Below are 56,917 nucleotides of genomic sequence, written 5' to 3' on the forward strand. Positions count from 1 at the left end.
GGCTGCGGCATGGTGCACCCGAACGTGCTGCGCAACGTCGGCATCGATCCGGAAGTCTACTCCGGCTTCGCATTTGGCATGGGGATGGAGCGTCTGACCATGCTGCGTTACGGCGTGACCGATCTGCGCGCCTTCTTCGAAAACGATCTTCGTTTCCTCAAACAGTTTAAATAAGGGCAGGATAATCCAATGAAATTCAGCGAACTCTGGTTACGTGAATGGGTAAATCCGGGCCTCGACAGTGAAGCACTTGCCGGGCAGATTACGATGGCAGGCCTGGAAGTTGACGGCGTTGACGCGGTCGCGGGTGCGTTTAACGGCGTTGTGGTCGGTGAAGTGGTGGAGTGCGGCCAGCACCCGAACGCTGACAAACTGCGCGTGACGAAAGTTAACGTCGGCGGCGAACGCCTGCTGGACATCGTCTGCGGCGCGCCGAACTGCCGTCAGGGCCTGAAAGTAGCCGTGGCGACCATCGGCGCGGTACTGCCGGGCGATTTCAAAATTAAAGCGGCGAAACTGCGCGGCGAGCCGTCTGAAGGCATGCTCTGCTCCTTCTCCGAGCTGGGAATTTCTGACGATCACGCCGGGATCATCGAGCTGCCGGCGGATGCGCCGATCGGTACCGACATCCGCGACTACCTGAAGCTTGACGACAACACTATCGAAATCAGCGTGACGCCGAACCGCGCCGACTGCCTCGGTATCATTGGTGTTGCGCGCGACGTGGCGGTGCTGAACCAGCTGCCGCTCAACGAACCGGAAATCGTCCCGGTTGCTGCCACCATCACCGACACGCTGCCGATCCGCGTTGACGCCCCGGAGGCCTGTCCGCGTTATCTGGGCCGCGTGGTGAAAGGCATCAACGTGGCTGCGCCAACGCCGCTGTGGATGCGTGAGAAGCTGCGCCGCTGCGGTATTCGCTCTATCGACGCGGTGGTGGATATCACCAACTACGTGCTGCTTGAACTGGGTCAGCCGATGCACGCCTTCGACCTGGATCGCATTAATGGCGGTATCACCGTGCGTATGGCGAACGCCGACGAAACCCTGGTGCTGCTCGATGGCACCGAAGCCAGACTGAAAGCCGACACCCTGGTTATCGCCGACGATAACCGTGCGCTGGCGATGGGCGGCATCTTCGGCGGCGAACACTCCGGTGTTAGCACCGAAACCCGCAACGTGCTGCTGGAGTGCGCCTTCTTCAGCCCGCTGGCAATCACCGGTCGCGCACGTCGTCACGGCCTGCACACCGATGCTTCCCACCGCTATGAGCGTGGTGTTGATCCGACACTGCAGTACAAAGCGATGGAGCGCGCCACGCGTCTGCTGCTCGAGATCTGCGGCGGCGAAGCCGGCCCGGTCATCGATGTCACCAACGATGCGCATCTGCCAGCGCGCGCCACCATTACGCTGCGCCGCAGCAAGCTTGATCGCCTGATTGGCCATCACATTGAAGATGCACAGGTTAGCGACATCCTGCGCCGTCTGGGCTGTGAGGTTACCGAAGGTCAGGACCAGTGGCAGGCCGTTGCGCCGGGCTGGCGTTTCGATATGGAAATAGAAGAAGACCTGGTGGAAGAGGTCGCGCGCGTCTACGGTTATAACAACATCCCTGATACCCCGGTACAGGCGGGTCTGGTGATGGGCAGCCATCGCGAAGCCGCGCTCTCCATGAAGCGGGTGAAAACCATGCTGGTGGATAAAGGCTACCAGGAAGTGATTACCTACAGCTTCGTTGACCCGAAACTGCAGCAGCTGCTGCATCCGGGTGAAGAGGCGCTGATTCTGCCAAGCCCAATCTCCAGCGAAATGTCCGCCATGCGTCTGTCGCTGTGGACCGGCCTGCTGGGCACCGTGGTGTACAACCAGAACCGCCAGCAGAACCGCGTGCGCATCTTCGAAACCGGCCTGCGCTTTGTACCTGATACGCAGGCAGACCTCGGTATCCGCCAGGATGTTATGCTGGCTGGCGTCATCGCCGGTAACCGTACCGACGAGCACTGGGATATGGCAAAAGGCGCGGTGGATTTCTACGATCTGAAGGGCGATCTGGAGTCGGTTCTGGAACTTACCGGTAAATTATCCGAAATTGAATTCCGCGCTGAAGCCATTCCGGCCTTGCATCCTGGCCAAAGTGCTGCCATTTATTTAAAGGGTGAACGCATTGGTTTCATTGGTGTTGTTCATCCGGAGCTGGAGCGTAAGCTCTCGCTGAACGGCCGTACGCTGGTGTTCGAGCTGCTGTGGGACCGCATCGCAGAGCGCGCAGTACCGCAGGCGCAGGAGATTTCCCGCTTCCCGGCGAACCGCCGCGACATCGCTGTCGTGGTCGCAGAAAACGTGCCCGCAGCAGATGTTTTGGGCGAATGTAAGAAAGTTGGCGCAAATCAGGTAGTTGGCGTAAACTTGTTTGACGTGTACCGTGGCAAGGGCGTTGCTGAGGGCTATAAGAGCCTCGCCATCAGCCTTATCCTGCAGGATACCAGCCGTACACTCGAAGAAGAGGAGATTGCCGCTACCGTTGCCAGATGCGTAGAGGCACTAAAAGAGCGATTCCAGGCATCATTGAGGGATTGAACCTATGGCGCTTACAAAAGCTGAAATGTCAGAATATCTGTTTGATAAGCTTGGGCTTAGCAAGCGGGATGCCAAAGAGCTGGTAGAGCTGTTTTTCGAAGAGATCCGTCGCGCTCTGGAAAATGGTGAGCAGGTCAAACTCTCGGGCTTTGGTAACTTTGATTTGCGCGATAAAAATCAACGTCCGGGACGAAATCCTAAGACCGGTGAGGATATTCCCATCACCGCTCGTCGTGTGGTGACTTTCAGACCCGGTCAGAAGCTGAAAAGCCGGGTCGAAAACGCCACGCCAAAGGATGATTAAGCGTAGCTGACCCAAAAAGGCCGCTGTGTGTGCAGAGTGAATGCCCGTTTTATGACGTGGGCACCCCATCACTTCTGCAGGCAGGCGGCCTTTTTTCTTTCCTGATTTCTACACAGGCCATAAAATCAATGGCATGTCCCGCATAACCGCTGCTCTCTATGCACGCACTTGCTCTGCCTCAACGCCGCCGTGAACGGCGAATTATCGCTCTGCTCGCACTCTGTCTGCTCGCCATGCTGACGGTGAGCCTGTGCGCGGGTGAAATCTGGATCGCGCCGTTACGCTGGTTTGATGCCGGCAGCGAGCTGTTTGTCTGGCAAATCCGCCTGCCGCGCACCCTGGCGGTGCTGATGGTTGGCGCGGCGCTGGCCGTCTCCGGCGCGGTGATGCAGGCGCTGTTCGAAAATCCGCTTGCCGAACCCGGGCTGCTCGGCGTCTCTAACGGTGCCGGGGTTGGGGTGATTGCGGCGCTGATGCTCGGTCAGGGCGCCTTACCCGACTGGTCACTCGGCCTGTTCGCTATCGCCGGGGCGCTGGCGGTAACCTTCATCCTGCTGCGCTTTGCCCGGCGTCATCTCTCTATCAGCCGCCTGCTGCTGGCCGGCGTCGCACTGGGCATTATCTGTAGCGCCCTGATGACCTGGGCGGTCTACTTCTCCACCAGCCTCGATCTGCGTCAGCTGATGTACTGGCTGATGGGCGGTTTCGGCGGCGTGGACTGGCGCCAGGGCTGGCTGATGGCGGCGCTGCTGCCGGTTACGCTCTGGCTGTGCGGGCAGTCAGCACCGCTCAACATGCTGGCGCTGGGCGAGGCCTCGGCGCGCCAGCTGGGCTTGCCGCTCTGGCTGTGGCGCAACATGCTGGTGGTGGCCACCGGCTGGCTGGTGGGGGTGAGCGTAGCGCTGGCGGGGGCTATCGGCTTCGTCGGGCTGGTCATCCCGCACATGCTGCGCCTGTGTGGCGTAACGGATTATCGCGCCCTGCTGCCGGCCAGCGCGCTGGCCGGCGCGGCCGTGCTCCTCGGTGCAGACGTCGCCGCCCGGCTGGTGTTAACCTCCGCCGAGCTGCCCATCGGCGTGGTTACTGCCACGCTGGGCGCGCCGGTGTTTATCTGGTTGCTGATGCGCGCCGGCGTGCGGTGAGGCTTCCCTGCCACTTAAACCTCAATAGAGCTTTTGCGGCGTGAAAACCCCGTGGTGCGACGTCCGGAACGCCGCCTGCCAGGGCGGAGGCGGGGCGGTGCCGCTCAGGGCAGTGAGAAAGGCCGCCGCCCACCAGTGGCAGTCGTAGCGCTGCACTTTTGCCAGCAGCCGGCTGTGCCTGCGCCTGCGCTCGTGCAGCGGCATCGACAGCGCGGAGTGCAGCGCCTCGCCGGTACGCCGGGCATCGTAGGGGTTAACGATCAGCGCCTCCGTCAGCTGCTCCGCCGCGCCGCTGCACGCTGACAAGATCAGCACGCCGGGGTCCTCCGGGTCCTGCGCCAGAATAAAGGCTTTGGCGCTGAGGCTCATACCTTCGGAGAGCGGAGTGAACAGCGCCACGTCCGCCCGGGCATAGAGCGCCGAAAGTAACTCATGCTGGCACAGCGCATTATGGATGTAGTTCACCGGATACCAGGTGAAATCCCCGTACTGACCGTTGATCTCCCCGCAGAAGCGCTCCAGCCGCGTGCACAGATCCGGTGAGGACCAGGGATACTCCCGCGCCGGGTCGCAGATCTGCAACAGGCTTACCCCGCGAACATAGTGCGGCCAGGTATTGATCAGCGCGCGCATCGCATCCAGCCGGTAATGAATGCCGCTGACGTCGTTGATCACATCATTGCTGATAATAATCTGCCGCTGATACTCCTCGACCGCCTGGGGCGTGGCCTGCGACGTTCCGACCACGCTGGTATCAATGCCGCAGGGGAAGATGCCAATCTGAATCGACCGCCCGTTAACCTGAATGGTGTCTCCGGCGATGCGTTCGGCACGGTAGAAGCGCAGCACGCAGGAGAGAAAATTGTTGATGTCCGCGCTCGACTGGAAGCCAATGACGTCGTACTGCAGCAGGGCGCGCATCAACGTATCGTGTTCGGGCACGGCGCGTATCACCTCGCCGGGTGGAAACGGCTGGTGCAGAAAGAAACCGCAGCGGTTGTGGTGCCCGTCCTCCCTGAGCTGCTTACCCACCGCCAGCAGGTGATAGTCATGCACCCACACCCGATCGTCCGGGCGAACCTGGGCGCCCACCGTGCGGGCAACGTCCGTGTTATAGCTTTTCCAGGTGGTGAAATACTCTTTTTTATAGGCCGCAAGATCGGGGCGGTTATGGAAAATGGGCCACAGCACGTTATGGACGTAGCCCTGATAAGCATTGTCATACTCGTTCGGGGAGAGATCCCAGCCGTGGGTGGCGTAATGCGCATGGTGCGTAACGCTGCAGCTGCGGCTTCGCTTTCCGGCGGTCACGCTACCGTTCCAGCCAAACCACACCCCGGGATGTTTGCTGAAAATCTGCCCGAGTGTAGTGATAAACGGATCGATATAGCCGTCGTCCTGCTGGACGCAGCGGTTGGAAACAACGATCAGGCGAGACATAGAGAACCTCAGTTAAGCAGCGGGTGCCATGCGTTCAGCAGGCGAGGGCCGACTCTTCGCGGGTGACAATACTTTCAAACCACGCCAGCTCAGAAAGCCGGCTGTGGGTCCAGTGACGGGTAAAGGCCTCGCCGAGATGCGCCGTCAGGTAGGGCTCCTGAGCAAACGCGTCCAGCGCCGCCTGCTGAAACAGCGGCAGCGGCGGTGGCGTACGGGTGACCCTGGCAATGGCCTCGTCATCCATGTTCTCCAGCCCGTACAGCATGCCGGTGAGAATGGTGGCCATCACCAGATACGGGTTGGCATCCGCCCCGGCAAGGCGGTACTCGATGCGCCGATCGCCCTCCCCGGAGCAGGGAATACGCAGCGCCGCGGAGCGCTTGTTAAAGCCCCACGAATTAAACAGCGGTTCGCTGAGGGTTTTGCGCAGGCGACGAAACGCGTTTACGCCCGGTGCCATCACCGCCACCGAGGCCGGCATCAGATGCAGCATCCCGGCAAGGCAGAGGCGCGCCATTTCATTAAGCTCGTCGGCGGGTGAAGCAAACACATTGTTGCCATGAATGTCATTCAGGCTGACGTGGAAATGCAGCCCGTTCCCTGCCAGCTGTGTGAAGGGCTTAGCCATAAAATTCGCCTGATAGCCGAACTGTTCCGCTACGGTGCTGGTCAGCCGTCGCAGCGCCAGCACGTTTTCACAGATATCCACCACGCGGTGGGAATGGCGCAGGTTAAGTTCAAACTGGCCGTCCTCGGCCTCGCAGACGATGCCTGAAAGCGGAAGCCGCTGGGCTGCCGCCATGGTTTCCAGCGCCTCGATAAATGCCCCGTGCGCGGACGGCACCGCCATCTGATAGCACCCCTGGCCGCGCGTCGGCGTGGCGGTTTTGGCCACCAGGTAAAATTCGATCTCCGGCGCGACCACCGGGTAAAGGCCGTGGCGATGAAAGGTGTGCAGCACTTTTTCAAGAATGACACGCGGTTCCAGCGCGTGGGCGCTACCGTCGGGAGCCTGCATGGTCAGCAGCAGCTGGGCGTTGTGCTGCGGATCGTGCGCGCACGGGCGCAGGGTGCCCGGCACCGGCAGGCAGAGCATATCGGGTTCGTCGCTGAGGCTGTCTCCCTCCGGCTGGCTTAGCACTTTTCCTTCGCGATCCATGGCATAAACCGACTGCGGGAAATAGCAGCCCCGGGCAAGGGAAAACAGGCTCTCCACCGCCACCCGTTTGCCGCGGAAAGTGCCGTGAATATCGGTGAGGTAGATATCCACGTGGCGGGTATCGGGATACTGTGCAAGGTAGTCGCGAATTTCGCCGGGATAGTCCTGCGCCAGGTCAGCGATCTTAGTTGCCAGCGTCAGGTCGCTGTAGCGATCCGCTGGCCAGCAGACCGGGGAAAAGGAGAACAGCGCCCGGAGGTTTTTCATTGAGGGAAGCTTAATCGGAGAGTTCATGGTTATCGTTCAGTGAGGCCTTGCGGCGATGAACTCAGCATAAAAAAGCTGGCTTTTCATTGATATAAAGGCGACGTTAAAAGAGCGGGCCGGGGCGTTAAAAAAGCGTAAACGGCATCGCGCCGATCGGCACAGCGTTTTGTTTTTTTCTGCATTAACTGGCTATGATTAAGGGCTGGACGCGACGTCCATTCATCACACTGATTAAGGGGTTGTTATGTCTGATGTACTGAACACTACCGTTACCACCATTGATGGCGAAGAGGTTTCCCTGGCGCAGTACAAAGGCAACGTGCTGCTGGTGGTCAACGTGGCCTCAAAGTGCGGCCTGACGCCGCAGTATGAGCAGCTGGAAAACATCCACAAGGCCTGGTTTGATGCCGGATTCCGCGTGCTGGGCTTCCCGTGCAACCAGTTTTTAGGCCAGGAGCCGGGCAGCGAAGAGGAGATCAAAACCTTTTGCAGCACCACCTACGGCGTGACCTTCCCGATGTTCAGCAAAATCGAGGTGAACGGCGACGCGCGTCATCCGCTCTACCAGAAGCTGATTGCCGCCGCGCCCACCGCCGTGGCCCCTGAGGAGAGCGGCTTTTATGAGCGCCTGGCGAGCAAAGGCCGCGCGCCGCTCTATCCGGACGACATCCTGTGGAACTTTGAAAAATTCCTCATTGGCCGCGACGGCGAAGTCGTGCAACGTTTCGCGCCGGACATGCTGCCGGAAGATCCGATCGTTATGGAAGCCATCAAAGTGGCGCTGGCAAAATAATGCCGGTGCTGATGCAGCTGGAGGACGTAGCTTTTGCGGGCCGGCTTGGACCGCTGAGCGCCAGCGTGGAGTCCGGTATCTGGCTGCACCTCGCCGGGCCGAACGGGGCAGGGAAGAGTACCCTGCTGGCGCTGATGGCCGGGCTGGTGGATGGTACAGGCCGCATTCAGTTTGCCGGCCAGCCTCTTGATGCCTGGCAGGGCGAGGCGCTGGCGCACCGGCGGGCGTGGCTGGCGCAGCACCAGACGCCGCCGTTTGCCATGCCGGTGTGGCACTACCTGTCGCTGCATCAGCAGAGCAGCCGCGATCCGCAGTGGATGACGCGCATCGCCGAAGCCCTGTGGCTCACCGATAAACTGACCCGCCCGGTAAACCAGCTTTCCGGCGGGGAGTGGCAGCGGGTGCGGCTGGCGGCGGTGATCCTGCAGATCCATCCCGAGGCCAATCCCCACGGCAAACTGCTGCTGCTCGACGAGCCGATGAACAGCCTCGACGTGGCGCAGCAGGCCGCGCTGGATAAACTCCTGCTGTCACTGTGCGCTGCCGGGGTAACGGTGGTAATGAGCAGTCACGATCTCAACCACGCCCTGCGCTACGCCGACCGGGTGTGGCTGCTGCGCAAGGGTAAGCTGGTGGCGGAGGGGGGAACGGAAATTCTGACGCCCGCGCTGCTCGAACAGACCTGGAACGTGCCGTTCCGTGAAATGCTCCTCGACGGCGAACGCTTTCTCTGGCCGCGCTGAATTGTGGCGGACGGGGCGAACAGGAGAATGAATGTCTGGAGGGCGGATTACGCTCGCGCTGCAATAAAAAAGGTATGGGTTATTTACTATCCCCATACCTGTACACATAGATTTTAAATGTTATTAATGGTGCAGCAGGTCATCCACCACCTGTGAATTGGTTAAATTCGCCGGGAAGTAAGTGGGCCAGTTATCCATCTCCTTCAGCAGCGCTTCCTGCGAGCTATTCCCCATGAAAATATGGAAATGCGCGGATTTGCGCGGTGCGATAGTGTGGTCGCTGAACTGAACAAACTTAGGTGCACCAGTATTAGTCTTCGTACATTCAAACAGATAGCGAACGCCTTTTTTGCCGGACGTATAATGCAGGATCTCGCGGCCCGCATAAACGTAAGGGCATGAGGACACCTTATCCCCGGAGGTAAATGTCATTACGCCATTTTCGATGCCGATGCTCAAAACGTCAGTGGCATAACCTTTCTTATAATATTCCTTATACTCTTCGAAAGACTTAGATTTATCTTCCTCAGCTTTCTTTCTGAATACGGGGTCCATAGCGCCTGTCAGAAAGATGGGATAGACGGACTGCCATTTCCCTTCCCAGTCTGTGAGCTTACGATTTTTTACGTCGCTGTCGTTAAACACGCCTTTGGAAGCTTTTATTTCCATCTCTGTCATCGGCGCGCCGTGAGCGTGGTCATGATGGTGGTCGTGTCCATGATCGCCGTGTGCATAAGCCTGCCCGGAAATCAGTACGGTCCCCAAAGATAATGCCAGAAACTTATTTTTCATTTTAAACCCTTAGCCTCAGAAGCAATCAAAAAGATATGTTATAACATAACAATCACTTCCGTAAAGTGCTACCTGCGCAGGCAGCTCTCAGGCAGCTGCTGCGTGCCGGTTGCTGCTACATTAAAGCAGATGTCGCTGCGGTCCGGGTTTAAATCTCCCTGAGTGAAAAACTCACGCGCTGTTCATTAACATTGACGTGATAGTTTCATTTTCTGGAATAGTTATTATCAGTCTGGCTCAATTGTTTCATCTCTTTGAATGAAATACCGTAACTTCCCGAAGAGTAAAGCTGGCGTTCAAAACGCGCACAGGAGACAAAATGAAATTACGGTATCTGGGATGGGCTGGCGTTGAAATAGATTATGAAGGACATACGCTATTAATTGATTACATCAGGGACACTTCATCCATTCTTTCTGATGTGCGTTTTCCCGAGCCACTACGTCAGGGAAATGCCACGGCAGCACTGGTCACGCATTTACATTCCGACCACGCCGATCCTGCTGCACTGGCGACGGCGCTTGCTGACGGAGCACCCGTATTCAGGCCTGAAGCCACGCCAGGCTCGGGCGACGATCTTAAATGGACGGCGAAAGCTGAATTGCAGTTTCGTGAACTGAAAATAAACACCCGGATAACCCGATGCTGGGAGTGGCAGGACGTCGGACCCTTCAAAATAATGTCTGGCCCTGCAGTGGATGGGCTGGGGGATCCGCAATGCTGCTGGATAGTGAAGGCCGGTGACAAATGCATCCTGCATGCCGGGGACACCATTAATCATGGCTACTGGTGGTCGCTGGCACGTCATGTCGGCCAGATTGATATTGCCTTTATGCCCATCAATGGCGCTGTTGTAACGCTTCCTCATCTGCAGCCCTCCAGTCCGTTCAACGCCACTATGTTGCCGGAGGAAGCTGCAGTTGCCGCCCATATTCTGGGTGCCGCGAGGGTGGTTCCAGTTCATCATTCCGAACTTAACCGACCCGGCGTCTATGAAGAGGCGGCAAATGCGATTGAGCGCCTGTGCGTCAGGGCCGTTGAGCTGGGCGTCACGCCTGTTGTGATGAAAAATGGCGAGTGGATAAGCCTCAGCTAAGCGTGTGAACCCGGCTTCATCATTCTGAATACAAATGTTTTTTTGCAGGCGCAATCGGTATTATGCAGAAAGCTTGAGGGGGGTGATTATGAATTAGGCCTCACTTCAGACATTTTTCGTCCCCCGGCAACAGGAAAAGAACGTGGATCGGTTTGAAGCCATGACGATGTTCGTACAAGTCGCAGAGCAGGGCAGCTTTTCTGCGGCAGCCCGGGTGCTTAATGTGCCGTTGCCCACCCTGAGCCGAAAAATTTCAGAACTCGAAACCCTGTTGGGTGCGCGCCTGCTGACGCGTACAACCCGAAAGCTTACGCTTACCAGCACAGGCGAGGCCTATTTGTCAGCCTCACGCCGTATTCTTGAGCAGGTGAGTGAGGCTGAGCGCGAGGCGGCAGGGGAATTTTCCTGCCCCAAAGGGGAGCTGATTGTCACCGCACCCATCATGTTTGGCCGCATGCATGTGTTACCGGTAGTGGCTGAATTCCTCGCGGCGTTTCCGGACATTAACGTCCGCCTGGTTCTCTCTGACAACAATCTGGATTTAATCGACAAAAATGTCGACGTAGCGCTGCGCATCGGCAATCTGCCTGACAGCTCAATGATTGCCACCCGGGCTGGCGTGTTACGCCGCGTTACCTGCGCCAGCCCAGCATTGTTAGATGCATTCGGTACGCCGCGCCATCCCAAAGATCTTCATCACTGGCCCGCTGTGATACTGAACGTTGCGGCGATGCCCGAGTTCTCGTGGCGCTTCTGTGATAGAGGCTCCCGGGCTGTCATTGATACTGTGATGGTTCCACGACTCGCGGTTACCACCTCGGAGTCTGCGGTTCTGGCGGCCGAGCAGGGTGTCGGAGTGATAAGGGCTCTGCATTATCAGGTAACGGATGCCCTGGATCGCGGCACGCTGCGTGTCATGCTTCGTGACTACGAAGAGTCGCCGTTACCCGTGCACCTGGTGCATATGTCACCTGGGCAAATGGCATTAAAAGTTCGATGCTTCCTCGATGTTGCCGCCCCTGCGCTACGAGAGCGGCTGGCGGGGATCGCCGCGCGGGATGATTAGCCGGTACAGGGCTCAGCCTCGGGTAGAGTTATCCGTATCATGCCGCGGCTTGCCTGTTTCAGGCGAAGCAGGCTACATTACGGAAAAAAAAGAAGACCAGAGGACTGGACTGGAAATGCGGCTTTGGATACTTGCAGTGTTGTCATTACTCCTGGTGGGGTGCAGCAGCCATCGCGCACCGCCGCCGGATGCCCGCCTGTCTGACTCCATCACGGTAATTGCCGAGCTTAACGATCAGCTGCAGCACTGGCGCGGCACGCCCTACAGCTACGGCGGGATGAGCCGCAGCGGCGTGGACTGTTCGGGTTTTGTGCTGATGACCTTCCGCGACCGGTTTGCGATGCAGCTGCCGCGTCAGACCAGCGATCAGGCAGAGATCGGCACCGAAATCGATAAAGACGATCTGCTGCCCGGCGATCTGGTGTTCTTCAAAACCGGCTCCGGCGAAAACGGCCTGCACGTCGGCATCTACGACACCGACAATCAGTTTATCCACGCCTCCACCAGCCGCGGGGTGATCCGCTCCTCGCTGGACAACGTCTACTGGCGCGCCAAATTCTGGCAGGCGCGCCGCATCTGACGACGACGGCCCGCGTTGCGGGCTGTCTCACACTTTTCCTCCCCGGGGCGTACCGCCGCCCTTATCTGCGAAGCGCTTCACACCCCGGTTCCCCGGTTTCATCCAGGCTTGGTCAGCGCGCGGGCGCAATTCACTGACGACACGGGAGAAAACATGGAACAGCAGGGCATCAAGATCGCTATTTTCGGTGGTGGCAGCAGCTATACCCCGGAGCTCATCGAGGGGCTGATCGCCCGTAAAGCAGCGATCCCGCTGCGCGAGCTGGCGCTGGAGGATATCGAGGCCGGGCGCGACAAAGTCGAAACCATTGCCGACCTGACGCGACGGATGCTGGCGCGCAACGGGCTGGAAGCGGTGCGGGTGAGCGTCCATTACCATCCGGATGAGGCGATACGCGGCGCCTCCTTCGTGCTGACCCAGCTGCGGGTTGGGCGCTTAGCGGCCAGGGCCGCCGATGAGCGGCTGGGTCTGAAGTACGGGCTTATCGGCCAGGAGACCACCGGCGTCGGCGGGTTCGCCAAAGCGCTGCGCACCATTCCGGTACTGCTCGACATTGCCCGGCGCGTTGAAGCGCTGGCCCCGGACGCCTGGATCATCAACTTCACCAACCCGGCGGCGATTGTCACCGAAGCGCTGCAGCGCCACACCCGCGCGAAAGTGATTGGCCTGTGCAACGTCCCGGTGGCGATGCACCATATGATTGCCGGCATGCTGAACGAGCCGGAGCGTGATGTCCGGCTGCGCTTTGCCGGGCTGAACCATATGGTATGGGTGCATCAGGTGTGGGTACGCGGCGAGAACCGCACCGCGCAGGCTATCGACATGCTGTGCAATGGCGCGGTGATGAGCATGAACAACATCAAAGAGATGCCGTGGCCCGCCCCGCTGCTGCGCGCGCTGGGGGCGATCCCCTGTCCGTATCATCGCTATTTCTACCTGAGTAACACCATGCTGCAGGAGGAGCAGGAGGCTGCCCGCGCCCAGGGTACCCGCGCCGAACAGGTGATGAAGGTTGAAGAGGAGCTGTTTGCGCTGTATCGCAATCCGGCGCTCGCCCACAAGCCTGAACAGTTAAGCTTCCGCGGCGGGGCGTTTTATTCAACGGTGGCGCTGGAGCTGATCGACGCGATTCACAACGATCGCGGTGCCGAACTGGTGGTCAATACCGCCAACCGCGGGGCGATTCAGGGGTTGCCGGACGATGCGGTGATTGAAACAAACTGCATCGTCAACGCTGCCGGGGCGCAGCCGCTGGTCTTCGGCGCGCTGGCACCGGCGATGCATGCCCTGACGACGCAGATTAAAACTTATGAACGTCTCACCATCCAGGCAGCGGTAAATGGCGACAGGGACGCCGGTTTGCTGGCGCTTATCACCAACCCGCTGACCAGCGATGCAGCGACCGCCAGCGCACTGCTTGATGAGGTACTGACCCTTAACCGGGAGTATCTGCCGCAATTCACCCGCTGACCACCCGGCGGGGTGCCGGATTCGCATCCCGCCGCTCCTTTGAATAATCTCCCGTTACCTGAAAATTATATGCTGTATAATCTAACCAGGTGAAAACGCCGCTATTTCACTATTCTGAATGAAATAGCACCCCGCACAGCAATAAAACAAAGCACAGCAATAATTAGCTACATGCATTACTTTCAGGTTTTTTCTGAATTGATCTTACGGTAATGATGCATTTTCCGGCAGCTGGTCAGCGTATTTTAAAAAGATTAATCTTAAACCGGGTCGAAAATAAAGCTAATCAATTCAATCATATTGAACCGAAGCGTGAGTTGCGTCAGGATTATTAAATTAATTTTCGTGGGGCTGACTGATGATTGTTACGCTGGATACCGACTTCCGCTCGCATCTGCTGCTGTCTCCCGTGCGCTCGGGCCGCGGCGAGCTGCTGGGTGTGGGGGTTATCGCACATTTTATTAATCCTCAGACCGGGGTGCGAATACCTACGGAATTACTTATCCCGCGAATTTCCCCTGAGCAGCACGTTGAATTTTTTAAAGAGAAGCTGGCGCTGGTTGAAGCCCATCAGGATTTTTTTATTCGCCATCAGAAACTCGCCTGGATTAATGTGGATGTCGACTGCGCGCGGGCAATTTTGAGTGATGCCGGTCTCGCCCGCCGAATATCCGGTTTACCATTTATTGAGCTGGCGATTAATGAGAATTTCCCTGAAATTAATCAGGGTCAGGAAAATGGGTTATTAAAAAACCTGGCGCAGCGCCACCCCCTGGTACTGAGTAATTTCGGCGCGGGCATCGCCACCACCCGCCCGGTGGTGGAAGGACTGTTTCGCCGGGTGATGCTGGACCGCAACTTTGTACTGCGCCTGATAGACGGCCCGTCGTTTGAGCCCTTTATGCAGGCCATTGTCAGCCAGCTCGCCGGGTACTGCACTTCTCTGGCTATTGCCGGGATCGATACCGATGCGGCGCGTCAGCGCGCGCATGCCCTCGGCTTCGCCGCCATGCAGGGCCTGCTCTGGCCACCGGTAGAGCCGGAGGATATTGCCGCTCTGATCCCCTGATGCGCCAATAACCCTGCGCCTTAACCGTGTTTGCCGCAGCAGATACGCACTACACTTAAGGCAGGAGGCGCTATGACTCAAACCCTGACATTCAATAATACCTGGCATAATGAACTGCCGGGTTTCTATACCGCACAACGTCCCGACCCGCTGACCAACAGCCGTCTTATCTGGCACAACGCCGCGCTGGCGGCGGAGCTGGGTATTCCCGAGGCGCTGTTTGCCGATCCGGATATCTGGGCCGGCGAAACGCTGCTGCCGGGCATGCAGCCGCTGGCCCAGGTCTACAGCGGCCATCAGTTTGGCGTCTGGGCCGGGCAGCTTGGCGACGGGCGCGGCATTCTGCTCGGCGAGCAGCAGCTTGCTGACGGGCGCAAAATGGACTGGCATCTGAAGGGGGCTGGCCTGACGCCGTACTCCCGCATGGGCGACGGCAGGGCGGTGGTGCGCTCCACGGTGCGCGAGTATCTCGCCAGCGAGGCGATGCACTATCTCGGCATTCCCACCACCCGCGCCCTGAGCATCGTTACCAGCGATACCCCGGTGCGGCGTGAAACCCCGGAGCGCGGCGCGATGCTGATACGCATTGCCGAAAGCCATCTGCGCTTTGGTCACTTCGAGCACTGGTACTATCGGCGCGAGCCGGAGAAGGTGCAGCAGCTGGCGGACTACGCCATCGCCCATCACTGGCCGCAGCTGGCCAGTGAAGCTGACCGCTACGTGCTGTGGTTTAACGATGTGGTGGATCGCACCGCGTCGCTCATTGCTCACTGGCAGGCGGTCGGGTTCGCGCACGGCGTGATGAACACCGACAACATGTCGCTGCTCGGTCTGACCATCGATTATGGTCCCTACGGTTTTCTTGACGATTATCAGCCGGACTACATCTGCAACCACTCCGACTATCAGGGCCGTTACGCCTTCAACAACCAGCCGGCGGTGGCGCTGTGGAACCTGCAACGCCTGGCCCAGACGCTGTCGCCGTTTATTGACGTTGAGGCGCTGAATGCCGCGCTGGATCGCTACCAGCCCGCGCTGATGCGCGCTTACGGCAAGCTGATGCGCAGCAAGCTCGGGTTCTACACCGAGCAGCAGGAGGACAATGTGCTACTGAACGGCCTGACCGACCTGATGGCGCGTGAAGGCAGTGACTGGACGCGCACCTTCCGCCTGCTCAGCGTTACCGAACAGGCCAGCAGCGCCTCGCCGCTGCGCGATGAGTTTATCGACCGCGCCGGCTTCGACAGCTGGTTTGCTGACTACCGCGCGCGTCTGGCCCGTGATGGGGTGGAGGACAGCGAGCGCCAGCAGCGCATGAAGCGCACCAACCCCGCCGTGGTGCTGCGCAACTGGCTGGCCCAGCGCGCTATTGCCGGGGCCGAGCTGGATGACACCACCGAACTGGCCGCGCTGCTCGAGGTTCTGCAAAACCCCTGGGCCGATCGCGATGACGACTTCTCTCAGCGTCCGCCGGACTGGGGCAAGCGTCTGGAAGTGAGCTGCTCCAGCTGATCACCAGCGCAGCATTACCTGCGGCACGTTCCGTTCCGGATGCGAGGCGATCGTCACCTCCGCCTGGTACCAGTGCCGCAGGGTCTCTTCCTGCAGCACCTCCTGCGGCGTGCCCTGTGTCACCACCTGCCCGCCGTGCATCAACACCATCCGATCCGCCCACAGTGCTGCCAGATTCAGATCGTGCAGCACCACGCAGACGTGCAGCCGCTGCGCCACCAGCCGTTTCAGCAGGCGTAATATCTGCTGCTGGTGGTGAAGATCCAGCGCCGAGGTGGGTTCATCAAGAAACAACCAGCCCTGCGGTCCGTCGCTCTGCCAGAGCTGGGCCAGCGCCCGGGCGAGCTGTACCCGCTGCTGTTCCCCGCCGGAAAGCGAGCGAAAATCGCGACCGCGCAGGGTATCGCACCCGGTGAGGGCCATGATGTGCGCGAGAATTGCCCGATCGGGTACACCACCCCAGGGGGCGCGACCCATGGCGATGATCTCCTCCACCGGCCAGGGGAAGGCGATGTCGCTCTGCTGGCGCATCAGCGCCCGGGTGCGCGACAGTGCCGCCTGCGGCCACTCTGTCAGAGGGCGTCCCTCCAGCAGCCGTTCGCCGCTGTCCGGCGTCAGTCCACCCGCCAGCAGGCGCAGCAGGGTGGATTTCCCCGCGCCGTTGGGGCCGATCAGCGCCACCATTTCGCCGGGGGCCAGCGTCAGTGACAGGTCGTCAATCAGCTGGCGTTCACCCCGGCGGTAGCACAGGTGACGGGCCACCAGGTTAGCCGACATGCATACCTCCATAGCGGCGGAAGATCAGCCACAGGAACCACGGTGCGCCCACCAGACTGGTGAGCAGGCCGGCAGGCATCTCCGCGGGCGCTACCAGGGTGCGGGCGAGGGTATCGGCCAGCACCAGCAGTATTGCGCCAGCCAGCAGCGACCCCGGCATCAGCGCCCGGTGATCCGCGCCGAGCCACAACCGCACCAGGTGCGGCACCACCAGGCCGATAAAGCCGATCACGCCGCTGACCGCCACGGACGCCGCTACCAGCAGGGCGCTGAACACCAGCAGCAGCCGACGCGTGGTTTTTACCTCCACGCCCAGGTAGTGCGCTTCTTCTTCGCCGAGCTGCAGCAGATTGAGCCGTCCGGCGAGACGGGCAATCACCAGCATCGACGGCAGGATCAGCGACGCGCAGGCGAGCAGGGTGGTCCACTGGGCCTGGCCGAGGCTGCCCATTCCCCACAGCGAGAGCTGACGCAGCTGGGCGTCGTTACTTACCCAGGAGAGCAGCCCCACCGCCGCGCCGCACAGGGCGTTGATGGCGATCCCCACCAGCAGCAGGCGGGCCAGGGTATTGCTACCGTCGCGGCTGAGGAAAAAGATGGCGGCGGTTACGGCGAGACTGCCGAGAAACGCCGCCGCCATCGGGGCATACAGCAGCAGCAGGGCCGGTAGCGAGAGCGGCAGGACGATGTACAGCCCCACCGCCAGTGCCGCACCGCTGCTGATCCCGAGCAACCCCGGGTCGGCCAGCGGATTACGAAACAGCCCCTGCATCACGCAGCCAGCCAGCGCCAGGGCAGCACCAATCAGCGCCGCCAGCAGCACGCGCGGCAGGCGAATGTTCCACCAGATCTGGCGCAGCATGGCATCGCCCTCCTGCCAGAGCAGGGTGAGCGGCAGGCGCATTGCCCCGAGGCTGGCCGCGGTCACGGACACCGCCAGCAGGGCCAGCGCCATCAGCCACAGGGCGCGCGTGGTGCTGATGACCGGTTTCACGGCAGCTGCTCCGCCGCCTGGCGCAGCGCGAGGATCGCTCCCGGCGTGCGCAGGCTGAAGCCGAGCAGGGCCATATCATCCACCAGCAGCAGCCGGTGTTGTGCGCCGGCCGGGGTTTGTACCAGCCCCGGCAGCGCCCAGACGCGGGCTGCGCCGCCGAGGGCCTGCACGCTGTCGCGACCCATAACGATCAGATCCGGTGCGCTGGCAATCACGCCCTCCTGCGAAAGTGGCTGATAGCGGCTGAAGCCCTGCATCGCATTGCGCAGCCCGGCGGCCTGAATTGCCGCGTCGGCGGCGGTCTGCTGCCCGGCACCCATCGCGGTCATGCCGCCGTGGCTCATGATAAACAGCACCTTTTTATCCAGCGGCTGCGCCGGAAGCTGCGCCAGCGCGCTATCCATCTGCGCGACCAGCGCTTTACCTGCCGCACTGGCGTTGAGCGCCCCGGCCACAACGGTGATTTTGTCGCGGATCGCCGCCAGACTGTTGTCCCCGGGCACGGTCACCACCTTCACTCCGCTCTGCGTCAGCTGGCGAAGCACCAGCGACGGCTGGGCCTGGGCGCTGGCTAATACCAGCGTCGGGCGCAGGGAGAGAATCCCTTCGGCGTTGAGCTGGCGCATATAACCCACGTCCGGCAGCCGGGTGGCGGCCTCAGGCGCAGTGCTGGTGCTGTCGCGCCCGACCAGCTGGCGGTCGGCTTTCAGGGCATATACGATCTCGGTGACGTCGCCACCGATCGTGACCAGGCGTGCTTCCCCCGCCGCAAAGAAGGGCAGCAGCAGAAGCAGCAGACTGAGCCAGGGTTTCATGCTGCCAGCCCCTTGCTGCCGAGGGTTTCGACCTGCTGACGCCAGGTGTCCTGCTCCGGCTGGCCCTCGGTGCGCTGGCCGTAAAGCTGGGCGATCTGCGTGCCGTCGGCAGCGAACAGCTCCAGGCTGGTGACGTGCCCGTCGGCGGTGGGTTTGCGCGTCACCCAGCTTTCGGCGATGCGATCCGCCAGCAGATGCAGGGTGAATTGCGGATTGAACACGTTCAGCCAGCCGCGCATCGGCGTCACGTTCTCAATCGCGCCGGTAAAGATCTGCACGCAGCCGCGGTTGCCGACAAAAATCATGATCTCATTTTTCGCTTCACTCGCGAGGGCGAGCAGCCGGGCCAGCGCGTCGTTATCCACCTGCCACGCCAGATCGTCACCCGCCATGCGGAAGGCCTGCTGACGCGTGAGGTGATGGCGCTTCAGCAGCGCGAAGAACTGGTGGACATCGGTCATGGCACGCCACTCGCGATCGATAACGGCGGCATCCGCGGTGCCCGCCGCTGCCGGGACGCTGTCGGCCGGGGCACGGGTCAGCGGGGCGTTATCTGCGGCAACAGCCTGGGCAATCAGCGTGGCCCAGGCCGCCATGTCGGTCTGCTCCGTGGCGTAGACCTTAAGCACGGCATCGCCCTGACCATCGAAGAACTGCACGCTCTGCCGCTCGCCGTGCCGGGTGGCTTCCCGCAGGTGAAACGCCGAGGCCCACTGGCCGAGGAACAGGCGCAGATCGAGGGCGCGGGGGTTGAGAATCAGCCCGGCATGGCCGTTCAGGTGCTGATTTTCAAAACGTCCCACCTGCTCGTGGACTGCATAGCCGTTACGGCAGATGCATTTGGTGTCGCCCACCGCTTCCAGCGCGCTGAGAATAGCGCGGCAGTCGTCGTGCAGGCGCGAGGCATCGTGCCCGACCCGGGCATGGGCCAGCGCCGCTTCGCTGATGTTCATCATCCCGGCGATATCGCGGGCATATTTATCGCTGTGCTGCGCTTTCAGCGTCAGCCAGGTGTCGTACAGGTGGCTCATCTCTCTCTCCTTCCCGTCAACGCCCCGCCGCAGCGGGGCACCGTGGTTACCACTGATAACTCACAAAAATCTTACCGTTGCGGCCGTTCTGCGGGATGCCCTGCGGCGACCAGTAGGCTTTATCGAAAGCGTTGCCCAGCACCAGCGTGGTGGTGAGGCCGCGCAGCTGCTGCTGGCCGTGGTAACTGACGTAGAAGTCATTCACCGCATAGCCCGGCTGTTTGCTGTAGCCGCTGCTGATATGGGTGGAGCGATCCGCAAAGGTGCCCAGCCAGCCCACCGAGAAGGCGCTCTGCGGCAGCGGAATGTCGAGCCGGCTGGTCACGGTGTCCGGATTCAGGCTGGCGATGTACTCGCCGGTGTCCTCGTCTTTCCCGCGAGTGCGGTTGTAGGCCAGGTCCAGGCTGAAAAGATCGGCGCTGTATTTTGCCATCATGTCCCAGCCCCAGATTTTCGCGTGCGGAACGTTATAAGACATGGTGGTCGCCGCCATGAAATCGACGCTGGTGGAGATGTAATCTTTGGCTTTAGTGTCGAAGTAGCTGGCTTTGAACTCCAGCGCGTCACTGGCAAGCAGCAGATCGTCGAAGCGCAGACCGAAGCCGTACTCCTGGGTTTCATTGGTTTCCGGACGCAGGTTCGGGTTCGGCACCCAGTAATTAGTGTAGAAGCTGCCGATGGAGAAGTGCTTCGCATCGTTGTACATCTCGCCCATGGTCGGGGCACGGAAGGCCTGGGCATAGGAGCCGAACAGCATCAGCCAGTCGGTGGGGGAGACGGAAATAGCGCCGCGCGATGACCACTTATCGGCATCCACATCCTCATAGCCGTCGCTGCTTCCCTTGTAGCTGTCGTAGCGGGTGCCCGCCAGCAGGGAGACCGGCAGATCGCGCAGGGTGATCTCATCCTGCAGCCAGCCGGAGCTGAAGGCGATATCGGCGTCCGGGAAGCCGGTGGTGACGCCGCCCGGCGACTGCTCCTGGCGGTAGTGCTCGCCGCCCCAGGTAATGAGGTGCGAGACCGCGCTCTGCTCAAACAGGCGGGTGCGGTTTTCCAGCTTGCCGCCGGTGGTGGTCTGCTTACGGAACTCATTGCCGTCGTCGTTGCTTTCGGCATTGATACGCACTTCCGACCAGTACAGAGTGGCTTTGGCATCCAGCCACTGTTGCCCCTGAGGTGCCAGGCGGTAGCTGAGCTGGCCATCGCGCTGGATGGTGGAGCGATCTGCCATCGGGTTACTGGCGTCTGAGGCTTCAACGCTCTGCGGGTTCTTTGGCTCCTGCGCCCGGTTGTTGTAGTAACGCAGCGAGCCGGAAAGCGACTGGGCCGGATCGAGGGTCCAGGTGCCCTTCGCCAGCCAGTTGCTGATGCTTTCATCGTTTGGCGCGTCTTCGCCCTCGCTCTGGCGGATATCGCCGCGATCGCGGCTGGACCAGGAGACGATGCCATCAAAATTATCGCTGCGGCCAAAGGCGCTGGCACCCATACCGAGGCTGCTGTCACCGGTGGCACCGCCGCCGAACACGCGGTAGCCGCTGCGCTGGCCGTCGAACAACAGATCGGCGGCGTCCACGGTTTCATAGGCAATCACGCCGCCCAGCGCGCCGCTGCCGTAGAGCAGCGCCGACGGGCCGCGCACCACTTCGATGCGCTTGATCAGCGCCGGGTCGAGGAAGGTGCTGTTCAGGTGTCCGGTGTCGGTGCCCTGGCGCACGCCGTCCACCAGCACCAGCACGCCGCGGCGGTCATAGCCGCGCAGATTGACGTCCTGGCCATTGGTGCGGCCGGTCCCGTCGAGGGTGATGCCCGGTACCGCGCGCAGCATATCGGCGGCAGACGAGGCGGTTTGCCCGGACGGGCTGGCGGCATCGATGACGCTCACCATCATCGGCGCGTCAAAAGTGCTGCGCTGATTGCCGGTGGCGGTAACGGTGATCTGGTCGCCGGAGGCCGTTTCGGCGGCGGCGGCAGGAAGGGCGCAGGATAGGGCGATAGCCAGCGCGGACAGGCGCGGGGCGGCAGTGTGCAGGTAAAGCATAACCAACTCTCCAGTGAGAAAAAGTCAGGGTTACGCTGGCTGCCTGGGAGAAGACCTGGGTGGCTGGCGACTCTATTATTTTGTGAGGATCAATTTTCCGGCTTGCGTCTGACGCAGCAGGTAGTGCTGACCGTCGTGCACGATCACCACGCGGCCCTCATCGCCTAACAGCGTTTTGCTGTCGATGGCGCGATCGGCGAGGGCGTGAGACGGTGCAGGCGTACCGCGAGCTTCAGAGTTACAGGGGTTGTCCATACGCGTCATATTGTTTACAAATGAAAATTAGTCTGACAATGATAATCATTATCAACAAAGCACTACGCAGCGGCAAGCACTATTTGTAACCGTAATGTAAAGATTATGGAGGGGCGCAGGCGCGGTAAACCACGGTGGATACAGGGAAAAGACTCCCCACCACGCGGCGGGGAGAGGCGATCAGAAGCGGCTTTCTACTGCGTCAGCCAGCATCGCCACCAGGGTTTCGGTGTCGTCCCAGCTCAGGCACGGATCGGTGATTGACTGCCCGTAAACCAGCGGTTTACCGGCTTCAATCTTCTGGGTGCCTTCTTTCAGGAAGCTTTCCGCCATGATCCCGGCCACGGCGCGGGAGCCGTTGCGGATCTGCTGGCAGATGTCTTCGCAGACGTCCAGCTGACGGCGGTGCTGCTTCTGGCAGTTGCCGTGGCTGAAGTCCACCACCAGGTGCTGGGGCAGGTCGAACTCGCCCAGCGCATCGCAGGCGGCACTCAGATCCTGAGCGTGATAGTTCGGGGTTTTGCCGCCGCGCATGATGATATGCCCGTACGGGTTGCCGCTGGTCTGGTAGATGGTCATCTGGCCGGTTTTATCCGGGGAGAGGAACATGTGGCTGGCGCGCGCAGCGCGGATGGCGTCCACCGCAATGCGGGTATTGCCGTCGGTGCCGTTTTTAAAGCCGACCGGGCAGGAGAGCGCCGAGGCCATTTCGCGGTGGATCTGGCTTTCGGTGGTGCGCGCCCCGATAGCGCCCCAGGAGATAAGATCGGCGGTGTACTGCCCGGTGACCATATCCAGGAACTCGGTAGCGGTTGGCACGCCCAGCTCGTTGACCTGCAGCAGCAGGCGACGCGCGCGCTCAAGCCCGTCGTTAACGCGGTAGCTGCCGTTAAGATCCGGGTCGGAAATCAGGCCTTTCCAGCCCACCACGGTGCGCGGTTTTTCAAAGTAGGTGCGCATCACCAGCTCAAGGCGGTGGGAATACTTCTCGCGCAGGGTCTGCAGGCGGCGGGCATAGTCCATCGCTGCATCAAGATCGTGAATCGAGCAGGGGCCGATAATCACCAGCAGGCGCGGATCTTCGCCCTTGAGGATATTTTCAACGTGGCGGCGGGAGGTCAGGACATGCTCCGCTATGGTCGCAGAGACCGGGAAGCGCTGCGCCAGTTCGCCTGGGGTGACCAGACTCCCGATACGTGCCGTGCGCAGTTCGTCAGTTTTCGTCATGGGATTTCTCAAAAAGTGTTGCTCTCGCGGCATCGTGCCGGAAAGTGATGGGCATCACGATAAACCAATTCATACTGAATTCAACCCTGGAAAGGGTGTCACTTACCGCGTCAGAGCAACCATTCTAGCGATTATCGCGCCATTGTACTAGCCTGTTAGTACATGCGGCGACTTAGTCCCATAATGTCGAGAATTTTGGTGGCAATCTCTTCTACCGAATAATTTGTACTGTTGAGGTAGGGGATCTGGTTCTTGCGATACAGAGCTTCCACCTCCGCCACCTCCATCCGGCACTGACGCAGCGAGGCGTAGCGGCTGTTCTCCCGTCGCTCTTCACGGATCGCCGCCAGCCGCTCCGGGTTGATGGTCAGCCCGAACAGCTTGTGCTGCAGCGGTTTCAGGGCCGCCGGCAGGCCAAGGTTGTCCATGTCGTCGGCAATAAAGGGGTAGTTGGCGGCGCGAACCCCAAACTGCATCGCCAGGTAGAGGCTGGTGGGGGTTTTGCCGCAGCGCGATACGCCCAGCAGGATCACCTGCGCCTGATCGAGGTTGCGCATTGAGATGCCGTCGTCGTGCGCCAGGGTGTAGTCAATCGCGGCGATACGGGCGTCGTATTTGATGAGATTGCCGGGATTCAGACCGTGAGTACGGTGCGCCACCGGGGTAGGGTCGAGCTTCATCTCCTCCTGCAACGGGGCCACCAGCGCCTGGACAATATCCTGACAAAATCCTTCGCTCTGCAAAATGATCTGGCGAATTTCCGGGATAACGATGGAGTAGAACACCAGTGGACGCTGCCCGGTCTGCTGGTAGAGCGCATCGATCTGCTCTTTAACGGCCCGGGCACGGCTTTCGTTTTCGACAAACGGCAGGGTAATACTGTTGATCGCCACCGGAAATTGCGACATCACTGCATGGCCTAATACTTCTGCCGTAATGGCCGTTCCGTCTGAAATATAAAACACATGGCGATCAACCGCATTTTCCATTTTTTCTTCCTGAGGCAAGGGACAAATTTCTGAAAGCTTAATTTAAAACCCGAACGTCCGGCATGGCACTTATCTCATTTTTTAAAATGATATGGTGTTTTTATTTTTAATGAAATGCAGGGTTCATTTTTAATTGATTGCCGCTACGCCGTGTTTTGTAAGCGCTTTCAAGGTAATCAACGAGTTAAGTAATAATCAGATTAGGTCGAAAAAATAAAAAAGTGCAGTTGCTTGAACGATTCACCGTTTTTCCCGCCCGGTTAATTATGCCAGGCTAAATGCGTTGTCAGGTCTTTCTTATACCCGTTCATTTATTACCGCGCCTCCTGCACCTGTCGGGGATAAACCCCAGTGCGCCGGAGACTGGTATGGCAAAAAAGGATTGTTTCGATGTCCAATAATGGCTCTGCACCACTGGTTCTCTGGTATAACCAACTCGGCATGAATGATGTGGACAGAGTGGGGGGAAAAAATGCCTCACTCGGTGAGATGATTACCAACCTGTCCGACGCAGGCGTCTCGGTACCGGGTGGTTTTGCGACCACGGCGGAGGCGTTTAACCTGTTTCTCGATCAGAGCGGCGTAAACCAGCGTATTTACGAACTGCTCGATAAAACCGATATCGATGACGTCAGCGAACTGGCAAAAGCCGGGGCGCAGATCCGTCAGTGGATCGTGGATACCCCGTTCCAGCCCGAGCTGGAAAACGCCATTCGCGAGGCGTACAACACGCTCTCGGCGGATGACAGCGAGGCGTCCTTCGCGGTGCGCTCTTCGGCCACCGCCGAAGATATGCCGGACGCCTCCTTTGCCGGGCAGCAGGAAACCTTCCTTAACGTGCAGGGCATTGATGCGGTGATGGTGGCGGTGAAGCACGTTTATGCTTCGCTGTTTAACGACCGCGCCATCTCCTACCGCGTACACCAGGGCTACGATCACCGTGGTGTGGCACTCTCGGCAGGCGTTCAGCGCATGGTGCGCTCCGACCTTGCCGCCTCCGGCGTGCTGTTCTCCATCGATACCGAATCCGGCTTCGACCAGGTGGTGTTCATCACCGCCGCTTACGGACTGGGCGAGATGGTGGTGCAGGGCGCGGTAAACCCGGATGAGTTCTACGTCCACAAACCGGGCCTGGCCGCCGGTAAACCGGCCATTGTGCGCCGCACCATGGGGTCGAAAAAGATCCGCATGGTGTACGCCCCGACTCAGGAGCATGGCAAGCAGGTGCGCATTGAGGAAGTCCCCCAGGCCGATCGCGATCGTTTCTGTATCACCCCGGAAGAGGTGCAGGAGCTGGCGAAGCAGGCGGTGATCATCGAGAAACATTATGGTCGCCCGATGGATATCGAGTGGGCAAAAGATGGCCACACCGGCAAGCTCTATATTGTCCAGGCGCGCCCGGAAACCGTGCGCTCTCGCGGCCAGGTCATGGAGCGCTATACCCTGCACAGCCAGGGCAAAATTATCGCTGAAGGCCGTGCCATCGGGCACCGCATCGGGGCGGGCACCGTAAAGGTCATCCACGACATCGCCGAGATGCATCGCATTGAAGCCGGCGACGTGCTGGTAACCGACATGACCGACCCGGACTGGGAGCCGATCATGAAGAAGGCCTCGGCGATCGTCACCAACCGCGGCGGGCGTACCTGTCACGCGGCGATTATCGCCCGCGAGCTGGGTATCCCGGCGGTGGTCGGTTGCGGTGATGCCACCGAGCGTATGCAGGATGGCCAGCAGGTTACCGTCTCCTGTGCCGAAGGGGATACCGGCTACGTTTACGCCGAGCTGCTGGACTTCAGCGTGAAAAGCTCCAGCGTCGATACCATGCCGGACCTGCCGCTCAAGGTGATGATGAACGTCGGTAACCCGGACCGCGCGTTTGACTTCGCCTGTCTGCCGAACGAAGGCGTCGGCCTGGCGCGGCTGGAATTTATCATCAACCGCATGATCGGGGTGCACCCGCGCGCGCTGCTGGAGTTCGACCAGCAGGAGGCGAAGCTGCAGAACGAGATCCGCGAGATGATGAAGGGCTACGACGATCCGGTGGAATTCTACGTCGGGCGTCTGACCGAAGGGATCGCTACCCTCGGCGCGGCCTTCTGGCCGAAGCGCGTGATCGTGCGTCTCTCTGACTTTAAGTCCAATGAATACGCCAACCTGGTAGGCGGCGAACGCTACGAGCCGGAAGAGGAAAACCCGATGCTCGGCTTCCGCGGCGCGGGCCGTTACGTGGCCGACAGCTTCCGCGACTGCTTCGCCCTTGAGTGCCAGGCCGTCAAGCGCGTGCGCAATGAAATGGGGCTGAGCAATGTCGAAATCATGATCCCGTTCGTGCGCACCGTGGATCAGGCGAAAGCGGTGGTGGACGAGTTGGCGCGCCAGGGGCTGAAGCGTGGCGAAGATGGCTTGAAAATCATCATGATGTGCGAAATCCCGTCTAACGCCCTGCTGGCGGAGCAGTTCCTGGAGTACTTTGACGGCTTCTCTATCGGGTCCAACGACATGACCCAGCTGGCGCTCGGGCTCGATCGCGACTCCGGCGTGGTATCCGAGCTGTTTGACGAGCGCAACGACGCGGTAAAAGCGCTGCTCTCTATGGCGATCCGCGCAGCGAAGCAGCAGGGGAAATACGTGGGTATCTGCGGCCAGGGGCCATCGGATCACGAGGACTTTGCTGCCTGGCTGATGGAGGAGGGCATTGACAGCCTGTCGCTCAACCCCGATACCGTGGTGCAAACCTGGCTCAGCCTCGCCGAGCTGAATAAATAACAGCAAGCCCCTCTACGGAGGGGTTTTTTATTTCCCCGGCGCGAAATATGCTGTCACATTCCGTAAGCGAAATTAACGACTCAATGTCAGGTCGCGGTTTTCAGGATAAAAAAAAGCCCATCGTGGGAGATGGGCAAAGACTACACACAGCAATTCGTTGTTTCACTCAGGGGATTTCCATGCATATAAATCAAGGTATTGATTTATAACCATGACCTAATAGTAGCCACCGTCACCTTGAGGCGTCGATCGGATTCCTCTCATTAGTTTAAGAAAGATAAATAATCTGCGAGGCGGGAGAAATTAATCATGGCGTACCGGGCGGAACAAAGCGAAATTACTTAATTAAATGATTAGCAGCGCTAAACAATAAGGCGGGTTTCCCCGCCTGTTATTTATTTTGCTGTCTGTTGCTCGTCAGCGACGTTTTCGATTACCTCATCAACCGGCTTATGCGGTGCGGGGCTCTCCTGCACCCAGGCATAGAACAGACGCCAGGAGACGGCCAGCACTACCGGGCCGATAAACAGGCCAATCATGCCAAAGGCAATCAGGCCGCCGATGACTCCGGAGAGGATCAGCACCATCGGCAGGTCAGCACCCATACGGATCAGTACCGGACGGATCACGTTATCCAGCGTACCCACCACGCAGCTCCAGACCAGCAGCACCGTGCCCCAGGTGGTATCCCCGCTCCAGTAGAGCCAGATAATGCACGGGATCAGCACCGGCAACGGGCCGAGCTGTACCAGGCAGGAGAGCACCATCACCACCGTCAGGATGGTGGCGTACTGAATGCCGGCGATGGCGATACCGACGCCGCCGAGAATGCCCTGCACCAGCGCCGTGACCACCACGCCGAGCGCAACCGCGCGGATCGCCTGAGCCGCCAGCACCACTGCCGCATCGCCGCGGCTGGAGGCCAGGCGGGTGGCGAAGTGGCGGAAGCCCTGGGCTACGCGCTCGCCGCGCCAGTAGAGCAGGGCAGAAAACAGCAGCATCAGCGCACAGTGCATCATAAAGCGGCCAATGTGCGCCGCCTGGCCGATAAACCAGGTGGTGGTGGTGCCGATATAGGGGCGCAGCTTCGCCATAATAGCACTGCCGCCGCTGTCCACCAGGTTATGCCAGCCGGCGTAGAGCTTCGCGCCCACCATCGGTACGCTGTTGAGCCAGGCTAAATCCGGAAGTGTCATTTGCCCGGAGGAGAGCCAGTGCACCAGCGGCGCGCTGTTGTCCACCAGGCTGTTCACCAGCAGGGCCACCGGGATCACCAGCAGCAGGATTAGCAGCAGCGTCATCACCAGCACCGCCAGCGAGCGGCGGCCCCAGAGGATCTGCTGCAGGCGCAGCATCAGCGGCCAGGTGGCGATCACCACCGTGCCGGCCCAGGCGAAGCCGAGAATAAACGGCTGCACAATCCACACGCAGGCGATAATCATCACCGAAAGAAACAGGACGGACAGCAAAATCTGTGGCACATCCATGGGCTGTCTGAGTTTTACCATAAACACCGTTACCTTATTAACAATCGCCAGACCCTGGCGAGAAGAGAGTCGCCGACAATGATTCATTATTTCAGCGGTTTTTGACAGTGCGATTCTGCCGCTATTTCAGGTGGGCGTATAAGAAAAAAATGTGATACAACCATCGGTGCACAACGCAAACGATAACTTCGAACCTTTACGGCGGCTTACGCGCCATTCTGGCTCAGCGCTGCGCCAGCGGTGGCGAGAATAACGATACAACGTCAGGTCAGGTTTTAACTCTCAACACACTTCGTCAGGCAGGGTCACAGGCTAATGATCCCACAGATTTCTCAGGCACCGGGCTTAGTTCAACTGGTGCTCAACTTTTTGCAGGCGCTGGAGCAGCAGGGATTCACCGGCGACACCGCCACCAGCTACGCCGACCGGCTTACCATGGCGACGGACAACAGCGTTTATCAGCTGCTGCCGGACGCCATTCTTTTCCCCCGTTCCACCGCCGATGTGGCGCTGATTGCCCGCATTGCCGGCGAGGCGCGTTTTGCCTCACTGGTCTTCACGCCGCGCGGCGGCGGCACCGGCACCAACGGCCAGGCGCTCAACCGCGGCATCATCGTCGATATGTCGCGCTATATGAACCGCATCCTTGAGATCAACATCGAACAGGGCTGGGTGCGGGTTGAGGCCGGGGTGATTAAGGATCAGCTCAACCAGTATCTTAAGCCGTTCGGCTACTTCTTCTCGCCGGAGCTCTCTACCAGCAACCGCGCCACCCTCGGCGGCATGATCAACACTGATGCCTCGGGGCAGGGGTCGCTGGTGTATGGCAAAACCTCGGATCACGTGCTTGGCCTGCGCGCCGTGCTGGCCGGGGGCGATATTCTCGATACTCAGGCAATGCCGGTGGCGCTGGCGGAAGTGCTGGGCCGCGAAGCCACCACCGTTGGCCGCATCTATAAAACCGTGCTGGAGCGCTGTCGCGACAATCGCCAGCTGATCCTCGATAAATTCCCGAAGCTCAACCGCTTCCTCACCGGGTACGATCTGCGGCACGTGTTCAACGACGAAATGACCGAGTTCGACCTGACGCGCATTCTCACCGGCTCCGAAGGCACGCTGGCGTTTATCACCGAGGCGAAACTTGATATTACTCCGCTACCGAAGGTGCGGCGGCTGGTCAACGTCAAGTATGACTCCTTCGACTCGGCGCTGCGCAACGCCCCGTTTATGGTTGAGGCGCGGGCGCTGTCGGTGGAAACCGTGGATTCGAAGGTGCTCAACCTGGCGCGGGAGGACATCGTCTGGCATTCGGTGAAAGAGTTGATTACCGATGTGCCGGATAAAACGATGCTCGGTCTTAATATTGTTGAATTCGCCGGGGATGACGAGGCGCTGATTGATGGCCAGGTGGCGAGCCTGTGTGGCCGCCTCGACGCGCTGATGGTGTCGGGCCAGGCGGGCGTCATCGGCTGGCAGCTGTGCAGCGAGCTGGCGGGCATCGAGCGCATCTATGCGATGCGTAAAAAAGCGGTGGGCCTGCTCGGGAATGCCAAAGGGCTGGCGAAACCGATCCCGTTTGCCGAAGATACCTGCGTGCCGCCGGAGCAGCTGGCGGATTACATCGTGGAATTCCGCGCCCTGCTCGACAGTCACGGTCTGAGCTACGGCATGTTCGGCCATGTGGATGCGGGCGTGCTGCACGTGCGTCCGGCGCTGGATATGTGCGACCCGCAGCAGGAGATCCTGATGAAGCGTATCTCCGACGAGGTTGTCGCACTGACCGCCAGATATGGCGGCCTGCTGTGGGGCGAGCACGGGAAAGGCTTCCGCGCTGAATACAGCCCGGCCTTTTTCGGCAGCGAGCTGTACCACGAACTGCGCCTGATTAAAGCCGCATTCGACCCGGATAACCGACTGAACCCCGGCAAAATCTGCCCACCGGCAGGGCTGGACAGACCGATGATGCAGGTGGACGACGTGAAGCGCGGCACCTTCGACCGGCAGATCCCGCTGGCGGTGCGTACCTCCTGGCGCGGGGCGATGGAGTGCAACGGCAACGGCCTGTGCTTTAACTTCGACGTCAACAGCCCGATGTGCCCGTCGATGAAAATCACCCGGGAACGCATTCACTCCCCGAAAGGGCGCGCCACGCTGGTGCGCGAGTGGCTGCGCCTGCTGGCGGATCGCGGCGTTGACCCGCTGAAGCTGGAGAAAGCCCTGCCGGAAAAACGCGCCAGCCTGCGCTCCCTGATTGAGCGCAGCCGCAACTCGTGGCATGCCCGTAAAGGCGAGTACGACTTCTCTCACGAAGTGAAAGAGGCGATGTCCGGCTGTCTGGCCTGCAAAGCCTGCTCCACCCAGTGCCCGATTAAAATCGACGTGCCGGAGTTCCGCTCGCGCTTTTTACAGCTCTACCACACCCGCTACCTGCGCCCTGTGCGCGATCATCTGGTCGCCAGCGTTGAGAGCTACGCGCCGCTGATGGCCCACGCGCCGAAAACCTTTAACTTCTTCCTGCGCCAGCCGTGGCTGCGTCGCCTCTCAGAGAAACATATCGGGATGGTCGATCTGCCGCTGCTCTCCACCCCGACGCTGCAGCAGCAGCTGGTTGGCCATGCCTGGACGAACACCACGCTGGAACAGCTGGAGAAGCTTGGCGTGGAGGAGAAAGCGAAAACCGTGCTGGTGGTGCAGGACCCGTTCACCAGCTACTACGATGCGCAGGTGGTGGTGGACTTTGTGCGTCTGGCGGAGAAGCTCGGCTTCAATCCGGTAGTGCTGCCGTTTTCCCCCAACGGTAAAGCGCAGCACATCAAAGGTTTCCTGCAGCGCTTCGCCCGCACCGCGCAAAAAACGGCGGAGTTTCTTACCCGCGTGGCGCGCACCGGTATTCCGCTGGTGGGCGTCGATCCGGCGCTGGTGCTGTGTTACCGCGACGAGTACAAGCAGACGCTCGGTGAGGCGCGTGGCGACTTCCACGTTCAGCTGGTGCACGAGTGGCTGGCGGGCGCACTGCCCGCTCCGCAGCCGGGAAGCGTGAGCGGCGAGTCCTGGTATCTGTTCGGGCACTGCACCGAGATGACCGCGCTGCCCGCCACCGGCAGCCAGTGGGCCGCTATCTTTGCCCGCTTCGGCGCAAAGCTTGAGAGCGTCAGCGTCGGCTGCTGCGGCATGGCGGGCACCTACGGACACGAAGTAAAAAATCACGCCCGATCCCTCGGTATCTACGAACTCTCATGGCACCCGGCGATTGCACGTCTGCCGCGCAATCGCTGCCTGGCGACCGGCTACTCGTGCCGCAGCCAGGTGAAGCGCATTGAGGGGAGTGGGGTGCGTCATCCGTTACAGGCGCTGCTGGAGATCATTGGCTGATGTGGAAACGACCTGCCACCCTTGAGGCGCTCAACGCCATGACCGCCGGGAACATGACCGGCCTGCTTGATATCCGATTTGTTTATCTCGACGACGCGCGGCTGGAGGCGACCATGCCGGTGGACAGCCGCACTCATCAGCCTTTCGGCCTGCTGCACGGCGGCGCATCGGTGGTGCTGGCAGAGACGCTGGGGTCGGTGGCGGGATATCTCTGCACTGAAGGCGACCAGAGCGTGGTCGGGCTGGAAGTGAATGCCAATCATATCCGCAGCGTGCGCAGCGGCCTGGTGCGCGGCGTCTGTCGGGCGGTGCACGTGGGCCGGCGTCACCAGGTGTGGCAGATAGAGATCGTTGATGAGCAGGGCAGGTTATGCTGCACGTCACGGCTGACCACGGCGGTGGTGTAGTGCCTTCGGCGACAAAATAAAAATAAATAAACGCAGCGCTGTTAAAAATTAATGTTATTCAGCGCTGCGTTTATTTTTACCTATCCTCGGAAGCGCGCATTTTTTTCACCTATTAAAAACGTGTAAACGTAAAGAAAAGCAAAGTCGAATGAGATAAATCTCTAAGGATAAATAAAGCTTGCGCCGAAAAGTTAAACATGCGCTAATGATGGTGTCGGTTTGATTGACAGACACATCTCAGCATTTCATTAAAGCAGTCCTCATCTTTACGTATCCACGATACCTCTTCCTTTGAGTCTCCACTTTATGCTCTGATTCACGCTGTTCTCAGACCATTTACGCCCGAAAGGCACAAAGAAAAGGATAAAAAATATGTCTGGTAAAATGACTGGTTCCGTAAAATGGTTCAACCCGGAAAAAGGCTTCGGCTTTATTTCTCCCGAGGACGGCAGCAAAGACGTGTTCGTACACTTCTCCGCTATCCAGAGTGATGATTTCCGTACCCTGTACGAAGATCAAAAAGTTGAGTTTTCAGTTGAGAACGGCCCCAAAGGCCCGTCAGCTGTTAACGTGGTTGCGCTCTAAGGACAACACTATCACTGATCAAATTCATTTCAGATGTCCATGCTGTCACGGTTCACAATACCGAACCTCAGCCTTCGACGTCACAGAAAATAATCCGTTTGGTGCAAAATGTATTTTTTGTAAGTCAGCGATGACGACTTTCGATAACATTGCCCACCTGATTCAGAAAAGCTATTCAGCGTCTGAGTTCCGGAAATAAAATAAATAGATAAAGCCTCGCAGCGATGCGGGGCTTTATTTTTTCCGCCCCCTTTTTTATTAACCATTATGCCCCCATGTCATTAATGACAGCACGACATCGGTTACGCTGGGGATATATTCCGGAACGGTGGGATGTGCTGACGGCGTTGGGTATACCAGCGCGTGAAAATACGAGGCGGAAGACTGCTTCATATGAAAGGTAAAAGTTCAGCCGGCGTTATGCTGCTGAATACCCGGAGGTAATGTGGACAATGAAACGGAAATACCTTGTGCGGTAAAAATGCTCATTGGCAGTGCGGTAACGCATCTGCTGATGCCCCAGGGGGCGGTGAGAGTGCAGGATATCATCCATGTGCTGCATCAGCTCAGCCTGACGGATGACGATCCTGCATCCTGTCACCATGCTATTCGCCTGCTGAAGGCGAAAATGCATTAAGCCCCGCGTCGGGTGACGCGAGGCGATAGCCTTATGCGTCGTCAGGGGTTCTGCCGACGACGATTTCCAGCGTACTGCGCAACACATCCAGATGAACCACATCGGTGGTGCTTTCCATTTCGGCGATGAGATACAGAATGATGGCTTTATTGGTCACTTTCCGCTCGTCGGCAAGAATGTTGCGGATCACCGCACCCAGCACCTCTGACTCCTGGGCCAGCTGATCGCCTGCGCTTTTGAAAAACGAAACGATCTCTTTTTCTGAAGAATTTTGCTGCATAGTATTTGCTCTGCGAAAAGAATAAGTCTTTAGCCGTCCGGCATCAGCTGAGCCTGAAGATCCTGCTCAAAACACAATGCCCGGGGAACCTCTGCCCCGGTTACGACCCGATAAAATTACGCGCTTAGTGCTTTTTTGTCCCGGCAGGCGGCGCATCGCCATCGAACATTGCGCCTCTGCCCTCCTTATCACGGCTGCCCGGCAGGCGCTTACCGCGTTTCGCAGGGACCCCACGGCGCACTTCAGCAATGGCACTCTTAATGACCTCCTGACGCAGGGCATCATTTTCACCTGCGGCCATCACTTCAAGCCGGGCGATGAGTGACGCGCTGCTGATGGGCGCATTGTCATTGAGTAACGCCAGCACGGCCTCGCCGATAATATGGTCTGCTAATTTATCTTTATCACTTTCGTACATAACAACTTCTCTGATTACATTTTGCCTGGCAGATCGGTTAACCGCGCCGGACACGCACCCGTAAGGGCGCAGTGGGACTTAATCGCGTAGCGTGAGAACATCACTCCCGGTAAGCCCATCCTGAATGTCGCGCATCAACAAATCAGGTGCAATCATGGGCGCCATACCTGCGGGTATTAGCGCTGGAACATCATTCCGACGAGCTCTCTGTAATGAGCATCCTGTTCCGGAGTACAGGCCATCTCAAGTCGGTACATGAGCTTTGCACAAATCGCCCTGCGGCTGAGCCTTTTGCCTTCGCGTAACAGCTCAACCACCACTTCTCCCAGCGTCTCCTGCTGCGACAGATTAACGGCTTTACTGAAATAACGTGAGATGTCGCTGGCAGAGTCCGACCTCGAACCGTACCGATGCATGATTTCACCCTTAAATGATTAAGTCAGGATTACATTTAAAAAGTAAAAATTAACGAAATTCAGAAAAGTTGTACAGGATTGATCATAGCGTACAGGTAAGTTTTTTTTAGCAATTCGTGCTAAGTGAGGCGTGGAGCAGATAAAGGGGGGGGAGAAACCGGTTACGCGAACAGGACTCTCTGAATGTCATCCGTGACATCAAGGTAAACACCAGCAAATCGCGTTAGCGTCAGCTTTTAGTTCGTGGACGTTGTTCCAGGGTAACAACGTTATCTCGTTCGGCATGATGTTCGGCTTCATCATGGCCCATAATGTCCCAGTTAAGCGCAGCGATATGCTGGCTACCCAACTCGCGAAAGGTATTCAGCCAGTCGCAGGCTTCATAAATCGCGGCCTGACGTTCGGGTGAGGTGGTGCGATGCGCCATCAAACCCAGCTGCCTGACCAGTGCTGCTACGTCAATTTCCTGTTCATTAAGCGCCAGGTACATGGCCGCTTCACCAATAATAACCCTGGTTTTCTCATCGTTATTAAAATACAAGCATCCTCCTGTAATATTTTACCCATGTGCAGAAGCTATAATTTCTCATTATTCAGGTTTGTACAACGGCCCGAACAGAAGAAAACAGGGATAGAGCGGCTGTCAACCATAACAAATTGATAACATGGCAATTTTAAAGTTGAAATTATGTTTTACAATATATTTCGTAAGGTCATTTCAGCGTAACGGCATACGCTAATAGCACATCGCGACGCTTGGATTATGCAGCTGGGCGCGAAACAAGAAATAAACGCAGCGTGAAAACGCCAGGCCAGAGAAATAGCATGGCCGGAACGAGCCGGCCATAAAATAGCGTATAGTGGTTACCGAAGTTCAGGCCAGGCAACCGGGGGCAATGCACCCAAAGCTGGTGCTGCGAAAAGAGCGCCCTGGAAGCTGGAAATACCTGCCACTTCCAGCCACATCCACTCTTCGGGTTGTTCAACACCCTCAGCCGTCACGGCGATTTCCAGTGCGGTACAGCACTTGATGATCGCCAGTACGATGGCCTGTTTCGGGCCGCTTTTATGCACATCGCGAATGATGTTGCGATCGATTTTAATCCGGTCCGGCTGTACCCGCGTGAGCATCAACAGGCCCGCCGAGCCGGCACCGAAATTATCAATCGCCAGACCAATTCCCGCCGCCTTAAGCTGGCGTACCGCCTGTTCGAAGTCGTCACCCCGGGAAACCACATCGCTTTCCATCACTTCCACTACCACCTGCTGTGGGACCAGACCGTTTTCATCAATCGCGCGCAGCAGAAAATCGATGGCATCAGGCACCTTAACCAGCGACATCGGCAGCAGGTTAATCGACAGCGTCAGGCCGTCGATGCCGAGGCTGCTGGCCTGGGCAAACGCCAGCGCTTTGGCATTGAGATCGGTTTCATACATCCCATGAGGGGACAAAGTAGCGAAGAACTCCTTCAGGCTGCTGCCATTCGGGCCACGCATTTTAGCTTCCACCGACACCACTTCACGGGCCATCGGATCAACGATGGGCTGAAACGCAAAACTGTACTCATCGGCGTGTGGCAGGGCAGAAACAGGCTGCGGAGCGGACTGCTCATCGGGCAGGAACACCCAGTGGTCGGCAGGCAGTACTTCGAAATAGTTTTTCTTCTCTGTGGCTTCAACGAAGGTCCGTAAAAACTGTAGCGCGCGGTCATCGTAGGTCAGCTGATAGCGGGATGTGCCGCGATCGAGCACCGACTGCAACACGGAAAACTCCTCATGCGCCCGCAGATCGAACAACTCCATACCGGCATTGCCAAACCGGCGCGCCGGAGCGTGATCGCGCATCAGTTCCACCACATTATGGTGCTTTGCATCGGCACAGATGCGGTTATAAACGGCGTTTACCCCGTCTTCCGGCCCTTCCAGCAGCTGAAAAAAGTGGGTGCCGTTGAACAACAAAATGCCCGTGACGTCATAGGACGCGTTGCGTTCGCTGGCTTTATGGACCATGTTTTCCAGCGTTTTCAGCGTGACGTCATCGGAAATGTGACTGCGGTAGAGAAGGGTAGTCAGCATAACGAGGTTCCGGTTTGGCGAATGTGGCCGGTACTGTAGCAGATACCCCGCGGGGGATGTCCAGCAATGTCCTGTTCATATCAATGAATTAAGACAACTCATTTCTGAGCTGTATCAGTTACGCCACAGAGTCTGTAGGATAATGCGGTGCCTGAAGACGGGTGTCACTTTGGACGGTGAGATGATAGCTTGAATGTCCGTCCAGTAATAAACGGAGGAGAACGTTTGGATCATGAGAAACCCAACATTCCCGAAGAAGCCCTTGCTGCAGTAGGTTACGCCGTATCCCAGCTTATCAGGGCTGGTAAACCGGTACATATGCATGACATCACGGCGCGGTTACAGGAGCTGGTAGAACAGACAACTGACGAGACCCAGAAACGTTCGCTGTTGCATGCGGTCCGGATAATTGCCGCAAAAATGAACTAGCCGGGTGAGCAGATGAAACCAGAGCCGCAGGGTGCAACGGCTCCGGGTAAAATCATTCAGATATGCAGATCGTCCGGCGTGTGGCTCACCACCAGCTCCAGCGTCTGACGCAAAATATCCTGCTGTACGACATCATCTGTGCACTCCAGCTGTTTAATCAGATGGATGATGATGGCCTTGTTAGTAACCTGACCCTGATGCGCAGCAAGATGGCGGATAGTTGCCCCGAGAACCTCGGTTTCACTGGTATACAAATCGCCCGCGTTCATGAAGTGCTGAAGAATAGCGGGGTGGACAAATTGCTGCTGCATGTATCAGATCCTGTAAGACGGTAAACGATGGCAGTTTAATGCTTGTCGTCTTCCGGCGTGTCGTCGTGGTTGAAGAGATAGTGCACGTTTTCGCCATTGTGCACCTGCTGTGTGTCACTGTTTGATGAGGCATTGTGGCTATTGCGAATTTCAGCAATCGCCCACTCGCAGGCCTGTCGGCGTGCTTCGCTCTGCTCATTTGCTGCCAGCATATGTAAGCGCGTAATCAGCACGCTGGCGGAAACGGTGCTGCCATCATGTAACAGCGAAAGGACGGCTTCACCCATCATGATGTCCGTCAATTTTTGTACTGTATCTCTGTTCATATCTGATTCTCTGGAAGTCAGTTTGCCCTGCTGTTCGTTTCTCGGGGCAGGGGTGGAATGCGTGCTGCAAATTCCGGGCTGGCTTCAGATGAAGAGGCTCAGAGATGAAAGCTGGCACGTCGCGACCGGGTAATAAACGGGCAGACGAGACCAGCCGGCATTATGCATCCCGAACGAAAAGCAGGCGAATGAGTTCCTGGAAGTGCGTTTTTTCTTCGCTGGTGTCGGCGTGCTCAAGGCGTGCCAGCAGCTTAGTGCAAATCGCTTTGCGATTCAGCGTACGTCCCGCTCGGAGAATTTCCACCACGACTCTGCCCAGCGTTTCCTGTTGAGAGGGAAGCGACGCTTCGCTGAAGTAACGTGCAATGTCGGCGTTGGGGAGCGTAGTGTATCCGTGCTGGCGCATTGGCATATCCTTCACGTTGAGTTGAAATTAACCTGTTGATAACTACAAAGCTATACAACTTTGTGCTTCTTGTACAGGGAAGTCTGCGTTGTACAGGATCTTTTTGGTCAAACTTTGTCAATGTGAGGGTGTTTGTGAAGGGGTGTTGTGGATTCTAAGTCATTAAAATACTTAGAAAACCACCACCGTGTGGCGTGTCGGTGGTGGCGATGCGCTACTTTTTGGCACGGGGCTCGGGTGTCACAGCAAATTGAAACTCACCGGGCAATTTCCCTTCCAGCCAGCCAGCCCGTTCCGGGGTGCGGCTGCTGAGTGAGCAGTAGCCTGCGAGCCAGCGGCGTGTTTCATGCATCAGCATCAGCCGTTGTTCATCGTGCTCGGTTTCCGCCATCGTCAGCATCTCTTTCTGCAGGGTCTGGACGTTCACGTCCTGGCTTCTGAGAAGGAGCTGCATTGCCGCCTGGCCAATTAGCATGTTGCTCTGTTCTTCGTCAGAAATAAACACGTATGCCTCCGATTGGTTGGTAAAAAACATACTGCACGTTGAGTATATAAAAAAATGGTGCACTTTTCAGGGCGTAGTGATTTGTTTCGGCTATTTCTGTAAAAACCTCCAGGATATTCTGGTTTAGTGCGGTTGGTCGCCGTGCGGGCAGTGCGTTATTCCATCTTACGATTCAGGGTTAAAAAAGGGAGTAGGGTACACAGCCAGGCAGGCAGGTAATCGGCCCCGGGTGCGATACCAGGGCCATACTATTGCGCGTATTTTTCCAGATCGGAAAAGATGTCTTCCCACACCTCGTCGCTGATGTCGTAACCCACCAGATTGCGAATCAGGATGGCCCCTTCAACCGCTAAATAGGCGATCCGGCGTTTACGCGCCTGCTCATCGTCAGCGCTGAAGTCACCGATTCTCTCCTGATACCACTGCTTCATATACTCGCTTTGTGAACCGGAACCCACCTGGGCGGCCAGCAGCGTCGAAATACGGCTACCCGCCTCATCATTCACCTCTTTGGTTGCCTTGATGTGAGCCATCAGGCGTGAACGGGCATCAGGATGTTCCCCTGCCAGCTGCTCATATTTTACCTGCTCGCGCTGCATCCAGCGCGCCAGCAGTGCATCAAGAATATTTTCCCGCGAACCAAAAACTGACTGGACGCTGGCCTTTGAGAGGCCAGATTCGACCGCAATGCTCCCGAACGAAAGGGCTTTAGCGCCTTCTTTAGTCAGCACAGCCTCAGCGGCATCAAGCAGATCTTCGCGATGATTTTTACGTGGACGCGCCATGACTTCTCCGGCAATTGATTTAGATACGACCGTATGTTAATTTTCCTCAGCACCGGCCCGGTAGAATACATGTTATCGCGATGGACTGGCTTCGTTATCGCGAAAGAGGATATTTATGTTCAGTTTACAACCCGTTACGCGCAGGATCACCTACGTTATTATTTTCGAACTGATTGCCGTCATGCTGTCATCTATGATCCTTTCAGGGATGAGCGATCGACAGGTAACCGATTCGCTTCCTGTCGCCGTGGGCGTTTCGCTGATTGCTGTCGTCTGGAACTATGTTTACAACACGCTGTTTGAATCATGGGAGCGGAAAAAGGGCATTACAGACAGGAGCGTGACGCTGAGAGTGGCTCACACAGTACTGTTTGAGGCCGGCTTTATCGTGCTCGCCGTGCCTTTGTTTATGTGGTGGTACCATGTCTCGTTCGTGACGGCATTTATGATGGAACTGGGGATCCTGGTTTTCTTTCTGGTGTACACCTTTGTATTTACCTGGCTGTTCGACAAGATCGTTCCCACGGCCGCCTCGCAACACTAATTCGCCCGGCCCCGCGCTGTCGGTTCCCGGCAGCGCCACTTCACTGCTATTTCCGCCCTTCCAGCTCCCTGAATCTGCGCCTGCCCGACACCTGTGGCGCGGTAGCGCGCTGAGGGCAAATATCTCTCGCTCGTGTATCCCATAAGAATTGTAAGATTTTTTGTAGAAATCTCATTTTGTTCTAACTTTTTTTACATCGCGAATTTTGTGGGCGCGGGTGACCCTCTTTTCCCGCAAATATTCAGGGTAAAAACGCATCAAGGGCGAGGGCATGGGGACATGCCACCCGCCTGCATGACATACCATCGTGGAGCAATATGGACTGGAAGATCGTAGATTCACTGGCAAGCCCGGACACCGGGACCATCTTTACCGTGGCCCAGACCGCAAAGGCATTCAAATATGTTTTGTGGTTTCGCGGCGATTACTTTTTACGGCAGGGGCAGACCATCACTACCCATGACAGCGGTTTATATGTGGATGGTAAACCTCAGGAACTGAACGTGATACATGCTTCGCCGTTTAACGCCCGGATGTGGCAAAACCTGCTGGCCATGACGGATTGCCCGGGTAACAAAGGTGAGATCCACAGTGAATGCCCGCGCGGAAAACGGTGCCTGTTTGCGCTCTGCCCCTGGGGTATGAAGTCGTATATTCCTGAAGTTAAGAATCAAGACCAAAATAAGGCAGAAATTTAGCTTTATGGGATTAAGGTTGTTGTTTAAGTATATGAATGTTAATTAATAATTATCACTAATACTTAATTTTCTAGATTATTTAAGTGGGTAATTTGGCCTTGAAACTTATAGCGTCATTCTTTCATGCGCGGTGATGTGGAGGCATTATGCGTCTGCATACGTTCAGGAGCATAGCCGATGAAAGTTTCCCATGAACTGGCCCACTATCTTATCGATCAGCTCAGCCCGACAGGTCGCTTCAGCGCTCGGGCAATGTTTGGCTGTACCGCGCTGTTTCTTAATGGCCTGATGGTGCTGCTGATTACCCGGCAGGGTGAGATCTATGTAAAGACTGATGCTGCCAGTCAGCATCGCTTTGCTGAGGCGGGCTGCCAGCCGTTTACTTATACCCGGCGCGGGCCGTCCGGCATCAGAGAAGTGGCGCTGTCGTTTTCGCAGCTGCCGGAAGGGGTGGTTGAAGAACAGGATGAGCTTATCAGCTGGGTTAAACCCGGAATTGAAGCTGCCCGCCGGGCGGCGGCAGGGGATCGCTTATGATTTGCCCGATGCTGCCGATACTATCCTGAGGCGTCATCACGCGCCGGCATCCGTTCCCGCTAACCTCGTATCACACAGGAGAACATCATGGACGCAGCGAACATCGCTTCCCTTGCAACCAGCCTCGATAGCATGCAGCTCAATAATCAGGTGAGCACGTTAGTACTGAAGAAAGCACTGGATAATCAGCAGAGTGTGGCATCCGGTATCCTCGATGCCATTCCTCAACTGCCCGCCAACCCGGCCATCGGCCGGAACATCAATACCACCGCCTGAACCAGCAGCCAACGCAAAAAAGCCACCGTGCGGTGGCTTTTACTGGCTCAGGATCCGATGTTATTTCAGGCTGGTTTCAAAGAACTGCCCGAAGCGGGCAAACGGAATTTTACCGGCGACGTTATCGTACAGGTCAACGTGGTTGGCCCCCGGAACAATCACCAGCGCTTTCTGTTTACTGCCGACGGCGTTAAAGGCATCTTCCGCAAAATAGCGCGAGTGCGCTTTTTCACCCGTCACGACCAGCGTCGGGATAGTAATCTCACTGGCATAGCTGAGCAGCGGCATATTCATAAACGACAGCGGCATTGTCGCGTTCCACGCACCCGTGGAGTTTACGGAGCGCACATGGAAACCGCGCGGCATGCCGGCATTAATGCTGGCTTTCGCTGTCCCGCAGGTAGTCGCGAAGCGTATCGTGGAGCGCCTGATTATCGTCTTTATCAAGCCCACGGTTCTGGTATTCCGTAGCCAGTTTGATAATCACATCATCAAAATGCCCCTTGAGATTGATGTTGTTGATACCCACCTGTACCTGCATAAGTTCACGCAGCACTCTGGTTTCGATGGTTAAGCGGTGTACGGTCAGTTCCAGCTGCTTGATCCTGTCTTCAACGGACATAGAGAGATTCCCTTAGTGATGTGTAATCCATTAGATTTTTCGTACAATTTTTCCCGGACGTCAACTCTGCATTGCCATTAATCGTGGTATGAAACCCTGGCGCGCGGCGGCAATACTCAAATCTGGCTAATGATTGTGCGCTGACCCAGACCGGTGAGAACCGCAGAGAGGGATAAAGGTTATTTTGCCGGGGCGGGGTATAATTAATAATGCACTGCGGCGTCAGCGCGTCGTCAAAGGCGTGCCGGGTTAAAAGGCTGCTGAATGTGTCTTAATGCCGATAAACGAAGCCGGAGCCACAAAAAGTAAGGTTATGTGCAGGGCAGACCGCCGCCACCCGCTAACCGTACTTCAGGAATGCGAGCACATCAGCGCACACATTTCTTTGAACCCTATCTTATAAATAGGTATTATCTATACAACTTATTAACATAATCCGCTGTGGCATCAGGTATAATACATTTATCTTGCACATCAGCAGGTTATCCCGTTTTATGCATAGCCAGTCGCCTTTTTAACAGCGTCTATGCTTAATAAACGCGCCTGAAAAACGATTTTTTGCTAATAACCCTCATCCGCAGAGGTTGAAGTGATAATTATTATCACTAACATGGCGTTATCGCTTTCTGGCTTAAAACATGAGGTGCACCTATGGAAACGTCAGCAGGAACTTTTGATCCCAACCAACCGGGCTGGCAGGGGCTACATCTGACCCCTGAAGCCGCAGCGCATATCCGAGACCTGGCGGAGCAGCAGTCAGGTTTCCTCGGCGTGCGTCTGGGTATTAAGCAGACCGGCTGTGCCGGCTTTGGCTACGTGCTGGAAACGGTCACCGAGCCGCGCGAAGACGATCTGCTGTTCGAGCGCGACGGCGCGCGCCTGTGGGTGCCAGCCGACGCCATGCCGTTTATCGACGGAACCGAAGTCGATTACGTGCGCGAAGGGCTGAACCAGATATTTAAATTCAATAACCCGAAAGCGCAGCACGAGTGCGGCTGCGGCGAAAGCTTTGGGGTATAGGCGATAATATGTCTCGTAACACTGAAACGACCGATGATGTGCAGACCTGGACCGGGCCTCTGAACTATAAAGAGGGCTTCTTCACTCAGGTGCGAACCGAAGAGTTTGCCAAAGGCATTAATGAAGACGTGGTGCGCGCCATCTCTGCGCGCCGCAATGAGCCGGAGTGGATGCTGGAGTTTCGTCTCAACGCCTTCCACGCGTGGCTGCAGATGGAAGAGCCGCACTGGCTGAAAGCCCACTACGACAAGCTCGACTATCAGGACTACAGCTATTACTCCGCGCCGTCCTGCGGCAGCTGCGACGATACCTGCGCGTCCCAGCCGGGTGCGGTGCAGCAGTCCGGGGAAAATGCCTGGCTGACACAGGAAGTCGAAGAAGCGTTCAACCAGCTCGGCGTGCCGGTACGTGAAGGGCGCGAAGTGGCGGTGGATGCGATTTTCGACTCCGTTTCGGTGGCGACGACCTACCGCGAGAAGCTGGGCGAGCAGGGCATTATCTTCTGCTCCTTTGGCGAGGCGATCCACGATCATCCGGAGCTGGTGAAGCAGTATCTCGGCACCGTGGTACCGTCGAACGATAACTTCTTTGCCGCCCTGAACGCGGCGGTGGCGTCTGACGGCACCTTTATCTACATCCCGAAAGGGGTGCGCTGTCCGATGGAGCTCTCCACCTATTTCCGCATTAACGCGGAAAAAACCGGTCAGTTTGAACGCACGATCCTGATTGCCGATGAAGGCAGCTACGTCAGCTACATCGAAGGCTGCTCTGCGCCGGTGCGCGACAGCTACCAGCTGCACGCCGCGGTGGTGGAAGTTATCATCCATAAAGACGCAGAAGTGAAGTACTCGACGGTGCAGAACTGGTTCCCGGGTGACAACAACACCGGCGGCATCCTGAACTTCGTGACCAAGCGCGCGCTGTGCGAAGGCGAAAACAGCAAGATGTCCTGGACCCAGTCGGAAACCGGTTCGGCCATCACCTGGAAGTACCCGAGCTGCGTGCTGCGCGGTGACAACTCCATCGGTGAGTTCTTCTCCGTGGCGCTGACCGCCGGGCACCAGCAGGCGGATACCGGCACCAAGATGATCCACATCGGCAAGAACACCAAATCGACCATTATTTCGAAAGGGATCTCTGCCGGGCACAGCCAGAACAGCTACCGCGGGCTGGTGAAAATCATGCCGAGCGCCACTAACGCGCGTAACTTCACCCAGTGCGACTCCATGCTCATCGGCCCGGACAGCGGGGCGCATACCTTCCCGTACGTCGAGTGCCGCAACAACAGCGCCCAGCTTGAGCATGAAGCCACTACCTCGCGCATTGGGGAAGATCAGCTGTTCTACTGCCTGCAGCGCGGCATCAGCGAAGATGACGCCATCTCAATGATCGTTAACGGCTTCTGTAAAGACGTTTTCTCCGAACTGCCACTGGAATTTGCCGTGGAAGCACAAAAATTATTAGCCATCAGCCTCGAGCACAGCGTCGGGTAATGTCGATAAAGGATATTTCATGTTAAGCATCAAAGATTTACATGTCAGCGTTGAAGACAAAGCCATCCTGCGCGGCTTGAACCTCGAAGTGCGTCCGGGGGAAGTACACGCCATTATGGGGCCGAACGGCTCCGGGAAAAGTACCCTCTCGGCAACGCTGGCTGGCCGTGAAGACTATGAGATCACCGGCGGCGAAATCCTGTTCAAGGGCAAAGACCTGCAGGAGCTGGCACCGGAAGATCGCGCCGGGGAAGGCATCTTCATGGCATTCCAGTATCCGGTTGAAATCCCGGGCGTCAGCAACCAGTTCTTCCTGCAAACCGCGCTGAACGCCGTGCGTGAATACCGTGGGCAGGAGCAGCTTGACCGCTTCGACTTCCAGGATCTGATGGAAGAGAAGATCGAACTGCTGAAGATGCCAGAAGATCTGCTCAGCCGCTCGGTGAACGTTGGTTTCTCCGGCGGTGAGAAGAAGCGTAACGACATTCTGCAGATGGCGGTGCTGGAGCCGGATCTGTGCATCCTCGATGAAACCGACTCCGGTCTCGATATCGATGCCCTGAAAATCGTCTCTGACGGCGTCAACTCCCTGCGCGACGGCAACCGCTCGTTCGTTATCGTCACGCACTATCAGCGCATCCTTGACTACATCAAGCCGGACTTCGTGCACGTGCTTTACCAGGGCCGTATTGTGAAATCAGGCGACTTCTCGCTGGTGAAACAACTGGAGGAGCAGGGCTATGGCTGGCTTACAGAACAAGAGTAACGCACTACAGCAGTGGCACCACCTGTTTGAAACCCAGGGGGCTAACCGCTCAGGTGAAGCACAGCAGCACCTCCAGCAGATGCTGCGTCTCGGCCTGCCGACGCGCAAGCATGAGAACTGGAAATACACGCCGCTGGACGGCCTGCTCAATAACACCTTTGTGCTGCCAACGCCGCGCGAGCTGACGCATGCCGAGCGTGACGCGCTGGCATTGCCACTGGACGCGCTGCGCCTGGTGTATGTGGACGGGCAGTTCAGTGCAGCGCTGAGTGACGATCTTACCGGCAGCGGCTTTGACGTCACCATCGACGACGAGCGTGCGGGCCTGGCCGCGCCGGTGCAGCCGGATGTGTTCCTGCATCTGACCGAGAGCCTGGCGCCGACCGTGACGCGTATTCGCGTCGCGCGCAATACCCAGCCGGCGAAACCGCTGCTGCTGATGCATATCACCTGCGGCAGCGACGATGAGACGCTGAATACGGTGCACTATCGTCACCACCTCGACCTCGCCGAAGGGGCGCAAGCCACGGTGATTGAGCACTTTGTCAGCCAGGATGAGCGTCGCCACTTTACCGGCGCGCGCTTCACCTTCCGCGCCGGGGCTAACAGCCAGCTGCGTCATTACAAGCTGGCGTTTGAGAATGCCAACAGCTACCACTTCGCCCATAACGATCTGCTGGCGGAGCAGGATGTGGATGCTTACAGCAGCAGCTTCCTGCTCGGCGGCGCGGTGCTGCGTCACAACACCAGCACCCAGCTCAACGGCGAGAACGTCAACCTGCGCCTCAACAGCCTGGCGCTGCCGGTGAACAGCGAAGTGTGCGACACCCGCACCTGGCTTGAGCACAACAAGGGCTACTGCAACAGCCGTCAGATGCACAAAGTAATCGTGCGCGACCGCGGACGTGCAGTGTTCAACGGCATGATTAAAGTGGCCCAGCACGCGATTAAAACCGACGGGCAGATGACCAACAACAACCTGCTGCTCGGCAAGCTGTCAGAAGTGGACACCAAGCCGCAGCTGGAGATCTATGCCGACGACGTGAAGTGCAGCCACGGGGCCACCATCGGCCGTATCGACGATGAGCAGCTGTTCTATCTGCGTTCGCGCGGTATTACGGCTCAGGCGGCGGAGCAGATGATTATTTACGCCTTTGCCGCAGAGCTGACCGAAAGCATTGACGACGAGACGCTCAAACAGCAGGTGCTGGCCCGTATCGGTCAGCGTCTGACAGGGGGAGAAGCATGACATTTTCCGTAGCTCAGGTGCGGGCCGATTTCCCGGTCCTCGCCCGGGAAGTGAACGGCCAGCCGCTTGCGTACCTTGACAGCGCGGCCAGCGCGCAGAAACCCAACCAGGTGATTGACGCCGAGCTGGGGCTGTATCGCACCGGCTATGCCGCAGTACATCGCGGCATTCACACCCTGAGCGCCGACGCGACGACGCAGATGGAAAACGTGCGCACGCTGGCGGCGCGCTTCCTCAACGCCCGCTCCCATGAGGATCTGGTGTTCGTGCGCGGTACTACGGAAGGCATCAACCTGGTAGCGAATACCTGGGGCGTGAGCAACGTCGGGGCGGGCGATAACATTATCGTTACCACTATGGAGCATCATGCCAATATCGTGCCGTGGCAGATGCTGTGCCAGCGCGTCGGCGCCGAGCTGCGGGTGATCCCGCTCAACGACGACGGCACGCTTAACCTTGAGGTATTGCCGTCCCTGATTGACGAGCGCACCCGCCTGCTGGCGGTGTCTCACGTCTCGAACGTGCTGGGGGTCGAGAACCCGGTGCGCGACATCATCACTACCGCCCATGCGGCAGGGGTGAAGGTGCTGGTGGACGGCGCGCAGGCGGTGATGCATCACGCGGTTGACGTGCAGGCGCTGGACTGCGACTTCTATCTTTTCTCGGCGCACAAGCTCTACGGGCCGACCGGCATCGGTGTGCTCTACGTGCGGGGCGACATTCTTAACGCCATGCCGCCGTGGGAAGGAGGCGGGTCGATGATCGGCACCGTCAGTCTGACCGAAGGCACGACGTGGAATGCCGCGCCGTGGCGCTTTGAAGCCGGTACGCCGAACACGGCGGGGATTATCGGTCTCGGTGCTGCGATAGAGTATGTGCATAATCTGGGCCTCGATAATATCGCCGACTACGAGCAGACGCTGATGCGCTATGCACTTAACGCCCTGCGCGAGGTGCCGGACCTCACTATCTATGGTCCGCCGGAACGCCTCGGGGTGATCTCCTTTAATCTCGGCAAGCATCATGCCTATGACGTGGGCAGCTTCCTCGATAACTACGGGATTGCCGTGCGCACCGGGCACCACTGCGCGATGCCGCTGATGAGCTTCTTTAACGTGCCTGCGATGTGCCGCGCGTCATTTGTGATGTATAACACCGAAGAAGAGGTGGACCGGCTGGTGGCGGGGTTAACCCGTATCCACCGTCTGCTGGGTTAACAGGGAGAACCGCATGGCCACGCTGCCAGACAAAGAGAAACTGCTGAAGAATTTCAGCCGCTGCACCAACTGGGAAGAGAAGTATCTCTACATCATCGAGCTGGGCCAGCGTCTGCCGGCGCTGAGCGATGAGGCGCACAATCCGGACAACATCATCCAGGGCTGCCAGAGCCAGGTGTGGATTGTGATGCACCAGAACGACGCCGGAAAAATCGAGCTACAGGGCGACAGCGATGCCGCCATTGTTAAGGGGCTGATTGCCGTGGTGTTTATTCTCTATCAGGAGATGAGCGCTCAGGATATCGTCGCCTTTGATGTGCGCCCGTGGTTCGAAGAAATGGCGCTGACGCAACACCTCACCCCGTCCCGCTCCCAGGGGCTGGAAGCCATGATCCGCGCAATCCGCGCCAGAGCAGCAATTCTTAGCTAAACTTCAGATACAGCTTTCATCCTGTCAACGCGAGGCGGCCTGCTGCCTCGCTCTCTTTCAGCGTTCTGGCGCTTCGCCAGTGATAAAGGAATTCAGTATGAAACGCGCCTCGCTTATTGCTGCAAGCCTGTTTACCGCTGCTCTGTTTCCCCATGCTGCGCTGGCGGTGGATTACCCGCTGCCGGCCAACGGGGGCCGTCTGATTGGTCAGAACCAGAGCTATATCGTGCAGGAAGGCGACCGCAACCTGCAGTCGATTGCCCGCCGCTTCAACTCCAGCGCTTTCCTGCTGCTGGAAGCGAACAATACCGTTGCCCCGCAGCCGATGCCGGGCACGCAACTCCTGATCCCGACCCAGCTGATCCTGCCGGATACGCCGCGGGAAGGCATCGTGGTGAACCTCGCCGAGCTGCGCCTCTATTACTACCCGCCGGGTAAGAACATGGTGCAGGTTTATCCCATCGGTATCGGCCAGGTGGGGCTGGAGACGCCGGTGATGGTCACCCGCATCAGCCAGAAGATCCCTAATCCGACCTGGACGCCGCCGGCCGGTATCCGGGCGCGCTCGCTGGCCAAAGGCATTGAGTTGCCGAAAGTGGTACCCGCCGGGCCAGGTAACCCGCTCGGACGCTATGCAATGCGGCTGGCGAAGGGGAACGGCGAGTACCTCATTCACGGCACCAGTGCGCCGGACAGCGTCGGGCTGCGCGTCAGCTCCGGCTGTATTCGTATGAACGCCGATGACATTCAGGCGCTGTTTGCCAGCGTGCCGTGGGGAACGCGGGTTGAAATCATCAACCAGCCGGTGAAGTTCACGCAGGAGCCGGACGGGAAGCGCTATGTAGAGGTCCACAGGCCGCTGTCGCAACAGGATGAGCAAAACACCCAGACCGCACCGCTGACGCTGCCAGCAAGCTTTACAACCTTCGTGAGCGACGATCCCCTCGCGAAGCAGCAGGCTGATGCGGCGCTAACGCGGCGCGCCGGGTATCCGGTGGCAGTGGGCGGTGACGCTACGGCTCCTGGCAGGGCGGCGCAGCAAGTACAGAGTGCGAAGGTGAATGCGGAAAGTGGTGCAGAAGAGGGGAGCGTGACGGCGTCCGGGACGGTGCAGCTTCAGTAGCAAATTACAGGCAAAAAAAATGGCGCACAATGTGCGCCATTTTTATTACAGGTACTCTTACTTACGGTAAGAGTGAGCCTGGTTGTCCAGACGCTGGTTAGCACGAGCTGCGTCGTCTTTAGCAGCCTGTACGTCGGAACGGATTGCGTTCACGTCGTTGCTCAGCTGGTCAACTTTAGCGTTCAGAGTCTGAACGTCAGAAGACAGCTGATCGATTTTAGCGTTGCTGGAGCAACCAGCCAGCAGAGTTGAACCCAGGATTACCGCGCCCAGTACCAGTTTAGTACGATTCATTATAAATACCCTCTAGATTGAGTTAATCTCCATGTAGCGTTACAAGTATTACACAAAGTTTTTTAGGTTGAGAATATTTTTTTGATGGGAATACGCTTAAATTTGATCGTTCGCTCAAAGAAACATCGACATTAACGGGGAAGTTAAAAAAAGCGAGAGAAAACAGGCGGCTCTAATCGGATTCATCTTACGTTTCCCGCTATTAAATAGTGAAATTCAATTTGCTTTTTTATTATCTGCGTCTATTTAGCGAAATAAAAAAGGCACCCGAAGGTGCCTTTAGGCGTTATTTCCGTGACTGTTAAATTACAGAACGTGTACGGAAGCAGTGTTAGTGGTGCCGCTCGGTACCAGCGCACCGGAAACCATTACCACGATATCGCCTTTGTTCGCCAGGCCGCTTGCCAGCGCCGCTTCTTTACCCAGACGGTAGAAGTCGTCGGTAGAAGCAATCTCTTTCACCAGCTGCGGCACCACGCCTTTGCTCAGCACCAGCTGACGCGCGGTGATTTCGTTGGTGGTCAGTGCCAGGATGGTGGCGTTCGGGAAGTACTTACGTACCGCTTTAGCTGATTTACCGCCCTGGGTGGCGACCACGATCAGCGAGGATTCCAGCTTCTCAGCGGTTTCCACCGCGCCACGGCATACCGCTTCGGTGATGCGCAGCTTACGGCTGTCATGACCGTTGTCGAGACGGCTGGACATCACGCGGTCGGTACGCTCACAGATAGTCGCCATGATGGTAACCGCTTCCAGCGGGTATTTACCCTTCGCGGACTCACCAGACAGCATCACGGCATCGGTGCCGTCGATGATGGCGTTCGCTACGTCGCCTGCTTCTGCGCGGGTCGGACGCGGGTTTTTGATCATGGAGTCGAGCATCTGGGTGGCGGTGATCACCACTTTACGCGCGCGCACGCACTTCTCGATCATCATCTTCTGCGCGAAGATCACTTCCTCAACCGGGATCTCTACGCCCAGGTCGCCACGCGCAACCATGATGCCGTCAGACGCTTCGAGAATTTCGTCGAAGTTGTTCAGGCCTTCCTGGTTTTCGATTTTGGAGATGATCTGAATGCTTTCGCCGCCGTGCGCTTTCAGGTGCTGGCGAATTTCTTCTACGTCGGAACGTTTACGGATAAAGGAAGCCGCAACGAAGTCCACGCCCTGTTCGCAGCCAAAGATCAGATCCTGCTTGTCTTTTTCTGCCAGCGCCGGCAGTGCGATCGAAACGCCCGGCAGGTTAACGCCTTTGTTCTCGCCCAGGTCGCCGTTGTTTAGCACTTTACAGATAACCTTGTTGCCTTCGATGGCGGTCACTTCCATACCTATCAGGCCGTCATCCACCAGCACGGTGTTGCCGACGGAAAGGTCGTTAGTGAAGCCTTCGTAGGTCACTGCCACGGTTTCGCTGTTACCCACCACCGATTTGTCAGTGGTGAAGGTAAAGGTCTGGCCCGCTTTCAGAGAGACGTCGTTGCCGCCTTCCAGTTTGATGGTGCGGATTTCCGGACCCTTGGTGTCCAGCAGGATGGCTGCTTTCTTACCGCTCTTTTCCATCACGTTGCGCAAGTTCTTGATGCGCTGACCATGCTCTGCATAGTCGCCGTGGGAGAAGTTCAGACGCATTACGTTCATGCCCGCGTCGAGCATACGGGACAGCATCTCTTCGGATTCGGTTTTCGGACCGATGGTGCAAACAATTTTCGTCTTTTTCATGACAGTCTTAGTCTTTTTAAGTTGAGAAGGATATGGAAATCATTCCCCGGGCCGTGCAGCACCGCGGGGTAAAGCCTGTGTTGCGAAAGTTGTGATGCCACAGCAGTAAGGATAGGTGACATCAAAAGAGCGTGCAGAGGAATGTCAGGCGACGTAGCGGCCCGGCAAGGAGTGCGAGAAGTGTTATTTGTCAGATTGCAGTCCAATGCGCTGAAACCATTCAAATTAAGATGGCGGCATTATAGCTTCCACAGTGACAGAAAGGAATTGAAAACGCTGTTTCAAAATACGAATTCACCGTCATTCTCGTTTCGTTATGAGACCGTTATCACATAATTGCGCAACAGTTGCATCGACGGGTGTTACCGGTTACCCGCCAGCAACGGCATCCCATAACCCCGTTTTACAAAGGGACTATTTAACGCCTGGCGCTACGCTTATTCACCCACTAATTCTGGTAGCGAAACGAATAAGCAATAAGATATCTCTTTTTATTATGGTGATTAAAAAAGAGAGCGCGCTCAAATTTGATAAACAAGAAAATTCCTGGCTTCGTTTATTTAATTGGTTTGACGAATTATTTTCCCACTCAGTAATTATGCCAGCGAGGCGGATATATCGTTATCAATGTCGGGAGTTAAGCGGGAAATATATTTTATATTTCGGAAGCAATATCACGTTTTTGCCCGAAATTTGGATTAAGGATAATCCTAAACTACTTGCATTTCATTGATGTCAACTTGCTGTTTTTAAACAGTTTTGGAAATTGAGGCTAAAACGACTCAAAATGTAAGTCATTGATATATAAGCATCTTAACTTTTTGAAAGAATTTGCAATAAATCACCTGCTGGCTACTATTAAGCGACTCTTAACGAGTTTCATTAAATTTATAAAAACTCACTCCGGATTATTACCTCCGGGGATCTGCTGGTGCCTGATTACTATTTTACGCCAGTGTTAATTACTGCTTTTCCTGATGATAAAGGTAAGGTGATGACGACTTCCGCAGCTGTTGGCCAGGGATATGCTTTTATTCTGCCGCCAGAAATTCCGACTCAGCAGGGGCCGATGGGTATCCTGTATGATTTTAATGATGGCGCCCGGTTACTGTTGCCTGCCGGAAACTGGCGGGTAGAAATAAGCGATGACGAAACGGGAAATATTCTGTTTGCCGATGACGTTGCGCAGGGCTGGGTAATCAGCACGAAAAAATACTATGTGCCGTTTCGCCTGCGGGTCTGGGACGGGGCGCAGTCAGATCCGGTGCTGGACCACACGCTGGATATGCGTGGCAAAACGGTGCTGGTTTCGTTTCCCAGCGGCACGCTGGGCGACCTGGTCGGCTGGGTACCTTACGCCGAACGCTTTCGGCAGACCTGGCAGTGCCACGTGGACTGCACTATGGCCCAGCCTATCGTCGATTTGTTCACGCCGGTCTATCCTCAGCTAAATTTTTATACCCCTGACGACTGGCAGGCCGGGCCGGGCGTGAGCGCGCCGCCTTACGCCAGCTGGCGTGTCGGCCTGTTTTTTCACGGCGATCTCGACAAGCAGCCGTTTGATTTTCGCGCCGTCGGCCTGCACCGCACAGCCGGTCATATTCTCGGCGTCGACCCCACGGAAATCGTTCCGGATCTGCGCCAGCGCAGCCCGCGTCGTATCGCCGAACCCTATGTCTGTATCGCAACCCAGTCCACCAGCCAGGCCAAATTCTGGAACAACGGCAACGGCTGGCATGAGGTCATTGCCTGGCTGAAAGAGCAGGGCTATCGCGTGCTGTGCATCGACAAAGAGCGCGTGGTCGGGCGCGGTTACGTCTGGAACAAAATTCCCCACGGTGCGGAAGATTTCACCGGCAATCTGCCCCTCGCCGAGCGCGTGGCGCTGCTGGAGCACGCCGACTTCTTCATCGGCCTCGGCAGCGGCCTCTCCTGGCTTGCCTGGGGCAGCCGTATTCCGGTGGTGCTGATCAGTGGCTTCAGCCTGCCTTACAGCGAATTTTATACCCCCTGGCGCGTCATCAATACCCACGTCTGCAACGGTTGCTGGGATGACGTGCGGCTTGATTTCGACCATCAGGACTATTTCTGGTGTCCGCGCCACAAAGGCACGGACCGGCAGTACGAGTGCACACGTTTTATCACTGGCAAGCAGGTCATCGGCCATCTCCGTCGGCTGGTTGCCCTGCGAAGCAATCCCTTTGGCATCAAAACAACAGCATTGGCAGACCCCGATCAACATGCCGCGTGACGGATGAGAGACGGGTTTCGAGGACATTGAAATGAAAAAAAGTCTTAACTGCAGTTACCGGCTGGTGTGGAATGACGTTCAGCGGGCGTTCGTGGTGGTTTCAGAACTGACCCGGGCAAAAGGCAAGCGCGCCGGCGGCGCGGTGCTGATCTCCGCGGCGGTGGGCGGCATGTTCGCCAGCACCGGGGCGATGGCATTCACCCTTGACGTCACCGGTTCGATACGGGATGAAGTGGTGCAGGAGGGCGTACAGAACGTGCGTACCGGCGGGTTAACCACTAACCACACCATCGGCAATCGCGGCACCCAGGTGGTGGCGGGCGGGCAGGCGGTCGATACTCGCGTTCAGGACGGCGGTTTACAGATTGTGCGTCAGAACGGTCAGACCACCGGTACCCAGGTGACTGAGGGCGTACAGATTGTTGAAGCGGACGGAACGGCAAACGGCTCGCAGCTTAACAGCGGCGGCAAGCAGGCGGTCTCCGGTACGGCAAACAACACGGTGGTCGGGGCTGGCGGTGCGCAAACCGTGCTGCAAAATGGCCTGGCTACGCAAACCGTGATCAACAATGGCGGCGTGCAAACCGTCAACGGCAGTTCCGTTCAGGGCACCGTTAACGCGGGCGGCACCCAGCTCATCAACAGCGGCGGCTTCTCTCAGAGCGCGACGGTCAACAGCGGCGGCAGCCAGCATGTTAACGTCGGAGGCTCAGCGGCAGACACCACTATCTTCGGCGGCGGCAATCAGATTGTTGCTGGCACCGTCTCCGGGGCGCACCTCAACGACGGCGGCGCACAGCTGGTTCAGCAAACCGGTAAATCTATCGGCACCATCATCAACAACCGCGGCACCCAGACCGTAGACGGCACCGCCATCTCCTCGGTGGTAAACAACGGCGGTACCCAGTTGGTTCATAACGGCGCGCTGGCGGCGGATACCACCGTCAACAGCGGCGGCGTGCAGCACATCAACCTCGGCGGCGCGGCCTCCGATGGCGTGGTGTTTGGCGGCGGTACCCAGGTGGTGGCGGGCACGGCCTCCGGCACCAGCGTCAGCGACGGCGGGGCGCAGCTGGTACAGGAAACCGGTAAGTCCACCGGCACCATCATCAACAATCGCGGCACCCAGACGGTAGACGGCCAGGCCATCTCCTCGGTGGTGAATGCGGGCGGTACGCAGCAGGTTAACCGCGGCGGCCTGGCGTCAGGCGGCGTGATAAGCACCGGTGGCCTGCAACACATCAGCGAAGGCGGCGCGGCCTCGGATGCCATTCTGCTCGGCGGCACCCAACTGGTCGAAGGGATGTCCTCCGGCACCATTATCAACAACGGCGGCCTGCAGCAGGTACACGCCAGCGGCATGAGCAATGATTCGGTGGTTAACGCCGGCGGCGAACAGGATGTGGACGGCGTCTCGTTCTCGGCAGAAGTGAACGACGGCGGCCTGCAGAAGGTGCGCAGCGGCGGCACCGCCACCAGCGCGGTGATCAACAGCGGCGGGATTCAGGACGTGCTGGTGGGCGGCTCTACTGCCTTCACCACGCTGCTGGGCGGTATTCAGGAGCTGGCGGGCGTGGCAGCGGACACCATCATCGGCGCGGGCGGCGTACAGCACGTTCAGGTGGGTGGCAGCGCCACCGGGTCGCTGATCAATGACGGCGGTCTGCAGCGCGTGGACGGCACCGCCACGTCATCAGTCATCTATGACGGCGGCACCCAGCTGGTGAACCGCGGCGGGCTGGCGGACAGCGCAACCGTGAACAGCGGCGGTCTGCAACACGTCAATGAAGGCGGTGCGGCTTCTGATACCACGGTATTCGGCGGTGGTAAGCAGGTGGTTGCTGGCACGGCATCCGGCACCAGCATCAACAACGGCGGTCATCAGCTGGTGCAGGCCACCGGTAAAGCCACCGACACCATCATCAACAGCGGCGGCACCCAGGCGGTAGACGGCGCGGCCATCTCTGCGGTAGTCAACGACGGCGGGGTGCAGCTGGTTCACGCCGGGGGGCTGGCGGCAGGCTCACTGGTGAACAGCGGCGGTCTGCAGCACATTAACGAAGGCGGCGCGGCCTCAGACGGACTGCTGGCGGGCGGAACCCAGATTGTTGAAGGGACTGCATCCGGCACCCGCGTGGATTCTGGCGGCGTGCAGCAGGTTCACGTCACCGGAAAAACCACCGACACGAAAATTTTTGACGGCGGCTTCCAGGATGTGGACGGCACTGCCAACGGCTCGATCGTTTACACCGGCGGCACCCAGCTGATCCGCAGCGGCGGTCATGCGAACTATACCCGTGTCGATAAAAACGGCGTGCAGATCGTGCGTGCTAACGGCGCAGCGTCAAAAACCACGCTGCTGGGCGGTACGCAGCAGGTCGCAGGCACGGCGGGCGACACGGTGATTGGCGACGGCGGCATTCAGCACGTTCAGGCGGGCGGTAGCGCCACCGGGTCGCTGATCAACAGTGGCGGCCTGCAGCGCGTTGACGGTTCCGCCACCTCAGCGGTGGTGAACAACGGCGGCGTGCAGCTGGTGAACAGCGGCGGTCTGGCTGCCGGCTCCATCGTCAATAACGGCGGCCTGCAGCACATCAATCTCGGCGGCGCAGCCTCTGATGGCACTATCTTTGGCGGCGGCAGACAGCTGGTCGCGGGTACGGCCTCTGGCACCAGCGTCAGCGACGGCGGTCTGCAGATCGTTCAGTCCACCGGTAAAACCACCAATACCAAAATTAACAGCGGCGGCGTGCAGAGCGTGGACGGTAACGCCACCTCGTCGGTCGTGCGTAACGGCGGCACCCAGCTGGTGAACAAGGGCGGCCTCGCGGCAGGCACCACCGTCAACAGCGGCGGCCTGCAGCACATCAACCTCGGCGGCGCAGCTTCTGACGGCACCGTGTTCGGCGGCGGCAAGCAGGTAGTAGAAGGCACCGCCTCCGGTACCAGCCTGAGCGACGGCGGCCACCAGATCGTCACCACCACCGGGAAAGCCACCGGCACCCTGATTAACAGCGGTGGCGTGCAGAGCGTAGACGGCAATGCTACCTCGGCCGTGGTGCGCAACGGCGGCACCCAGCTGGTGAACAAGGGCGGTCTGGCAACAGGCACCACCGTGAACAGCGGCGGTCTGCAGCATATCAACCTCGGCGGTGCGGCCTCGGACGGCACGGTATTTGGCGGCGGCAAGCAGGTAGTAGAAGGCACCGCCTCCGGCACCAGCCTGAGCGATGGCGGCACCCAGCTGGTGAAAGGGACCGGGAAAACCACCAGCACCCACATCAACAGTGGCGGTGTGCAGAGCGTAGACGGCGCGGCGATCTCCTCGGTCGT

The 56,917-nt window shown here is 58.1% G+C and carries 57 protein-coding genes, 1 other RNA gene and 1 pseudogene (1 of these 59 cut by a window edge); 32 read left to right on the plus strand and 27 right to left on the minus strand.

Annotated elements, in window-relative coordinates:
- The 4 genes from ET34_RS0111950 to btuC all read left to right on the plus strand — a co-directional run.
- Positions 1–174 (plus strand): tRNA ligase subunit PheS family protein (locus ET34_RS0111950; RefSeq protein WP_031522341.1); only part of this gene is annotated, 174 nt, incomplete at its 5' end.
- Positions 175–189: 15 nt separating this feature from the next.
- On the plus strand, positions 190–2,577 hold the full coding sequence (gene pheT, locus ET34_RS0111955; RefSeq protein WP_031522343.1) for a phenylalanine--tRNA ligase subunit beta: 2,388 nt from the start codon (positions 190–192) through the stop codon (positions 2,575–2,577).
- A 4-nt stretch (positions 2,578–2,581) separates the two neighbouring features.
- The gene (gene ihfA / locus ET34_RS0111960) at positions 2,582–2,881 is read left to right on the plus strand and encodes an integration host factor subunit alpha (RefSeq protein WP_024550574.1); all 300 of its coding nucleotides are present in this window, start codon (positions 2,582–2,584) and stop codon (positions 2,879–2,881) included.
- Between the two features lie 158 nt (positions 2,882–3,039).
- On the plus strand, positions 3,040–4,023 hold the full coding sequence (gene btuC / locus ET34_RS0111965) for a vitamin B12 ABC transporter permease BtuC (RefSeq protein ID WP_031522345.1): 984 nt from the start codon (positions 3,040–3,042) through the stop codon (positions 4,021–4,023).
- 21 nt (positions 4,024–4,044) lie between these two features.
- On the opposite strand, the gene ET34_RS0111970 is transcribed toward btuC, so the two are convergent.
- Both ET34_RS0111970 and ET34_RS0111975 read right to left on the minus strand, forming a co-directional pair.
- Positions 4,045–5,463 carry an alpha,alpha-trehalose-phosphate synthase (UDP-forming) gene (locus ET34_RS0111970; RefSeq protein WP_031522347.1) on the minus strand — a complete coding sequence of 473 codons (1,419 nt, stop codon included), beginning with the start codon at positions 5,461–5,463 and terminating at the stop codon, positions 4,045–4,047.
- Between the two features lie 34 nt (positions 5,464–5,497).
- Positions 5,498–6,916 (minus strand): glutamine synthetase family protein, encoded by a 1,419-nt coding sequence (locus ET34_RS0111975; RefSeq protein ID WP_031522349.1) that lies wholly within the window; start codon positions 6,914–6,916, stop codon positions 5,498–5,500.
- Positions 6,917–7,133: 217 nt separating this feature from the next.
- Between ET34_RS0111975 and ET34_RS0111980 the strand changes: the two genes are divergently transcribed.
- Together ET34_RS0111980 and btuD are read left to right on the plus strand one after the other, a co-directional pair.
- Positions 7,134–7,682: a glutathione peroxidase gene (locus ET34_RS0111980; protein ID WP_031522351.1), complete on the plus strand. Its 549-nt coding sequence runs from the start codon at positions 7,134–7,136 to the stop codon at positions 7,680–7,682.
- Positions 7,682–8,425, plus strand: coding sequence for a vitamin B12 ABC transporter ATP-binding protein BtuD (btuD, locus tag ET34_RS0111985; protein ID WP_031522353.1), 744 nt, complete (start codon positions 7,682–7,684; stop codon positions 8,423–8,425). The genes ET34_RS0111980 and btuD overlap by 1 nt, the downstream gene beginning before the upstream one ends.
- Before the next feature lie 123 nt (positions 8,426–8,548).
- On the opposite strand, the gene zinT is transcribed toward btuD, so the two are convergent.
- Positions 8,549–9,217, minus strand: a complete 669-nt coding sequence (zinT, locus tag ET34_RS0111990; protein WP_031522354.1) for a metal-binding protein ZinT — start codon at positions 9,215–9,217, stop codon at positions 8,549–8,551.
- Positions 9,218–9,536: 319 nt separating this feature from the next.
- On the opposite strand from zinT, the gene ET34_RS0111995 reads away from it, so the two are divergent.
- The 6 genes from ET34_RS0111995 (at position 9,537) to selO (ending at position 16,010) form a co-directional block, all read left to right on the plus strand.
- A complete protein-coding gene (locus ET34_RS0111995) occupies positions 9,537–10,313 on the plus strand; it encodes an MBL fold metallo-hydrolase (RefSeq protein WP_035891298.1) in 777 nt (258 codons plus the stop codon).
- A 142-nt stretch (positions 10,314–10,455) separates the two neighbouring features.
- Positions 10,456–11,379: a LysR family transcriptional regulator gene (locus ET34_RS0112000; RefSeq protein WP_031522358.1), complete on the plus strand. Its 924-nt coding sequence runs from the start codon at positions 10,456–10,458 to the stop codon at positions 11,377–11,379.
- A 115-nt stretch (positions 11,380–11,494) separates the two neighbouring features.
- On the plus strand, positions 11,495–11,959 hold the full coding sequence (locus tag ET34_RS0112005) for a C40 family peptidase (RefSeq protein WP_031522360.1): 465 nt from the start codon (positions 11,495–11,497) through the stop codon (positions 11,957–11,959).
- A gap of 153 nt (positions 11,960–12,112) precedes the next feature.
- Positions 12,113–13,429, plus strand: a complete 1,317-nt coding sequence (locus tag ET34_RS0112010) for a 6-phospho-beta-glucosidase (protein WP_031522362.1) — start codon at positions 12,113–12,115, stop codon at positions 13,427–13,429.
- A gap of 358 nt (positions 13,430–13,787) precedes the next feature.
- Entirely contained in the window at positions 13,788–14,498 is a 711-nt protein-coding gene (locus ET34_RS0112015; protein ID WP_031522364.1) for an EAL domain-containing protein, read from the plus strand.
- A gap of 72 nt (positions 14,499–14,570) precedes the next feature.
- Positions 14,571–16,010: a protein adenylyltransferase SelO gene (selO, locus tag ET34_RS0112020; protein ID WP_031522366.1), complete on the plus strand. Its 1,440-nt coding sequence runs from the start codon at positions 14,571–14,573 to the stop codon at positions 16,008–16,010.
- Here the strand turns inward: selO and ET34_RS0112025 are convergent, their stop codons facing one another.
- The 8 genes from ET34_RS0112025 to ppsR form a co-directional block, all read right to left on the minus strand.
- Positions 16,011–16,787, minus strand: coding sequence for a heme ABC transporter ATP-binding protein (locus ET34_RS0112025; protein WP_031522368.1), 777 nt, complete (start codon positions 16,785–16,787; stop codon positions 16,011–16,013).
- Positions 16,777–17,742: a FecCD family ABC transporter permease gene (locus tag ET34_RS0112030; protein ID WP_152548392.1), complete on the minus strand. Its 966-nt coding sequence runs from the start codon at positions 17,740–17,742 to the stop codon at positions 16,777–16,779. Before ET34_RS0112030 ends, ET34_RS0112025 begins: the two co-directional genes overlap by 11 nt.
- 35 nt (positions 17,743–17,777) lie before the next feature.
- Positions 17,778–18,596 (minus strand): heme/hemin ABC transporter substrate-binding protein, encoded by an 819-nt coding sequence (locus ET34_RS0112035; protein ID WP_031522371.1) that lies wholly within the window; start codon positions 18,594–18,596, stop codon positions 17,778–17,780.
- Complete coding sequence (locus tag ET34_RS0112040) at positions 18,593–19,627, minus strand: hemin-degrading factor (protein WP_031522374.1); 1,035 nt, start codon at positions 19,625–19,627, stop codon at positions 18,593–18,595. Before ET34_RS0112040 ends, ET34_RS0112035 begins: the two co-directional genes overlap by 4 nt.
- Before the next feature lie 46 nt (positions 19,628–19,673).
- Entirely contained in the window at positions 19,674–21,665 is a 1,992-nt protein-coding gene (locus ET34_RS0112045) for a TonB-dependent hemoglobin/transferrin/lactoferrin family receptor (protein ID WP_031522376.1), read from the minus strand.
- Between the two features lie 75 nt (positions 21,666–21,740).
- Positions 21,741–21,929 (minus strand): hemin uptake protein HemP, encoded by a 189-nt coding sequence (gene hemP / locus ET34_RS0112050; protein ID WP_031522377.1) that lies wholly within the window; start codon positions 21,927–21,929, stop codon positions 21,741–21,743.
- A 171-nt stretch (positions 21,930–22,100) separates the two neighbouring features.
- Complete coding sequence (locus tag ET34_RS0112055) at positions 22,101–23,147, minus strand: 3-deoxy-7-phosphoheptulonate synthase (RefSeq protein WP_031522378.1); 1,047 nt, start codon at positions 23,145–23,147, stop codon at positions 22,101–22,103.
- Between the two features lie 155 nt (positions 23,148–23,302).
- Complete coding sequence (gene ppsR / locus ET34_RS0112060) at positions 23,303–24,136, minus strand: posphoenolpyruvate synthetase regulatory kinase/phosphorylase PpsR (RefSeq protein WP_031522382.1); 834 nt, start codon at positions 24,134–24,136, stop codon at positions 23,303–23,305.
- 390 nt (positions 24,137–24,526) lie between these two features.
- On the opposite strand from ppsR, the gene ppsA reads away from it, so the two are divergent.
- Positions 24,527–26,905 (plus strand): phosphoenolpyruvate synthase, encoded by a 2,379-nt coding sequence (ppsA, locus tag ET34_RS0112065; protein WP_031522384.1) that lies wholly within the window; start codon positions 24,527–24,529, stop codon positions 26,903–26,905.
- Positions 26,906–27,010: 105 nt separating this feature from the next.
- Here the strand turns inward: ppsA and rprA are convergent.
- Positions 27,011–27,118: antisense sRNA RprA (gene rprA / locus ET34_RS21865), an RNA gene on the minus strand.
- Positions 27,119–27,300: 182 nt separating this feature from the next.
- Positions 27,301–28,413: an AI-2E family transporter YdiK gene (gene ydiK, locus ET34_RS0112070; protein WP_031522387.1), complete on the minus strand. Its 1,113-nt coding sequence runs from the start codon at positions 28,411–28,413 to the stop codon at positions 27,301–27,303.
- 294 nt (positions 28,414–28,707) lie between these two features.
- Here ydiK and ydiJ point away from each other — a divergent pair, with 294 nt between their 5' ends.
- The 5 genes from ydiJ to ET34_RS22555 all read left to right on the plus strand — a co-directional run bounded on the left by ydiJ (position 28,708) and on the right by ET34_RS22555 (position 33,393).
- Positions 28,708–31,764, plus strand: a complete 3,057-nt coding sequence (gene ydiJ / locus ET34_RS0112075; RefSeq protein ID WP_031522390.1) for a D-2-hydroxyglutarate dehydrogenase YdiJ — start codon at positions 28,708–28,710, stop codon at positions 31,762–31,764.
- Positions 31,761–32,171 (plus strand): 1,4-dihydroxy-2-naphthoyl-CoA hydrolase, encoded by a 411-nt coding sequence (gene menI, locus ET34_RS0112080; protein ID WP_031522392.1) that lies wholly within the window; start codon positions 31,761–31,763, stop codon positions 32,169–32,171. Before ydiJ ends, menI begins: the two co-directional genes overlap by 4 nt.
- Positions 32,172–32,543: 372 nt before the next feature.
- Entirely contained in the window at positions 32,544–32,756 is a 213-nt protein-coding gene (gene cspE / locus ET34_RS0112085; RefSeq protein ID WP_031522393.1) for a transcription antiterminator/RNA stability regulator CspE, read from the plus strand.
- A gap of 10 nt (positions 32,757–32,766) precedes the next feature.
- The gene (ymcF, locus tag ET34_RS21870; protein WP_072002025.1) at positions 32,767–32,955 is read left to right on the plus strand and encodes a cold shock small protein YmcF; all 189 of its coding nucleotides are present in this window, start codon (positions 32,767–32,769) and stop codon (positions 32,953–32,955) included.
- A 246-nt stretch (positions 32,956–33,201) separates the two neighbouring features.
- Positions 33,202–33,393, plus strand: a complete 192-nt coding sequence (locus ET34_RS22555) for a hypothetical protein (protein WP_152548391.1) — start codon at positions 33,202–33,204, stop codon at positions 33,391–33,393.
- Between the two features lie 31 nt (positions 33,394–33,424).
- On the opposite strand, the gene ET34_RS0112095 is transcribed toward ET34_RS22555, so the two are convergent.
- The 5 genes from ET34_RS0112095 to ET34_RS0112115 form a co-directional block, all read right to left on the minus strand.
- Complete coding sequence (locus ET34_RS0112095; RefSeq protein WP_031522395.1) at positions 33,425–33,673, minus strand: biofilm/acid-resistance regulator YmgB/AriR; 249 nt, start codon at positions 33,671–33,673, stop codon at positions 33,425–33,427.
- Positions 33,674–33,797: 124 nt separating this feature from the next.
- Complete coding sequence (locus ET34_RS0112100) at positions 33,798–34,091, minus strand: hypothetical protein (RefSeq protein ID WP_031522396.1); 294 nt, start codon at positions 34,089–34,091, stop codon at positions 33,798–33,800.
- 176 nt (positions 34,092–34,267) lie between these two features.
- Positions 34,268–34,507, minus strand: a complete 240-nt coding sequence (gene ycgZ / locus ET34_RS22965) for a regulatory protein YcgZ (protein ID WP_031522397.1) — start codon at positions 34,505–34,507, stop codon at positions 34,268–34,270.
- A gap of 229 nt (positions 34,508–34,736) precedes the next feature.
- Positions 34,737–35,048, minus strand: coding sequence for a hypothetical protein (locus ET34_RS0112110; protein WP_051640528.1), 312 nt, complete (start codon positions 35,046–35,048; stop codon positions 34,737–34,739).
- 323 nt (positions 35,049–35,371) lie between these two features.
- Complete coding sequence (locus ET34_RS0112115) at positions 35,372–36,583, minus strand: diguanylate phosphodiesterase (RefSeq protein WP_031522399.1); 1,212 nt, start codon at positions 36,581–36,583, stop codon at positions 35,372–35,374.
- Between the two features lie 225 nt (positions 36,584–36,808).
- On the opposite strand from ET34_RS0112115, the gene ET34_RS22765 reads away from it, so the two are divergent.
- Positions 36,809–37,012: a hypothetical protein gene (locus tag ET34_RS22765; RefSeq protein WP_031522400.1), complete on the plus strand. Its 204-nt coding sequence runs from the start codon at positions 36,809–36,811 to the stop codon at positions 37,010–37,012.
- Positions 37,013–37,068: 56 nt separating this feature from the next.
- Here the strand turns inward: ET34_RS22765 and ET34_RS0112125 are convergent, their stop codons facing one another.
- From ET34_RS0112125 to ET34_RS0112145, 5 genes are all read right to left on the minus strand, one after another.
- Positions 37,069–37,323: a biofilm/acid-resistance regulator YmgB/AriR gene (locus ET34_RS0112125; RefSeq protein ID WP_031522402.1), complete on the minus strand. Its 255-nt coding sequence runs from the start codon at positions 37,321–37,323 to the stop codon at positions 37,069–37,071.
- Positions 37,324–37,358: 35 nt separating this feature from the next.
- Positions 37,359–37,649 (minus strand): hypothetical protein, encoded by a 291-nt coding sequence (locus tag ET34_RS0112130; RefSeq protein ID WP_031522403.1) that lies wholly within the window; start codon positions 37,647–37,649, stop codon positions 37,359–37,361.
- Positions 37,650–37,809: 160 nt separating this feature from the next.
- Positions 37,810–38,055 carry a regulatory protein YcgZ gene (gene ycgZ, locus ET34_RS0112135; protein ID WP_031522405.1) on the minus strand — a complete coding sequence of 82 codons (246 nt, stop codon included), beginning with the start codon at positions 38,053–38,055 and terminating at the stop codon, positions 37,810–37,812.
- Between the two features lie 214 nt (positions 38,056–38,269).
- Positions 38,270–38,590, minus strand: a complete 321-nt coding sequence (locus ET34_RS0112140) for a hypothetical protein (protein WP_051640530.1) — start codon at positions 38,588–38,590, stop codon at positions 38,270–38,272.
- 218 nt (positions 38,591–38,808) lie between these two features.
- On the minus strand, positions 38,809–39,345 hold the full coding sequence (locus ET34_RS0112145) for a TetR/AcrR family transcriptional regulator (protein ID WP_031522408.1): 537 nt from the start codon (positions 39,343–39,345) through the stop codon (positions 38,809–38,811).
- A gap of 115 nt (positions 39,346–39,460) precedes the next feature.
- Between ET34_RS0112145 and ET34_RS0112150 the strand changes: the two genes are divergently transcribed.
- The 4 genes from ET34_RS0112150 to ET34_RS0112165 all read left to right on the plus strand — a co-directional run bounded on the left by ET34_RS0112150 (position 39,461) and on the right by ET34_RS0112165 (position 41,400).
- On the plus strand, positions 39,461–39,889 hold the full coding sequence (locus tag ET34_RS0112150) for a PACE efflux transporter (RefSeq protein ID WP_031522409.1): 429 nt from the start codon (positions 39,461–39,463) through the stop codon (positions 39,887–39,889).
- Positions 39,890–40,206: 317 nt separating this feature from the next.
- Positions 40,207–40,587, plus strand: coding sequence for a hypothetical protein (locus ET34_RS0112155; protein ID WP_051640532.1), 381 nt, complete (start codon positions 40,207–40,209; stop codon positions 40,585–40,587).
- A gap of 177 nt (positions 40,588–40,764) precedes the next feature.
- A complete protein-coding gene (locus ET34_RS0112160) occupies positions 40,765–41,124 on the plus strand; it encodes a TfoX/Sxy family protein (protein ID WP_031522413.1) in 360 nt (119 codons plus the stop codon).
- An 87-nt stretch (positions 41,125–41,211) separates the two neighbouring features.
- Entirely contained in the window at positions 41,212–41,400 is a 189-nt protein-coding gene (locus ET34_RS0112165) for a YjfB family protein (RefSeq protein ID WP_031522415.1), read from the plus strand.
- Positions 41,401–41,460: 60 nt separating this feature from the next.
- On the opposite strand, the pseudogene ET34_RS0112170 reads toward ET34_RS0112165, so the two are convergent.
- A pseudogene (locus ET34_RS0112170) lies at positions 41,461–41,766 on the minus strand (alpha/beta hydrolase); the annotation flags it as partial.
- Between the two features lie 7 nt (positions 41,767–41,773).
- Entirely contained in the window at positions 41,774–42,022 is a 249-nt protein-coding gene (locus tag ET34_RS0112175; protein ID WP_031522418.1) for a hypothetical protein, read from the minus strand.
- Positions 42,023–42,673: 651 nt separating this feature from the next.
- On the opposite strand from ET34_RS0112175, the gene sufA reads away from it, so the two are divergent.
- From sufA to ldtE, 7 genes are all read left to right on the plus strand, one after another.
- Positions 42,674–43,042 (plus strand): Fe-S cluster assembly scaffold SufA, encoded by a 369-nt coding sequence (sufA, locus tag ET34_RS0112180; protein WP_031522420.1) that lies wholly within the window; start codon positions 42,674–42,676, stop codon positions 43,040–43,042.
- 8 nt (positions 43,043–43,050) lie between these two features.
- A complete protein-coding gene (sufB, locus tag ET34_RS0112185) occupies positions 43,051–44,535 on the plus strand; it encodes a Fe-S cluster assembly protein SufB (RefSeq protein ID WP_031522421.1) in 1,485 nt (494 codons plus the stop codon).
- A 19-nt stretch (positions 44,536–44,554) separates the two neighbouring features.
- On the plus strand, positions 44,555–45,301 hold the full coding sequence (gene sufC / locus ET34_RS0112190) for a Fe-S cluster assembly ATPase SufC (protein WP_031522423.1): 747 nt from the start codon (positions 44,555–44,557) through the stop codon (positions 45,299–45,301).
- A complete protein-coding gene (gene sufD, locus ET34_RS0112195; RefSeq protein ID WP_031522425.1) occupies positions 45,276–46,550 on the plus strand; it encodes a Fe-S cluster assembly protein SufD in 1,275 nt (424 codons plus the stop codon). The genes sufC and sufD overlap by 26 nt, the downstream gene beginning before the upstream one ends.
- Entirely contained in the window at positions 46,547–47,767 is a 1,221-nt protein-coding gene (sufS, locus tag ET34_RS0112200) for a cysteine desulfurase SufS (RefSeq protein ID WP_031522427.1), read from the plus strand. The genes sufD and sufS overlap by 4 nt, the downstream gene beginning before the upstream one ends.
- Positions 47,768–47,780: 13 nt before the next feature.
- A complete protein-coding gene (sufE, locus tag ET34_RS0112205; protein ID WP_031522429.1) occupies positions 47,781–48,197 on the plus strand; it encodes a cysteine desulfuration protein SufE in 417 nt (138 codons plus the stop codon).
- A 97-nt stretch (positions 48,198–48,294) separates the two neighbouring features.
- Entirely contained in the window at positions 48,295–49,320 is a 1,026-nt protein-coding gene (gene ldtE, locus ET34_RS0112210; RefSeq protein ID WP_031522431.1) for a L,D-transpeptidase LdtE, read from the plus strand.
- A 57-nt stretch (positions 49,321–49,377) separates the two neighbouring features.
- Here the strand turns inward: ldtE and ET34_RS0112215 are convergent, their stop codons facing one another.
- Together ET34_RS0112215 and pykF are read right to left on the minus strand one after the other, a co-directional pair.
- Entirely contained in the window at positions 49,378–49,614 is a 237-nt protein-coding gene (locus ET34_RS0112215; RefSeq protein WP_007374746.1) for a major outer membrane lipoprotein, read from the minus strand.
- Positions 49,615–49,920: 306 nt separating this feature from the next.
- Positions 49,921–51,333: a pyruvate kinase PykF gene (gene pykF / locus ET34_RS0112220; RefSeq protein WP_031522436.1), complete on the minus strand. Its 1,413-nt coding sequence runs from the start codon at positions 51,331–51,333 to the stop codon at positions 49,921–49,923.
- A gap of 994 nt (positions 51,334–52,327) precedes the next feature.
- Here pykF and ET34_RS0112225 point away from each other — a divergent pair.
- Positions 52,328–53,584, plus strand: coding sequence for an autotransporter strand-loop-strand O-heptosyltransferase (locus ET34_RS0112225; protein ID WP_031522438.1), 1,257 nt, complete (start codon positions 52,328–52,330; stop codon positions 53,582–53,584).
- A gap of 31 nt (positions 53,585–53,615) precedes the next feature.
- On the plus strand, positions 53,616–56,917 hold the start of the coding sequence (locus ET34_RS0112230; RefSeq protein ID WP_031522440.1) for an AIDA repeat-containing protein. Its footprint extends 3,502 nt past the window's final position; the window shows 3,302 of its 6,804 coding nt (coding positions 1–3,302); the start codon lies at positions 53,616–53,618; the stop codon falls past the right edge of the window.

The organism is Siccibacter colletis, from assembly GCF_000696575.1.
GTDB classification, from domain to species: Bacteria; Pseudomonadota; Gammaproteobacteria; order Enterobacterales; family Enterobacteriaceae; genus Siccibacter; species Siccibacter colletis.

Bases quoted from the DNA above. Each gene is read 5' to 3' on its own strand.
- pheT (WP_031522343.1), top strand. From the start codon at position 190: ATGAAATTCAGCGAACTCTGGTTACGTGAATGGGTAAATCCGGGCCTC.
- ihfA (WP_024550574.1), top strand. From the start codon at position 2,582: ATGGCGCTTACAAAAGCTGAAATGTCAGAATATCTGTTTGATAAGCTT.
- btuC (WP_031522345.1), top strand. From the start codon at position 3,040: ATGCACGCACTTGCTCTGCCTCAACGCCGCCGTGAACGGCGAATTATC.
- ET34_RS0111970 (WP_031522347.1), bottom strand. From the start codon at position 5,463: ATGTCTCGCCTGATCGTTGTTTCCAACCGCTGCGTCCAGCAGGACGAC.
- ET34_RS0111975 (WP_031522349.1), bottom strand. From the start codon at position 6,916: ATGAACTCTCCGATTAAGCTTCCCTCAATGAAAAACCTCCGGGCGCTG.
- ET34_RS0111980 (WP_031522351.1), top strand. From the start codon at position 7,134: ATGTCTGATGTACTGAACACTACCGTTACCACCATTGATGGCGAAGAG.
- btuD (WP_031522353.1), top strand. From the start codon at position 7,682: ATGCCGGTGCTGATGCAGCTGGAGGACGTAGCTTTTGCGGGCCGGCTT.
- zinT (WP_031522354.1), bottom strand. From the start codon at position 9,217: ATGAAAAATAAGTTTCTGGCATTATCTTTGGGGACCGTACTGATTTCC.
- ET34_RS0111995 (WP_035891298.1), top strand. From the start codon at position 9,537: ATGAAATTACGGTATCTGGGATGGGCTGGCGTTGAAATAGATTATGAA.
- ET34_RS0112005 (WP_031522360.1), top strand. From the start codon at position 11,495: ATGCGGCTTTGGATACTTGCAGTGTTGTCATTACTCCTGGTGGGGTGC.
- ET34_RS0112010 (WP_031522362.1), top strand. From the start codon at position 12,113: ATGGAACAGCAGGGCATCAAGATCGCTATTTTCGGTGGTGGCAGCAGC.
- ET34_RS0112015 (WP_031522364.1), top strand. From the start codon at position 13,788: ATGATTGTTACGCTGGATACCGACTTCCGCTCGCATCTGCTGCTGTCT.
- selO (WP_031522366.1), top strand. From the start codon at position 14,571: ATGACTCAAACCCTGACATTCAATAATACCTGGCATAATGAACTGCCG.
- ET34_RS0112025 (WP_031522368.1), bottom strand. From the start codon at position 16,787: ATGTCGGCTAACCTGGTGGCCCGTCACCTGTGCTACCGCCGGGGTGAA.
- ET34_RS0112030 (WP_152548392.1), bottom strand. From the start codon at position 17,742: ATGGCGCTGGCCCTGCTGGCGGTGTCCGTGACCGCGGCCAGCCTCGGG.
- ET34_RS0112035 (WP_031522371.1), bottom strand. From the start codon at position 18,596: ATGAAACCCTGGCTCAGTCTGCTGCTTCTGCTGCTGCCCTTCTTTGCG.
- ET34_RS0112040 (WP_031522374.1), bottom strand. From the start codon at position 19,627: ATGAGCCACCTGTACGACACCTGGCTGACGCTGAAAGCGCAGCACAGC.
- ET34_RS0112045 (WP_031522376.1), bottom strand. From the start codon at position 21,665: ATGCTTTACCTGCACACTGCCGCCCCGCGCCTGTCCGCGCTGGCTATC.
- hemP (WP_031522377.1), bottom strand. From the start codon at position 21,929: ATGACGCGTATGGACAACCCCTGTAACTCTGAAGCTCGCGGTACGCCT.
- ET34_RS0112055 (WP_031522378.1), bottom strand. From the start codon at position 23,147: ATGACGAAAACTGACGAACTGCGCACGGCACGTATCGGGAGTCTGGTC.
- ppsR (WP_031522382.1), bottom strand. From the start codon at position 24,136: ATGGAAAATGCGGTTGATCGCCATGTGTTTTATATTTCAGACGGAACG.
- ppsA (WP_031522384.1), top strand. From the start codon at position 24,527: ATGTCCAATAATGGCTCTGCACCACTGGTTCTCTGGTATAACCAACTC.
- ydiK (WP_031522387.1), bottom strand. From the start codon at position 28,413: ATGGTAAAACTCAGACAGCCCATGGATGTGCCACAGATTTTGCTGTCC.
- ydiJ (WP_031522390.1), top strand. From the start codon at position 28,708: ATGATCCCACAGATTTCTCAGGCACCGGGCTTAGTTCAACTGGTGCTC.
- cspE (WP_031522393.1), top strand. From the start codon at position 32,544: ATGTCTGGTAAAATGACTGGTTCCGTAAAATGGTTCAACCCGGAAAAA.
- ET34_RS0112095 (WP_031522395.1), bottom strand. From the start codon at position 33,673: ATGCAGCAAAATTCTTCAGAAAAAGAGATCGTTTCGTTTTTCAAAAGC.
- ET34_RS0112100 (WP_031522396.1), bottom strand. From the start codon at position 34,091: ATGTACGAAAGTGATAAAGATAAATTAGCAGACCATATTATCGGCGAG.
- ycgZ (WP_031522397.1), bottom strand. From the start codon at position 34,507: ATGCATCGGTACGGTTCGAGGTCGGACTCTGCCAGCGACATCTCACGT.
- ET34_RS0112115 (WP_031522399.1), bottom strand. From the start codon at position 36,583: ATGCTGACTACCCTTCTCTACCGCAGTCACATTTCCGATGACGTCACG.
- ET34_RS0112125 (WP_031522402.1), bottom strand. From the start codon at position 37,323: ATGCAGCAGCAATTTGTCCACCCCGCTATTCTTCAGCACTTCATGAAC.
- ET34_RS0112130 (WP_031522403.1), bottom strand. From the start codon at position 37,649: ATGAACAGAGATACAGTACAAAAATTGACGGACATCATGATGGGTGAA.
- ycgZ (WP_031522405.1), bottom strand. From the start codon at position 38,055: ATGCGCCAGCACGGATACACTACGCTCCCCAACGCCGACATTGCACGT.
- ET34_RS0112140 (WP_051640530.1), bottom strand. From the start codon at position 38,590: ATGTTTTTTACCAACCAATCGGAGGCATACGTGTTTATTTCTGACGAA.
- ET34_RS0112145 (WP_031522408.1), bottom strand. From the start codon at position 39,345: ATGGCGCGTCCACGTAAAAATCATCGCGAAGATCTGCTTGATGCCGCT.
- ET34_RS0112150 (WP_031522409.1), top strand. From the start codon at position 39,461: ATGTTCAGTTTACAACCCGTTACGCGCAGGATCACCTACGTTATTATT.
- ET34_RS0112155 (WP_051640532.1), top strand. From the start codon at position 40,207: ATGGACTGGAAGATCGTAGATTCACTGGCAAGCCCGGACACCGGGACC.
- ET34_RS0112160 (WP_031522413.1), top strand. From the start codon at position 40,765: ATGAAAGTTTCCCATGAACTGGCCCACTATCTTATCGATCAGCTCAGC.
- ET34_RS0112165 (WP_031522415.1), top strand. From the start codon at position 41,212: ATGGACGCAGCGAACATCGCTTCCCTTGCAACCAGCCTCGATAGCATG.
- ET34_RS0112175 (WP_031522418.1), bottom strand. From the start codon at position 42,022: ATGTCCGTTGAAGACAGGATCAAGCAGCTGGAACTGACCGTACACCGC.
- sufA (WP_031522420.1), top strand. From the start codon at position 42,674: ATGGAAACGTCAGCAGGAACTTTTGATCCCAACCAACCGGGCTGGCAG.
- sufB (WP_031522421.1), top strand. From the start codon at position 43,051: ATGTCTCGTAACACTGAAACGACCGATGATGTGCAGACCTGGACCGGG.
- sufC (WP_031522423.1), top strand. From the start codon at position 44,555: ATGTTAAGCATCAAAGATTTACATGTCAGCGTTGAAGACAAAGCCATC.
- sufD (WP_031522425.1), top strand. From the start codon at position 45,276: ATGGCTGGCTTACAGAACAAGAGTAACGCACTACAGCAGTGGCACCAC.
- sufS (WP_031522427.1), top strand. From the start codon at position 46,547: ATGACATTTTCCGTAGCTCAGGTGCGGGCCGATTTCCCGGTCCTCGCC.
- sufE (WP_031522429.1), top strand. From the start codon at position 47,781: ATGGCCACGCTGCCAGACAAAGAGAAACTGCTGAAGAATTTCAGCCGC.
- ldtE (WP_031522431.1), top strand. From the start codon at position 48,295: ATGAAACGCGCCTCGCTTATTGCTGCAAGCCTGTTTACCGCTGCTCTG.
- ET34_RS0112215 (WP_007374746.1), bottom strand. From the start codon at position 49,614: ATGAATCGTACTAAACTGGTACTGGGCGCGGTAATCCTGGGTTCAACT.
- pykF (WP_031522436.1), bottom strand. From the start codon at position 51,333: ATGAAAAAGACGAAAATTGTTTGCACCATCGGTCCGAAAACCGAATCC.
- ET34_RS0112225 (WP_031522438.1), top strand. From the start codon at position 52,328: ATGACGACTTCCGCAGCTGTTGGCCAGGGATATGCTTTTATTCTGCCG.